General features: G+C 47.3%; 55 protein-coding genes, 2 pseudogenes and 1 riboswitch (2 of these 58 running past the window's edge). Of the genes and pseudogenes, 38 read left to right on the top strand and 19 right to left on the bottom strand.

Annotation, left to right across the window (positions count from 1 at the left end; translation table 11 throughout):
• Together H7F26_RS02140 and H7F26_RS02135 are read left to right on the top strand one after the other, a co-directional pair.
• Positions 1-143: the 3' end of a disulfide oxidoreductase gene (locus H7F26_RS02140; protein ID WP_003185211.1), read on the top strand. It extends 271 nt beyond the left edge of the window; the window shows 143 of its 414 coding nt (coding positions 272-414); the start codon falls outside the window, past its left edge; the stop codon is at positions 141-143.
• A gap of 106 nt (positions 144-249) precedes the next feature.
• On the top strand, positions 250-735 hold the full coding sequence (locus H7F26_RS02135; protein ID WP_003185209.1) for a GNAT family N-acetyltransferase: 486 nt from the start codon (positions 250-252) through the stop codon (positions 733-735).
• Positions 736-873: 138 nt separating this feature from the next.
• Here H7F26_RS02135 and H7F26_RS02130 read toward each other — a convergent pair.
• Positions 874-1,358: pseudogene (locus H7F26_RS02130) on the bottom strand (GrpB family protein).
• Between the two features lie 124 nt (positions 1,359-1,482).
• Between H7F26_RS02130 and H7F26_RS02125 the strand changes: the two are divergent.
• Both H7F26_RS02125 and helD read left to right on the top strand, forming a co-directional pair.
• Positions 1,483-2,091 carry a trimeric intracellular cation channel family protein gene (locus tag H7F26_RS02125; protein ID WP_003185205.1) on the top strand — a complete coding sequence of 203 codons (609 nt, stop codon included), beginning with the start codon at positions 1,483-1,485 and terminating at the stop codon, positions 2,089-2,091.
• 178 nt (positions 2,092-2,269) lie between these two features.
• The gene (gene helD, locus H7F26_RS02120; protein WP_017474581.1) at positions 2,270-4,600 is read left to right on the top strand and encodes an RNA polymerase recycling motor HelD; all 2,331 of its coding nucleotides are present in this window, start codon (positions 2,270-2,272) and stop codon (positions 4,598-4,600) included.
• Positions 4,601-4,605: 5 nt separating this feature from the next.
• Here helD and H7F26_RS02115 read toward each other — a convergent pair whose 3' ends face one another.
• Both H7F26_RS02115 and H7F26_RS02110 read right to left on the bottom strand, forming a co-directional pair.
• Entirely contained in the window at positions 4,606-5,016 is a 411-nt protein-coding gene (locus tag H7F26_RS02115; RefSeq protein ID WP_017474582.1) for a DUF5412 domain-containing protein, read from the bottom strand.
• Between the two features lie 79 nt (positions 5,017-5,095).
• Positions 5,096-6,220 (bottom strand): aminotransferase class V-fold PLP-dependent enzyme, encoded by a 1,125-nt coding sequence (locus H7F26_RS02110; RefSeq protein WP_011198281.1) that lies wholly within the window; start codon positions 6,218-6,220, stop codon positions 5,096-5,098.
• A gap of 266 nt (positions 6,221-6,486) precedes the next feature.
• Here H7F26_RS02110 and H7F26_RS02105 point away from each other — a divergent pair, with 266 nt between their 5' ends.
• Positions 6,487-7,347 carry an ROK family protein gene (locus H7F26_RS02105; RefSeq protein ID WP_003185197.1) on the top strand — a complete coding sequence of 287 codons (861 nt, stop codon included), beginning with the start codon at positions 6,487-6,489 and terminating at the stop codon, positions 7,345-7,347.
• Between the two features lie 89 nt (positions 7,348-7,436).
• Positions 7,437-8,276 carry an aldo/keto reductase gene (locus H7F26_RS02100; protein WP_003185195.1) on the top strand — a complete coding sequence of 280 codons (840 nt, stop codon included), beginning with the start codon at positions 7,437-7,439 and terminating at the stop codon, positions 8,274-8,276.
• Between the two features lie 39 nt (positions 8,277-8,315).
• Here H7F26_RS02100 and H7F26_RS02095 read toward each other — a convergent pair whose 3' ends face one another.
• The 3 genes from H7F26_RS02095 to H7F26_RS02085 all read right to left on the bottom strand — a co-directional run bounded on the left by H7F26_RS02095 (position 8,316) and on the right by H7F26_RS02085 (position 12,398).
• The gene (locus tag H7F26_RS02095) at positions 8,316-9,767 is read right to left on the bottom strand and encodes an MDR family MFS transporter (protein WP_003185189.1); all 1,452 of its coding nucleotides are present in this window, start codon (positions 9,765-9,767) and stop codon (positions 8,316-8,318) included.
• Between the two features lie 201 nt (positions 9,768-9,968).
• Positions 9,969-11,828: an LTA synthase family protein gene (locus H7F26_RS02090; RefSeq protein WP_003185188.1), complete on the bottom strand. Its 1,860-nt coding sequence runs from the start codon at positions 11,826-11,828 to the stop codon at positions 9,969-9,971.
• A 99-nt stretch (positions 11,829-11,927) separates the two neighbouring features.
• Positions 11,928-12,398, bottom strand: coding sequence for a metal-dependent hydrolase (locus H7F26_RS02085; RefSeq protein WP_016885750.1), 471 nt, complete (start codon positions 12,396-12,398; stop codon positions 11,928-11,930).
• 239 nt (positions 12,399-12,637) lie between these two features.
• Here H7F26_RS02085 and sspJ point away from each other — a divergent pair, with 239 nt between their 5' ends.
• The 13 genes from sspJ (at position 12,638) to H7F26_RS02020 (ending at position 28,849) form a co-directional block, all read left to right on the top strand.
• Positions 12,638-12,778: a small acid-soluble spore protein SspJ gene (gene sspJ, locus H7F26_RS02080; RefSeq protein WP_003185183.1), complete on the top strand. Its 141-nt coding sequence runs from the start codon at positions 12,638-12,640 to the stop codon at positions 12,776-12,778.
• A 162-nt stretch (positions 12,779-12,940) separates the two neighbouring features.
• A riboswitch (Lysine riboswitch) is annotated at positions 12,941-13,117 on the top strand.
• Between the two features lie 114 nt (positions 13,118-13,231).
• Positions 13,232-14,635 carry an amino acid permease gene (locus H7F26_RS02075; protein WP_003185182.1) on the top strand — a complete coding sequence of 468 codons (1,404 nt, stop codon included), beginning with the start codon at positions 13,232-13,234 and terminating at the stop codon, positions 14,633-14,635.
• Positions 14,636-14,790: 155 nt separating this feature from the next.
• Positions 14,791-15,855, top strand: coding sequence for a FecCD family ABC transporter permease (locus H7F26_RS02070; protein ID WP_009329573.1), 1,065 nt, complete (start codon positions 14,791-14,793; stop codon positions 15,853-15,855).
• Positions 15,855-16,868 (top strand): FecCD family ABC transporter permease, encoded by a 1,014-nt coding sequence (locus H7F26_RS02065; protein ID WP_003185178.1) that lies wholly within the window; start codon positions 15,855-15,857, stop codon positions 16,866-16,868. The genes H7F26_RS02070 and H7F26_RS02065 overlap by 1 nt, the downstream gene beginning before the upstream one ends.
• A gap of 63 nt (positions 16,869-16,931) precedes the next feature.
• Complete coding sequence (locus H7F26_RS02060) at positions 16,932-17,699, top strand: ABC transporter ATP-binding protein (protein ID WP_044051841.1); 768 nt, start codon at positions 16,932-16,934, stop codon at positions 17,697-17,699.
• 223 nt (positions 17,700-17,922) lie between these two features.
• Positions 17,923-18,651: a response regulator transcription factor gene (locus tag H7F26_RS02055; protein WP_003185174.1), complete on the top strand. Its 729-nt coding sequence runs from the start codon at positions 17,923-17,925 to the stop codon at positions 18,649-18,651.
• A complete protein-coding gene (locus H7F26_RS02050; protein WP_003185173.1) occupies positions 18,648-20,405 on the top strand; it encodes a sensor histidine kinase in 1,758 nt (585 codons plus the stop codon). The genes H7F26_RS02055 and H7F26_RS02050 overlap by 4 nt, the downstream gene beginning before the upstream one ends.
• Before the next feature lie 176 nt (positions 20,406-20,581).
• The gene (gene uxaC, locus H7F26_RS02045; protein WP_003185172.1) at positions 20,582-22,003 is read left to right on the top strand and encodes a glucuronate isomerase; all 1,422 of its coding nucleotides are present in this window, start codon (positions 20,582-20,584) and stop codon (positions 22,001-22,003) included.
• A 35-nt stretch (positions 22,004-22,038) separates the two neighbouring features.
• Complete coding sequence (locus tag H7F26_RS02040; protein WP_003185170.1) at positions 22,039-23,427, top strand: glycoside-pentoside-hexuronide (GPH):cation symporter; 1,389 nt, start codon at positions 22,039-22,041, stop codon at positions 23,425-23,427.
• A 79-nt stretch (positions 23,428-23,506) separates the two neighbouring features.
• The gene (locus tag H7F26_RS02035; protein WP_003185168.1) at positions 23,507-24,505 is read left to right on the top strand and encodes a LacI family DNA-binding transcriptional regulator; all 999 of its coding nucleotides are present in this window, start codon (positions 23,507-23,509) and stop codon (positions 24,503-24,505) included.
• Positions 24,506-24,565: 60 nt separating this feature from the next.
• Positions 24,566-26,035, top strand: coding sequence for a tagaturonate reductase (locus H7F26_RS02030; RefSeq protein WP_003185166.1), 1,470 nt, complete (start codon positions 24,566-24,568; stop codon positions 26,033-26,035).
• Positions 26,035-27,525: a UxaA family hydrolase gene (locus H7F26_RS02025; protein ID WP_003185163.1), complete on the top strand. Its 1,491-nt coding sequence runs from the start codon at positions 26,035-26,037 to the stop codon at positions 27,523-27,525. The genes H7F26_RS02030 and H7F26_RS02025 overlap by 1 nt, the downstream gene beginning before the upstream one ends.
• 13 nt (positions 27,526-27,538) lie before the next feature.
• On the top strand, positions 27,539-28,849 hold the full coding sequence (locus H7F26_RS02020) for a glycoside hydrolase family 28 protein (RefSeq protein ID WP_003185161.1): 1,311 nt from the start codon (positions 27,539-27,541) through the stop codon (positions 28,847-28,849).
• A 37-nt stretch (positions 28,850-28,886) separates the two neighbouring features.
• Here the strand turns inward: H7F26_RS02020 and H7F26_RS02015 are convergent, their stop codons facing one another.
• Positions 28,887-29,795: a LysR family transcriptional regulator gene (locus H7F26_RS02015; protein WP_003185158.1), complete on the bottom strand. Its 909-nt coding sequence runs from the start codon at positions 29,793-29,795 to the stop codon at positions 28,887-28,889.
• 160 nt (positions 29,796-29,955) lie between these two features.
• On the opposite strand from H7F26_RS02015, the gene H7F26_RS02010 reads away from it, so the two are divergent.
• Entirely contained in the window at positions 29,956-30,651 is a 696-nt protein-coding gene (locus tag H7F26_RS02010; protein ID WP_009329569.1) for an MOSC domain-containing protein, read from the top strand.
• Positions 30,652-30,693: 42 nt separating this feature from the next.
• Here H7F26_RS02010 and H7F26_RS02005 read toward each other — a convergent pair whose 3' ends face one another.
• Both H7F26_RS02005 and H7F26_RS02000 read right to left on the bottom strand, forming a co-directional pair.
• The gene (locus H7F26_RS02005; RefSeq protein ID WP_003185154.1) at positions 30,694-31,485 is read right to left on the bottom strand and encodes an SDR family NAD(P)-dependent oxidoreductase; all 792 of its coding nucleotides are present in this window, start codon (positions 31,483-31,485) and stop codon (positions 30,694-30,696) included.
• Positions 31,486-31,583: 98 nt separating this feature from the next.
• Complete coding sequence (locus H7F26_RS02000) at positions 31,584-32,264, bottom strand: GntR family transcriptional regulator (RefSeq protein WP_003185152.1); 681 nt, start codon at positions 32,262-32,264, stop codon at positions 31,584-31,586.
• Positions 32,265-32,643: 379 nt separating this feature from the next.
• On the opposite strand from H7F26_RS02000, the gene H7F26_RS01995 reads away from it, so the two are divergent.
• The 6 genes and pseudogenes from H7F26_RS01995 to H7F26_RS01970 form a co-directional block, all read left to right on the top strand.
• Positions 32,644-33,594, top strand: a complete 951-nt coding sequence (locus H7F26_RS01995; protein ID WP_003185150.1) for an ABC transporter substrate-binding protein — start codon at positions 32,644-32,646, stop codon at positions 33,592-33,594.
• The gene (locus H7F26_RS01990) at positions 33,557-34,621 is read left to right on the top strand and encodes a FecCD family ABC transporter permease (RefSeq protein WP_011198279.1); all 1,065 of its coding nucleotides are present in this window, start codon (positions 33,557-33,559) and stop codon (positions 34,619-34,621) included. The genes H7F26_RS01995 and H7F26_RS01990 overlap by 38 nt, the downstream gene beginning before the upstream one ends.
• On the top strand, positions 34,614-35,897 hold the full coding sequence (locus H7F26_RS01985; protein WP_003185146.1) for an ABC transporter ATP-binding protein: 1,284 nt from the start codon (positions 34,614-34,616) through the stop codon (positions 35,895-35,897). The genes H7F26_RS01990 and H7F26_RS01985 overlap by 8 nt, the downstream gene beginning before the upstream one ends.
• A gap of 176 nt (positions 35,898-36,073) precedes the next feature.
• The gene (gene dapA / locus H7F26_RS01980) at positions 36,074-36,976 is read left to right on the top strand and encodes a 4-hydroxy-tetrahydrodipicolinate synthase (protein ID WP_003185144.1); all 903 of its coding nucleotides are present in this window, start codon (positions 36,074-36,076) and stop codon (positions 36,974-36,976) included.
• 4 nt (positions 36,977-36,980) lie between these two features.
• A complete protein-coding gene (locus H7F26_RS01975; protein WP_016886370.1) occupies positions 36,981-38,150 on the top strand; it encodes an iron-containing alcohol dehydrogenase in 1,170 nt (389 codons plus the stop codon).
• A 296-nt stretch (positions 38,151-38,446) separates the two neighbouring features.
• A pseudogene (locus H7F26_RS01970) lies at positions 38,447-38,886 on the top strand (4-hydroxythreonine-4-phosphate dehydrogenase PdxA); the annotation flags it as partial.
• Positions 38,887-38,923: 37 nt separating this feature from the next.
• On the opposite strand, the gene H7F26_RS01965 reads toward H7F26_RS01970, so the two are convergent.
• A complete protein-coding gene (locus tag H7F26_RS01965) occupies positions 38,924-39,670 on the bottom strand; it encodes an SDR family NAD(P)-dependent oxidoreductase (protein WP_003185138.1) in 747 nt (248 codons plus the stop codon).
• A 185-nt stretch (positions 39,671-39,855) separates the two neighbouring features.
• On the opposite strand from H7F26_RS01965, the gene H7F26_RS01960 reads away from it, so the two are divergent.
• The 8 genes from H7F26_RS01960 to H7F26_RS01925 all read left to right on the top strand — a co-directional run bounded on the left by H7F26_RS01960 (position 39,856) and on the right by H7F26_RS01925 (position 46,212).
• Positions 39,856-40,434, top strand: coding sequence for a cob(I)yrinic acid a,c-diamide adenosyltransferase (locus tag H7F26_RS01960; RefSeq protein WP_003185135.1), 579 nt, complete (start codon positions 39,856-39,858; stop codon positions 40,432-40,434).
• A gap of 130 nt (positions 40,435-40,564) precedes the next feature.
• Positions 40,565-41,518 carry a pectinesterase family protein gene (locus H7F26_RS01955; protein ID WP_003185134.1) on the top strand — a complete coding sequence of 318 codons (954 nt, stop codon included), beginning with the start codon at positions 40,565-40,567 and terminating at the stop codon, positions 41,516-41,518.
• A gap of 172 nt (positions 41,519-41,690) precedes the next feature.
• Positions 41,691-42,077 (top strand): protein liaI, encoded by a 387-nt coding sequence (locus H7F26_RS01950; RefSeq protein WP_003185133.1) that lies wholly within the window; start codon positions 41,691-41,693, stop codon positions 42,075-42,077.
• Between the two features lie 20 nt (positions 42,078-42,097).
• Positions 42,098-42,781 (top strand): stress responsive protein LiaH, encoded by a 684-nt coding sequence (liaH, locus tag H7F26_RS01945; protein WP_009329563.1) that lies wholly within the window; start codon positions 42,098-42,100, stop codon positions 42,779-42,781.
• Between the two features lie 105 nt (positions 42,782-42,886).
• A complete protein-coding gene (locus H7F26_RS01940) occupies positions 42,887-43,750 on the top strand; it encodes a LiaG family protein (protein WP_003185131.1) in 864 nt (287 codons plus the stop codon).
• 30 nt (positions 43,751-43,780) lie between these two features.
• Entirely contained in the window at positions 43,781-44,512 is a 732-nt protein-coding gene (gene liaF / locus H7F26_RS01935; RefSeq protein WP_003185130.1) for a cell wall-active antibiotics response protein LiaF, read from the top strand.
• Entirely contained in the window at positions 44,509-45,573 is a 1,065-nt protein-coding gene (liaS, locus tag H7F26_RS01930; protein WP_003185128.1) for a two-component system sensor histidine kinase LiaS, read from the top strand. Before liaF ends, liaS begins: the two co-directional genes overlap by 4 nt.
• A 3-nt stretch (positions 45,574-45,576) precedes the next feature.
• Positions 45,577-46,212, top strand: a complete 636-nt coding sequence (locus H7F26_RS01925; protein ID WP_003185124.1) for a two-component system response regulator LiaR — start codon at positions 45,577-45,579, stop codon at positions 46,210-46,212.
• 36 nt (positions 46,213-46,248) lie between these two features.
• Here H7F26_RS01925 and H7F26_RS01920 read toward each other — a convergent pair whose 3' ends face one another.
• Genes H7F26_RS01920 through H7F26_RS01905 form a run of 4 tightly spaced genes read right to left on the bottom strand, consistent with a single transcriptional unit; the run spans position 46,249 to position 50,305 of the window.
• Positions 46,249-46,632: a hypothetical protein gene (locus H7F26_RS01920; RefSeq protein ID WP_003185122.1), complete on the bottom strand. Its 384-nt coding sequence runs from the start codon at positions 46,630-46,632 to the stop codon at positions 46,249-46,251.
• 43 nt (positions 46,633-46,675) lie between these two features.
• The gene (locus tag H7F26_RS01915) at positions 46,676-47,797 is read right to left on the bottom strand and encodes a Ger(x)C family spore germination protein (RefSeq protein WP_016885758.1); all 1,122 of its coding nucleotides are present in this window, start codon (positions 47,795-47,797) and stop codon (positions 46,676-46,678) included.
• A complete protein-coding gene (locus H7F26_RS01910; protein WP_016885759.1) occupies positions 47,794-48,894 on the bottom strand; it encodes an endospore germination permease in 1,101 nt (366 codons plus the stop codon). Before H7F26_RS01910 ends, H7F26_RS01915 begins: the two co-directional genes overlap by 4 nt.
• A complete protein-coding gene (locus tag H7F26_RS01905) occupies positions 48,863-50,305 on the bottom strand; it encodes a spore germination protein (protein WP_016886371.1) in 1,443 nt (480 codons plus the stop codon). The genes H7F26_RS01910 and H7F26_RS01905 overlap by 32 nt, the downstream gene beginning before the upstream one ends.
• Before the next feature lie 123 nt (positions 50,306-50,428).
• Here H7F26_RS01905 and H7F26_RS01900 point away from each other — a divergent pair, with 123 nt between their 5' ends.
• Positions 50,429-50,596 (top strand): YvzF family protein, encoded by a 168-nt coding sequence (locus H7F26_RS01900; protein WP_003185114.1) that lies wholly within the window; start codon positions 50,429-50,431, stop codon positions 50,594-50,596.
• Between the two features lie 83 nt (positions 50,597-50,679).
• Entirely contained in the window at positions 50,680-52,068 is a 1,389-nt protein-coding gene (fumC, locus tag H7F26_RS01895) for a class II fumarate hydratase (protein WP_003185111.1), read from the top strand.
• Positions 52,069-52,113: 45 nt separating this feature from the next.
• On the opposite strand, the gene H7F26_RS01890 is transcribed toward fumC, so the two are convergent.
• Positions 52,114-52,998, bottom strand: a complete 885-nt coding sequence (locus tag H7F26_RS01890; protein ID WP_009329559.1) for a TetR/AcrR family transcriptional regulator — start codon at positions 52,996-52,998, stop codon at positions 52,114-52,116.
• Positions 52,999-53,185: 187 nt separating this feature from the next.
• Here H7F26_RS01890 and spxO point away from each other — a divergent pair, with 187 nt between their 5' ends.
• Entirely contained in the window at positions 53,186-53,350 is a 165-nt protein-coding gene (gene spxO / locus H7F26_RS01885) for an anti-adapter protein SpxO (RefSeq protein ID WP_009329558.1), read from the top strand.
• A gap of 23 nt (positions 53,351-53,373) precedes the next feature.
• Here the strand turns inward: spxO and H7F26_RS01880 are convergent, their stop codons facing one another.
• Entirely contained in the window at positions 53,374-54,720 is a 1,347-nt protein-coding gene (locus tag H7F26_RS01880) for a two-component system sensor histidine kinase CssS (RefSeq protein ID WP_003185106.1), read from the bottom strand.
• Positions 54,717-55,391 (bottom strand): two-component system response regulator CssR, encoded by a 675-nt coding sequence (locus tag H7F26_RS01875; RefSeq protein WP_003185104.1) that lies wholly within the window; start codon positions 55,389-55,391, stop codon positions 54,717-54,719. The genes H7F26_RS01880 and H7F26_RS01875 overlap by 4 nt, the downstream gene beginning before the upstream one ends.
• A 238-nt stretch (positions 55,392-55,629) precedes the next feature.
• On the opposite strand from H7F26_RS01875, the gene H7F26_RS01870 reads away from it, so the two are divergent.
• On the top strand, positions 55,630-57,000 hold the full coding sequence (locus tag H7F26_RS01870; RefSeq protein WP_003185101.1) for a S1C family serine protease: 1,371 nt from the start codon (positions 55,630-55,632) through the stop codon (positions 56,998-57,000).
• A gap of 35 nt (positions 57,001-57,035) precedes the next feature.
• Here H7F26_RS01870 and H7F26_RS01865 read toward each other — a convergent pair whose 3' ends face one another.
• Positions 57,036-57,500 (bottom strand): Dps family protein, encoded by a 465-nt coding sequence (locus H7F26_RS01865; RefSeq protein ID WP_003185100.1) that lies wholly within the window; start codon positions 57,498-57,500, stop codon positions 57,036-57,038.
• A gap of 94 nt (positions 57,501-57,594) precedes the next feature.
• Positions 57,595-57,671 carry the 3' end of an oxidoreductase gene (locus tag H7F26_RS01860; RefSeq protein ID WP_003185098.1) on the bottom strand. 766 nt of this gene lie beyond the right edge of the window, so the window shows 77 of its 843 coding nt (coding positions 767-843); its start codon lies beyond the right edge, outside the window; its stop codon occupies positions 57,595-57,597.

Genomic DNA, 57,671 nt, shown 5'->3' with positions numbered 1-57,671 from the left:
GCATTAAACCGTGTGTCACAGGAGTGCCTTGCTCAGGGCAGTATATCAATTGGTTCGGTTTCATCACGATTCCGTTTCTCGCCCTTATTGCATTTATTTTGATTATCATTTTTATGTGCTTTCTCAAGGGGAAAGACGAGTAAAAAGAGCATTGTCTGACAATGCTCTTTTTTTATTTCTTATACATGTTCAATAGAAAGGATGTTATAATATTTGGAAATTATCAAATAGATGTGAAGGATGATGAGGATGGAGTGTAAGATTCGCAAAATGAAAAAGAAAGACATCCCTCAAGTACAGCAGATTGCCAAAACAAGCTGGAATCATACGTATGAAGGGATCATTCCTTTCGATATTCAAGAGAAGTTCTTGCAGAAAGCGTACAATGACGAAAGAATGCAGCAGCGTTTGGAACACTCGTTAATGCTCGTTTCGGAAGCGGACGGAAAAATCGTCGGCTTTGCCAACTACTCCTTTGTCAGAGAAGGAGGGGTAGCCTATCTCGCAGCCGTTTATTTAGCTCCGGAATACCAGGGAAAAGGCATCGGAACCGCATTATTGGAAGAGGGGATAAACCATTTAAAGGGAGTGAAAAAGATCTTTGTAGAGGTTGAAAAAGAAAACCGCACCGGAAAAAACTTTTACAAGGCGAAGGGTTTTGAGGATGTCGCCGAATATGATGAAGATTTCGAAGGGCATATCCTCAAAACAGTCAGAATGGCCTTGCACGTATAATCCCGCTTTCACTTCGTAACTTGGACATAGTAGTACAACAAAACCGCCATAATGAAGGCGATGGCTATAGTAAGCAGTTTATGTTTTGTCTTTTTCAGCATGCCGTGCCGCTCCTTTCCGAATGTTTTGCTTTTTCAATCACGGCTGTGATGAACCGATTCTTTTCCTTTTGTATAGGAGTCCGGTAATATGGAAAACGCCGCGCCAAGTTTTTTTCAATGTTTCATAGGCTTGCCGCTCGACTGAATGCTTTCTTAAATAATTTCGGAATCTCAGCTGATTTTTCCATTCTTCGCTTTGAAAAATGTATACGTGCAGATGGCGTGTGCCCGCCCTCCGCTTTCCCTTTCGAAAAAAACGCCTGGCTGGGAAGGCTTCGTGAAATACGTGCTCATAGCCGAGCTCCTGAAGCGGTTCGATCCAACTGAAGCTTCGCTGAGACTGCTCACGCCGGCCATCAAATCGAGTACCGGTTTTGCTGCAAGGCCGGGAACAGAGGTACTGCCGATTTGTTCGATAGCGAGAACTTTTTTTCCGAGGACATCTGCGAGCTGTTGTTTTTCAGCTTCAAATTCGTGCGCCCACTCGGCTTTCGCTTTTTCGATGATGACCTCCTGTCCCATGTTTCCACCCCTTTAAAAACATCTTTCTATATTATAAGATATTTTGATTCAGAGAGGGTTGATTTAAAGGTTGGAGAAGTTATAAAATCAAAAAGATTGAAGTTTAGTATGGAGGACATCTTAGATGGCTTGGGAAGTGTTGAGCATCATCGGAACCGTCGCTTTTGCGATCAGCGGAGCGATCGTTGCAATGGAAGAAGAGTATGATATTTTAGGAGTTTATATATTGGGGATTGTGACAGCGTTCGGCGGAGGGGCGATCAGAAACCTGCTCATCGGAGTTCCAGTGTCCGCCTTGTGGGAGCAGGGGAGTCTGTTTCTAATCGCTCTTGTCTCGATCACGATCGTTTTTTTGTTTCCGAAGCTCCTGTTAAAGCACTGGAGCATCTGGGGCAGCTTTTCAGACGCGATCGGTCTTGCCGCATTTGCGATACAAGGAGCCCTTTATGCCGTTCACATGAACCATCCGGTCAGCGCAGTGATCGTTGCGGCGGTCTTAACAGGAAGCGGCGGCGGAATGATCCGGGACCTTCTGGCCGGAAGAAAGCCGCTTGTGCTGAAAACGGAGATTTACGCCGTTTGGGCCGCTTTGGGCGGATTCATTATCGGCATGGGCTGGGCGGAGAAGCCGCTCACGTTGTATATCCTGTTTGCTTTGCTGGTCGCGTGCCGTGTATGTTCGTACATGTTCAACTGGAAGCTGCCGAACCGTTCGCTGCGGTCCCACAGCTGAATAGAAAAAAGCCGATTTTTCGTTGATTGAAAAATCGGCTTTTTATATTGATTTGACCAAAGGTTATATGATAAGATGAAGTGTATTTTAACATAAAATTTCAATAATTATAATTTTATCCATTTTTATTTTATCATGAATCTTTTTCGATGTCAAATCTTTTTAGGGAGTGGTCAGCGTGCAGGAAAACGGTCAGGAATGGCTGGAAGAGGAAAAACGAATCCGGCTTGTTTTAAAGGAATTGGATCAAAAGCTTCATTCTCTAAAGGGAAAAACCGGCGGATTGAAGGAGGATATCATCGATTTACGGAAACATTTTTGGAGCGATGTCACCGTAAACATAGCCGATGAAAATGAAGCGGTTGAAACATTTTTTAGCATTAAACAGCAGGCTGAGGTTTTGGCTGAGAGGGAAAGGAGCCATAAGCAGTTTTACAGCCAGCTGAAAAACCTGTTAAAAGTGAAAGAATCGCCTTATTTCGGCCGCGTAGATTTTTTGGAGGACGGCGAAGAAAACGCTGAGTCCGTCTACATCGGACTCGCCTCTTTAATGTATGAAAAAGAAGAGCGGTTTTTGATCTATGATTGGAGAGCGCCGATTTCCAGTCTGTTCTATAACTATGGACCCGGCGCGGCTCAATACGAAGTTCCGGACGAGACGGTCAGGGGAACGATTGAGCTGAAAAGGCAATTTCTCTTCAAAAACGGACAGCTGAAAGCGATGTTTAATACGGATATGGCGATTGGGGATGAAGTCCTTCAGGAAGTGCTGGGGCAGCAGGCCGATATCCAGATGAAAAGCATCGTCGCCACGATTCAAAAAGAACAGAATCAGATCATTCGGAACGAAAAGAGCCGCTTTTTAATTGTTCGGGGAGCGGCTGGCAGCGGAAAAACGTCGGCGGCATTGCAGCGGGCCGCATATTTGCTGTACCGCGGCCGCGGGCAGATCGAGTCGAGCCAGATGCTGCTATTCTCTCCAAACCTGCTTTTTAACAGCTATGTCGCCAATGTTCTGCCTGAGCTCGGAGAGGAAAACATCCAGCAGACGACGTTCCAGGAATTTGTAGCGCGCCGCCTTGGAAAGCAGGTACCATGCGAGACTCCGTTCGATCAGCTCGAATATTGTTTAACCGCTTCAGACGGTGAGGAGCAGCGCATCCGGATGAAATCGATTGAATTGAAATCCAGTCTGGCTTTCAAAGGCATCATCGATGATTACGTCAAATATTTGGCAAAAGGGCACCTGGTGTTTAAACATATCACCTTTCGCGGAAAAAGGATCATCACAAGCGGTCAGATGCGGAAATTTTTCGCGGCCCTTGATCATTCAGACACGCTGTCCAACCGGATTGAACAAACGGGAAAATGGCTGTTGCAGCTCCTGAACAAATATGAACGCCAGGAAAGAAAAAAAGACTGGGTCATCGAAGAAAGCGAGCTGCTGGATAAAGAGGAATACTTAAAGGCTTATAAACGTCTTCAGGAGGAACAGCGCTTTACGGAGAATACGTTTGACGATTATGAAAGGGAGCGAAACCTCCTTGCCTCCATCGTTGCCGAAAGGGAGTTCAAGCCGCTCAAGCAAGCGGTAAAAGCGTTCGGCTTTATTGATTTTAAAGGAACATACCTTCAGCTTTTTTCCGGACGCTATACCCCGCAAACGCGCCCTGATGACTGGCAGAGCATTTGCACATTCACTCAGAAAAGCTTTCGTTTTGAGAAGCTGCTTTATGAAGATGCCGTCCCTTTTTTATATATGAAAAACAAGCTGAAAGGCGGGGGGAAAAACACGGCAATCCGCCATTTATTCATTGATGAAGCCCAGGATTACACGCCTTTTCAACTTGCTTTTTTGGAGAGCTTGTTTCCCGCGTGCAGCATCACGATGCTGGGAGACTTAAACCAGGCGATTCTTGCCCATGCCTATCACGATAAGACGCTTCTGTCGGGAGGCGTGTTTGAAGGCGAAAAAACGGAGATCATCACCTTGAAGCGCAGCTACAGGTCGACGAAAGAAATTGTTGAATTGACAAAGCGCATCATCGAAGGGGGCGAAGAGATCGAAGCTTTTAACAGGAACGGCAAAAAACCGACTTTGACAATATCAGCCGATCCTCATGCACACCATAAAGAGATGGCTTCCCTTATGACCGCCCTTCAAAAAGAAGGACTTGAGACGATTGCAGTCATCTGTAAAACAGTCCGGGAATGCAGGGATGCGTTCCAGCATCTTCAGCAGCATGCAGAGCTTAAACTGATCGATAAAGAAACGAGAACGTTTCAAAAAGGCGTGGTCGTCATTCCCGTCTATTTGGCGAAAGGGATCGAATTTGATGCCGTCATCATTTATGACGCTTCTGAAAAGCAATACAAAAAGGAAAGAGAGCGGACTTTATTTTATACGGCGTGCACGAGGGCGATGCATGAGCTGCACCTCTTTTCCATTGGAAAAGAAACGCATTTTTTAAACGGCGTCCCAAATGATATGTACACGAGAAGAGAGTGACGCCGTCACTCTCTTCTTCCATCATATATATCAGTTCTGACGTCCAGCACATTGTTGTTGATGGACACATGGTATTTGTCCTGCCATTCGATTTTGGCATGTTCTTCTTCGTATCCCCAATAGATATTCTTTCGTTCACCGGTGGCAACCGTTGTCAATTCCCCTCTGACGGAAGGGGAGTTCGTTCCCCCGCCTTTGTTCACTCTATACAAATTCAGGTTGTATGCTTGATTCGGCGAAGCGGAAGACTGAAACCAATTTCCTTTCGGCAGATGATTCATCGAATAAAAATGCGTATACACGATATATCCGATGGTAATCCCGGTCGCTAGCAAAACAGCCAAAATGGCAAACAAAACTTTTCGGTGCGGCAGCTTCCTATGCTCTTCTAATTCACCTTCGATATAAAGCTCCATTTTGTCTCATTCCTTGATGAAAATTGTTTTTTATAGTTTAAGGAAAAAATCGCATTCTGTCCATTTTAAAGCCGGGGGCTTAGCCTACGATTGCCGCGATCTCATCCATCACAAATCCGATTTCCTCCTTTGTATTGTAAAAATGTGGGGCTATTCTTATGACGTTGTTTCGCTTTGAGACGATGATATGCTTTTCACGCAAGAGGGATTCAACACGGGCGGCTTCTTCGGCATACACCGAGATCAGGCTTGTTCTGTTATGTACGGTGTTGGGTCCTGTGATCTTCAGGCCTTTTTCCGCACCGTATTGCAAAGAGAATGCCGCAAGCTGCCGCAGATAGGGCTCGATCCTGTCGGGCTCCGCTTCAAGCAGCAGCTTCAATGCCGCGTCTGCCGCATATATGCTGATAAATGACGGTGTCCCCGACTCGAAGCGTTTCGCACCTTCCGCAAAGCCTGAATCTAAGGCAAATGGCGCGCTCCTTCCGAACCAGCCGGCCGTTTTTGGCTCAAATTGTTCGCAAAGTTCGCGTTTCATATATAAAAAAGCCGTTCCGGGAATGCCGAGCATGTATTTGCGCGTCCCCGCCGCAAGGATGTCGATATCCATGTCTTTGACATGAATCGGAATGTGGCCGGCAGTCTGATAGGCGTCGACGAATAAAAGCGACCCTTTCTGATGAACAATCTCGGCAATCTGCTTTATGTCTTGCTTAAACCCGTTCCGATAGCCGGCATGGGGCACACACGTCAAGAGCGTCTGATCGGTAACGTCTTTTTCGTATTGTTCCAAGTCAATCATCCCATCTTCGCTTTGAATGATGATGAGGTGATCTTTGAAGCGGTCTTGCGCAAGCCAAATTTGGCCGACAGCAGGAAAATCGATATCCGTGAAGGCGATCTGCCTTCGACGGGGTGGCTGCGGCATTGCGGCGGCCACAGCGGCCACTGCGTCAGATACTGACGGCAAAACGGCTATCTCTTCTTTTTCAGCACCGATCAGCCGGGCGAATTTTTCCTTGGTCTCATCCATCTTGTCGAGATGTGCTTTCCAGTCTGCACCGGCTGTTAAAAGGCCGTTCTGATACTCATCGACCGCTTTGGCAACAGGCAGAGCCAATGCGCTTCCGGAACATGCGGCAAGATGAACATGATCAGACAATTTCGGGAATAAAGAACGGAAATTGTCGAATGGATGCTTCATGATATCCCTCCTTATTAAAGCTTCGAGCGGGGCTTGAAAAAATCCTCTTTTTCACGGTTACGATCAAGCGGTCAGAAGCCTATTTAAGCGAAAAAGCGAACGCGGCAGTTGTTTAAAAAACTGCCACATTTTCGGGAAGCTTTCTTCCGTCAGCATCAAAAGCTCCCATGCTCTGGTGAACCATTGTTCAGTGCGATTGCTTTCTTTCATCGTCTGATTTATGATTCAATTAGAGCAATTCAAACAGATGAAAAGGAGCCGAGAGGATGAAACATTACGGTGCAATAGAAGCAGGAGGCACAAAGTTTGTTTGTGCAGTCGGAACAGAAAAGGGAGAAATCATAGACAGGCTGACGATCCCGACGGAGACGCCTGAAGAGACCATTGGAAAGCTGACCGATTTCTTCAGCAAGTATCAGCTCACATCAATGGGAGTGGGCTCTTTTGGACCTATATCCGTTGCAAAAAATAAAGAGGATTACGGATACATAACCAATACCCCGAAATTAGCCTGGAAGGGGTACCCGTTTATTCCCGAATTGGAAAAAAGGCTTGGCATTCCGGTTTCGTTTACGACTGATGTAAACGCTGCCGCGCTTGGAGAGCTGACGAAAGGAGAGGCGCAAGGCCTGGAGAGCTGCTTGTATATCACAGTCGGCACAGGAATCGGAGCAGGAGCGATTGTCGGCGGCCGGCTCGTACAGAGCACGCTCCATCCTGAAATGGGTCACCTACTCATTAGACGGCATCCGCAGGATACGTTTGAAGGAATCTGTCCGTATCACAAGGACTGCCTTGAAGGGATGGCATCGGGCCCGGCGCTTGAAAAGCGATGGGGGAAAAAGGGCAAGGATTTGGCTGAAAACGAGGAAGTTTGGGAGCTTGAAGCCGACTATTTAGCACAGGCCCTCATGCAATATATCTTGATTCTGTGCCCTGAAAAAATCATCATGGGCGGCGGTGTCATGAAGCAGCAGCAGCTGTTCCCGCTGATTCGCAAAAAGCTGGCCGAATATTTGAACGGATATGTCGACCTGCCTGATCTTGAAGAATACATCGTGCCGCCGGGCCTTGGCGACGATCAGGGAATCACCGGAGCGCTTGCTTTGGCTCATTCCATCGGTTGAGCAAGTTGTTTTGTAAAATCCACCCAGTGTGAGATAATAAAAGCGGTGCGTTTAAAAGCATCTGAAAAAAAGAAAGGTGGTCGTTCAAAATGGTAAGCAGTTTAAAGGACACTGTGACATTACATAACGGTGTGAAAATGCCATGGTTTGGACTTGGAGTTTTCAAAGTGGAAGAAGGCAGCCAAGTCGTTGAATCTGTAAAAGCAGCCATTAAAAACGGATACCGGAGCATTGACACAGCCGCTATCTATCAAAATGAAGAAGGCGTCGGCAAAGGGATTAAGGAATCAGGCGTTCCCCGCGAAGAGCTTTTCATCACGTCAAAGGTTTGGAACAGTGACCAGGGATATGAAAAAACATTGGCGGCTTTTGATGAAAGCCTTCGAAAACTCGGCCTTGACTACCTTGATTTATATTTGATTCATTGGCCAGGAAAAGACAAATATAAAGATACGTGGCGCGCACTTGAAAAGCTGTACAAAGACGGCAGAGTGAAAGCGATCGGAGTCAGCAATTTCAATGTCCACCATTTGGAAAGCTTATTGGAAGATGCGGAAATTAAACCGATGGTCAATCAGGTTGAATTCCATCCGCGCCTCACTCAGACTGAGCTTAGGGACTACTGCAAGAAGCAAGGCATTCAGGTGGAAGCATGGTCTCCGCTCATGCAGGGAAAACTCCTCGATGATCAGGTGCTGACTGACATCGCTAAAAAATACAACAAATCCGTTGCTCAAGTCATCCTGCGCTGGGATTTGCAAAATGAAGTCGTCACCATTCCGAAGTCCATCAAAGAACACCGCATTATTGAAAATGCCGACATTTTTGATTTTGAATTATCGGCGGAAGATGTCGAAAAAATCAACGCTCTTAATAAAGATGAGCGCGTCGGTCCGGATCCGGACACAATGGTTAACGGATTCGAATAATCATAAAAAAATCCCGGGTTTTTATAAACCCGGGATTTTTCATTTCTCATGAATGGCCAAGCGGCCTTTCGCTTGTTTTCTTTTGCTGCCGTCGAGCCGTCCGCGGCGGTGCTGCTTAATAAAGAATGAGAGAACCAATCCGATTCCCGACAATGCAGCAGCGGTCATAAATGCCAGATTGACGCCGTGAATCATCGCTGTATCCGAAGACGGACCGGCAGGGTCAAGAAGCGCACGCTGTGTCATGATGGTGATGAGAACAGCCGTCCCGATCGATCCTGACATCTGTCTCATTGTATTGTTCATGGCCGTTCCGTGAGGAATCAAATGGCGCGGGAGCTGGTTCAAGCCGGCTGTCGTAACAGGCATGAGCACCATCCCCATGCCGACCATCCGAATCGCATAGACGATAGACAAATATGCAAAAGGCGTCGTCTTTGTCAGATGGGTCAAGAGCAATGTGGTCACGAAGATCGCCGTCAAACCGGTGATGCTCAAAATCCGCGCGCCGATTTTGTCAAAAATTCTTCCGGTAATCGGAGACATCAGCCCCATCACAACAGCTCCCGGAAACAGCATCATTCCCGACTCCATCGCCGTGAAATGGCGCATATCCTGCATATACATCGGCACGATCGTCGCAGCTCCGATCATCGACATAAAGACAACCATCCCGATAATCGTCGCCAAGGTAAACATCGGATATTTAAATACCCTGAACTCCAAAATCGGCTCTTCCAAATGGAGCTGCCTCCAAATGAACCAAAACAGCGCAACGCTGCCGACCGCGAAGCCGGCCAGCACGTCCGCACCCGTCCAGCCGGCAACACCGGCGCTGCTGAAGCCGTACAAAATGCCGCCGAAGCCAAGCGAAGACAGTATGATTGAAGTAACATCCATCTTAGGCGATGTCTGTTCGGTGACATTTTTTAAAATAAAGTGCGCGGCAATCATGTCGATCACGGCGAACGGAAGCAGCAGGTAAAACAATACTTCCCAAGGATAGCGATCGACGATCCAGCCTGACAGGGTCGGTCCGACAGCGGGAGCAAAGGCAATCACAAGCCCGACCATTCCCATTGCTGATCCGCGTTTTTCCTTTGGGAAAATCAATAAAAGCACCGTCTGCATCAATGGCATCATAATGCCGGCGCCAGCCGCCTGCACGACGCGCCCCGCAATCAGCGCCGGAAAGCTGAATGACAAGGCGCAGATCAGCGTGCCGGCCGTAAATAAAGACATTGCCGCCATGAACAGCTTTCTCGTTGTGAATTTTTCAATTAAAAAAGCCGTAACTGGAATCATGATCCCATTCACGAGCATAAAAACGGTCGTCAGCCATTGGGCAAGCCCCGGCGTAATGTTTAAGTCCCTCATAATCGGAGGCAGAGCCGTCGTCAAAAGCGTCTGATTCAAAATGGCGATAAATGTCCCCATAATCAAGACGGCAACAATCGGCAATTGATTTGTCTTGTGCTGTGTTTCACTCATATTAAAACCTTCTTATTTATCATTTTTTATAACACTTTATGAAATAATCGGCACTCGAAATAACTTCTCTTTTCATTTAGGGTAACGAAGGAACTGCAAAACCGCAAGTTCATTTTTAACATTCGGTATATAATACCCAGCTGTCCCTCAATTTAAACAGCCCCTTTAAGCCGGCGAGAATGCCGGTTTAAAGGGGACGGATTATTTTTTGTAAAATCTCAGCAAATCACCGTTAATAATCTTATCGGAAAGGGAAAGTTCTTCATTCGCCTTCTCGATGAGAGGGCCGCATTTGTCCTCTCCATCGTTGATCATGTCCCCGGTTTTTTTGCTGTAGCACGTATTTTTCGTGTAGATATAATCATCTGTAATAAAGCTGCCGTTTCTCAACACAGCGAAAGGCATTCTTTCTTTCGAAAACAGGTCATTGCCGAATTGAATCATGCCTTTTGTATCAATTCCGAGCAAATGGAGCAATGTCGGTTTGACATCAATTTGGCCGCCTGTTTCGGATATCGTTTTCGGGTCTTGATCCGTTACCCCCGGAATGTGGATAATCAGCGGCACCCGCTGCAGCTGAACGGTATCGTAGGGGGTGATTTCGTCTTTGCCCAAAAATTGAGCCAGCGCATCGTTGTGCGCTTCTGATATGCCGTAGTGATCTCCCATGAACACGATCACAGAATTGTCGTAAAGGCCGTTTTTCTTCAGTTTTGCGATGAAATGCTTCAATGCTTCGTCTTCATAGCGTACAGTCGTGACATACCGGTTTAAAATGTCACTCTCTGAATCGTACTCATCGATCAGCTTATCCTCGTCATCAATTTGAAATGGAAAATGATTCGTCAATGTGATCAGGTTGCTGTAAAAGGGCTGCGGCAAGTCTTTCATCAAGTCGGCCGATTGCGTTAAAAACTCCTTATCCTTCAGCCCCCAGCCCGTTGAATTTTCAGGTGTCACATGAAAATGGGAGACGTCATAAAAGCTGTCGATGCCGAGGGCTTTGTACATGACGTCCCTGTTCCAGAATTTTTTATGGTTGGCGTGGAAAACCGATGTTCTGTAATTGTGGTTCGCCAGTGTTTTATACATCGAATTGTACGCATTCTCGCTCTTCGTAAAAAACACCGAACCGCTCAGAGACGGATAGAGCGAATTAGCGACAATGAATTCCGAATCGGACGTTTTCCCCTGTTCGGTCTGCTGATAAAAATGGTCGAAATAATAGCTTTTTTGAATGAACTTGTTCATGAACGGCGTGATTTCCTGGCCGTTCACCTTTTCATTGATGACAAATGTCTGGGTGGATTCAAGCGTTACAAAGATGACGTTTCGTCCTTTGGCAATTCCGAACATATCTTGGTTCGGTTTGCTGTAGTCGGCATTTGTGTAGTTTTCGATCGTTGCCAGGCTGTTTTCATCAGCGACCGCTTTTTGTGTCAAATTAAAGGTCTGTGAAATGCCGTCCAACAGATGAAACTGATACAAGCCGATATTTTTTACAAGCACTTCCCTGTCGTAAGAGTAGCTTAAAAACTTCGGCTGATCCAGCTCCGACAGGGCGAGATTAAACAGCACCGTTCCGGCGGCTGCCGCATAGTAGATCTTAACGGCTTTAGCGGAAAGCTTTTTGCCGGTTCTTTCGCGCGTTTTTGCCAGCCAGACCATGAGAGCCAGGTCCAGGAAAAGCGCGATGAAAACCGGATTGAACAGCTCCTGAAAACTGCTTCCAAGCCCCCCGAGGTTTTTTGCCTGGAACAGGACGGGAATGGTGATGAAATCGATGTAGAAACCATAAAAAATGCTGTTTGCAATCAAGATGCCCGTCAGGACGACATTAGCCCCGATTAAATAGATGCGCTGCGATTTTTCGCGAAAAAAGAGGCTGATGCCGAGTACAGGGATGAGAAAGCTAAGCGGGTTGATAAACAGGATCAGTTCCTGAAGTGCGTTGTCGATTTGTAAATTAAAGCCCAGCTTGTAGATGAAGTACGTCTTCATCCATATGAAAAATATGGATAGGCATAAAAACCACTGCTTTTTAAAAAATTGTTCTTTCATATAAATAGCTCCTCACATATAATCCCCGCAGGTAAAGAACACCAAGATAAAATGACTAAAAAAAGCATCATATAGCAATCGGTCAAACCGTCCCTTTCGTCAGGCGATCAAGTTCGCAATAAAATAGCACGAAACAACGGTGAGCACAGCAAGAACGACTTGTTCCGCCTTCCCGCCGGTTTTAATGTAAAGGGGCAGACGAACCTTAATGGCGGACGGAAAGAAAAGTTTGATGCCGTTTACAGTCCCGGCATCGAGGAGCAGATGGCTTGCCATTCCGGCCATCAATCCGACAAGTATGCTCTGATCTGCAAAATATAAATGTGTCGCGAATGCCGTGATGAGCAAAAAGAGCAGGCTGTGTGTAAACGTCCTGTGCCCGAAGACAGAACTGACCACTGCTGATAAAATCGGAAGCCTTCTGCCTATCTTGCTTTTTGTATGGCATATATCCGGAATCAATGCTCCGATAACGCCCGAGGCTGTCATGAACACCGGATCATATCCGTAAAAATAAGCAGCAGCCGTACAAGAAGCGACCCCTCCCATGATGTGTGTTTTTCCTGTCATATCGCTTCTCCTTTAAGACCTATAACAATTTCCTAATGAAAACTATATCAAGAGTTCTGACGGCCTTCAAGACAGATGGTAACAACTTGTCAGCTGAAAAAAACATTTTCCTAAACAATCGGCGCGTTTACATCTAAAATATGGCGTTTTCAGATAAAAAACACATTCCAAGGTTCTGCATAATTTAAATTTGATAAGCCAAATTAAAATTGTACCACATTTTTAAAGAGGTGATTCATTTGGGTATTTTCTTCAATAAAGATAGAGGAAATAAGGAAAAGGACCAAAACGCCGTTCGGGGGGCGCTTGAAGACGCAGGACAAGCGCTGAAAGGAGACCCTCTGCAAGAGGCGGTCAACAAAAAGAAAAATAACCGATAAATGACAGATGGAGAGAGCCCGTCTTCCATTCTTCAGAAGGCTGCCAAAAAAGGCGGCCTTTTGGCGCGGCTGTCCGTTTTTTCCATCACTTCCCTTTGACAGATCAAAATTTCTCTGGTAACCTCTTTTCAGAATATGTGATAAATCCTCACTCTTAACTCTTAGTGAGGTAGAGGTTGCGCGGATGATGAGTCGCATGTGTGAGGCTGATGGGGCCGATGATCATATGCAAAAGGCATCAGCGCCGAAGCATAAGGAAGCCATTCATTCTTTATGCTGGGTCTGCATTGAATAAGTGCAGGACTGCCGCGGGTATTCCCGCGGAGGGCTATCCGGAGATCAAGAGTGTATGTTTAACCAAAGCATGGACTTTTGTTCATGCTTTTTTTATTTTGAATGATCTCACGGTCTGGTCCGGCATATTTTTTATAAAATGCTCGGAGGTTATATCTTATGGAACAGACAAAAAAATGGGGCTTCTGGCTTCTTACGGCTTTTGTTGTCGGCAATATGGTCGGCTCAGGGATTTTTATGCTCCCCAGCACACTCGCCCAGACGGCTAGCCCGCTCGGCGTAACGGCGGCATGGCTGGTGACGGGTGCGGGGGTGCTGATGATCGCCCTTGTATTCGGCCATTTATCCATTCGCCGCCCGGATCTCAAAGCAGGTCCGCAAAGCTATGCAAGAGCTTTATTCTCAGACCCTAAAAAAGGGAATGCGGCAGGTTTTACAATGGTATGGGGGTATTGGGTGGCTAGCTGGATCAGCAACGTGGCCATCATTACAAGCCTTGCAGGCTATTTGACGACTTTCTTGCCGATCTTAACCGACGGACGCGAGCTGGTTGAATTCGGCGGACACCCCGTTACACTTGGCCAGCTCTTGACATTCATCGTGTGTACGATTTTGTTATGGGGGACGCATTTTATCCTAGTCTCCAGCATAAATGGAGCGGGCAAGCTGAACTTTTTGGCGACTTTTTCCAAAGTGCTTGGGTTTGTCCTGTTTATTGTTGCAGGTTTGTTCGTTTTTCAAACGGCATTATTCGAATCATTTTATTTTCCAATCGAATCAGAAGGCAAAAGCATAGGGCTGGGCGGACAGGTTCACAATGCGGCGATTTCAACGCTGTGGGCGTTTGTCGGCATCGAGTCTGCGGTAATCTTATCAGGGCGCGCATCATCCCAGCGTGATGTCAAACGCGCGACCATTACCGGCCTGTTAATTGCGCTCGGCATTTATATGATCATCACTTTAATTACGATGGGCGTCATCCCGCACGATCAGCTCCAGGCATCAGATAAACCGTTCGTTGATGTGCTGCACGTGATTATCGGCAGCTTCGGCAGCGTGATTATGGCGGTCTTGGCAATCGTTTCTTTGTTCGGATCGATGCTCGGCTGGATTTTAATCGGCGCAGAGGTTCCGTATCAGGCGGCAAAAGCCGGTGATTTTCCTGCTTTCTTTGCGAAAACGAATAAAAAGGGAAGTCCGGTCAATTCATTGATCGTCACAAACGTGATGTCGCAGATCTTTATTTTCTCAACGATTTCGGGAACGATCAGCGAAGCCTTTACGTTTTTAACAACGTCGGCGACGCTCGCTTACCTTGTCCCTTATCTCATAGCGGCTCTTTTCAGCTTGAAGCTCATCCTCAAAGGGGAGACATACGGCGAGCTGAAAGGTTCAAGAACAGGAGACGGCATCATTGCCTTGGCCGCTCTTGCGTACTCTTTATGGGTCATCGTTTCAGGCACGTCTGACTTGACCACCTTTATCTTGGGAATCGGGCTGTTTTTCGTCGGTCTTGCGATCTACCCGTTCGTCTACAAAAAGTTCAAAAATAATCAAGTGTGATAAAGCTCTTTGCCAGCCGGGTCTTTTAGCGGAAGATCGGCTGGCTTTTTGATTCCTGCCGAAAATTTTGATTAAAATTTTTGCTTAGGCCTGTTATACTAAACATGAAAATGATAATCGTTATCGGTTAAAAAGATCGAAAGGAATGGCATCGAGTGAGCTCTTACAAAAACATACATCATATCAACGGCGCGGATGGCACTGATGAAGAACAGAGACCGATCAGCCGTCCGCTCGGAGCTGTATTTGTCCTGGCCGGCGGAATCATGCTGCTGCTTTTTGGCGCCGCATTATCGATTGCGCTCGGTGCGGCTGATATAAAGCTTGGAACGGTTTGGGACGCCATTTTTCATTTTGACGCGAAAAATACGGCCCATCAAATTATTCAGGAACTCAGACTGCCAAGGACGGTAAGTGCGGCTCTTGTGGGCGCCTGCCTGGCGGTTTCCGGAGCCGTGATGCAGGGGATGACGCGAAATCCTCTTGCGTCGCCGGAAATTATGAGCGTCACGCACGGGTCAGCTTTCGCAATTGCTGTTGCGTTTGCTTTTTTTCCAGGAACCTCATCGATCGGGCTGATGATCTGGTCATTTGCCGGTGCCGCTCTTGGAGCGGGGCTTGTTTTTGGAATCGGAATGTTTTCAAAAGGCGGTCTTACGCCTGTAAAGCTGGCTTTGGCCGGTACGGCTGTCGGCACGTTCCTGAGCGCTCTTTCTACGAGCATCGCGATCCACTTTGATGTGGCGCGCGACGTCAGTTTTTGGTATGCCGGAGGTGTCGCCGGCACGAAATGGCTCAGCATTCAGTTGTTGATTCCGGCGGCAGCGCTCGGTTTGGCGGTCGTTTTTGTCATCGCCCGTTCCATCACGGTTCTAAGCCTGGGTGAGGAGCTGGCGAAAGGGCTCGGTCAATATACGAAGACGGTAAAAGCGATCGGCATCGTGTCCGTTGTTCTGCTGACGGGTGCCACTGTATCCGTTGCCGGTGCGATCGGTTTTATCGGATTGATCATTCCGCATATTACCCGCTTTCTGGTCGGGGTTGATTACCGCTGGATCATTCCATGCTCAGCTGTGCTTGGCGCTGTTCTTCTGATCTATGCGGATATTGCGGCAAGGCTGGTCAACCCGCCGTTTGAAACACCTGTCGGAGCAGTAACTGCGCTTGTCGGCGTACCATTCTTTCTCTATCTGGCCCGCAGGGAAAGGAGTGGACTGTAATGCTCAAGAAAAACAACAGACGGGCGGGTGCGGTGATGCTCGTCATGGCCGTGCTGACGGCCGCCGTGTTTTTATTAAGCATGAACATGGGAGAAATCCGCATCGACCCGCTTGCTACATTGAGAACACTGTTCGGCTTTGGAACGCCGCAGGATGAACTTGTATTATTTGAATTCCGTCTGCCGCGCATGATCCTCGCCATGCTGATCGGTGCAGGGGTTGCTGTCTCCGGAGCCGTCTGGCAGGGGATATCCCGGAATGACCTGGCCGATCCGGGGATATTGGGCATCAATACGGGAGCGGGTTTTGCCGTTGTGCTGTTCATCTTCTATTTTCAGGGAGACGTTGGCAACCTGCAAAAAGGATTCGTTTTTTCCCTGCCGATATTCGCATTTTTGGGAGCCTGCTTTGCAGTCGTTTCCATCTATTTGCTGGCGTGGAAAAAAGGCTTGAATCCCATTCGCCTCGTTTTGGTCGGCATCGGAGTGAATGCGGCGTTTTCGGCGGCCATCTTAATGCTGCAGCTTAAAATGGACCCAAATGACTTTATGCAGGCGGCTGTTTGGCTGTCAGGGAATATATGGAGTTCGAACTGGAGCTTTGTCTCGGCCGTGCTGCCCTGGATTGTCGTGCTGATTCCTTTTATCCTCTATAAAGCGCGCTATTTAAACGTGCTGAATCTCGGTGATCAGCTCGCAACAGGGCTCGGAACGGCAGTTGAAAAAGAGCGGCGCACACTGCTTCTGTCGGCAGCCGCGCTGAGCGGCGCGTGTGTAGCGGCTGGAGGAAACATTACGTTTCTCGGTCTCGTGGCTCCGCATATTGCCAGAAGACTTGTCGGGCCGAAGCATCAGCTTTTAATCCCGGCTTCCGCGTTGACCGGAGCATTGCTCTTTTTGCTGGCGGACTTAATTGGAAGAATGATACTGGCGCCTTCGGAAATTCCCGTAGGGCTTGTCATTGCCGCTTTAGGCGCACCGTATTTTATCTATTTGCTTATGAAAACAAATTAAAGAAGGGAAGGGTGCAACGTGTCTCTTTCAACAAACAACCTGGGGATCGGCTACGGCGAACAGATGATTGTCGAAAACTTAAACCTCCACATACCAAAAGGAAAAGTGACGACCATGATCGGTCCGAACGGGTGCGGCAAATCAACCATATTAAAAACGATGGCGCGCATACAGCGTTCGCGAACGGGCGCCGTTTATTTAAACGGCAAAGCGATCCACCAAATGTCGACGAAGGATGTAGCCAAACAGATGGCGATTCTTCCGCAGACGCCTGAGGCGCCAGGCGGTTTGACCGTATATGAGCTCGTTTCTTACGGCCGTTTTCCTCATCAAAAGGGAATGGGCAGGCTTTCGGCCGATGACCGCCGCATGGTTGAATGGTCTCTCCAAGTGACAGGAATGTTGCCTTTTTATGACCGGCCGATCGAAGCCCTTTCTGGAGGACAGCGCCAGCGCGTCTGGATTGCGATGGCCCTTGCCCAAGAAACGGAGCTCTTGCTCCTTGACGAACCGACAACCTATTTGGACTTGGCGCACCAGCTTGAAATTCTGCAACTGCTGGAAAAGCTCAATCAAGAAGAAGGCCGAACGATTTTGATGGTCATTCACGACCTCAACCATGCCGCCCGCTTCGCTCATCATATGGTGGCGCTGAACCGCGGTGCGATTGTCAAAGAGGGCGCCCCTCATGAAGTCATGACATCAGAAGTATTAAAAAAGGTGTTTCAGATTGATGCTGAAATTATATTAGACCCGCGCACAGGAAAACCGGTGTGCCTGACTTACGATCTATTGAAAAAAGAAGAGGATCAGAGGCTGGCAACCGGATGACAAAATCCCAATAACAAAAGACCTTTTTGGGATTTTGTCAACAATCTGGACAGACATCGGACAGATGTCTGTTTTTTTATTCCATGATTTCGTAAAGTAAAAAATCATTTCTAAAAAAGTTTATTTTTACTTTAAAATCAGAAAATGTGTGCCGATATAGATATAATAGATGGTAAGATGAGGATATAAAATACATGATATAGACAGAAAGGAAAGAAGGATTTTGGAAAATGCGACAATTTTGATTGTGGACGACGAAGACGCCATTGTTCAAATGGTCAAGCGCGTCCTCACGAAGGAAGGATTTTCAGAAGTTCTGACCGCAAGCAGCGCAGAAGAAGCGCTCGACATCGTGAAAAAGGACACCGTGCACTTAATACTTCTCGATGTCATGATGCCGGGACAGACAGGATTTGATGTATCTCCTGAAATCAGGCGGCACACCAACGCTCCGATCTTCTTCTTGACGGCGAAAACATCCGATCTCGATAAACTGTCGGGTTTTGCCTACGGGGCTGATGATTATATTACAAAACCTTTTAATCCTCTGGAATTAATCGCCAGGATTAAAGCCCATTTAAAAAGAACGTATATACATAAAGAAGTTGCAGCTGCTTCAGTATCTTCAGCCTACGAATATGAACGCTTTATATTTCATCCCGACTTTGCGGAGCTGATCGTGGACGGCGAAACGGTCAGCTGCTCGGCGCAGCTGCTCCAGCTCCTGCAATATTTTTGCGATCATCCGAACAGGGTGCTTTCCAAGGATCAAATTTATGAAAAAGTGTGGGGCGTTCCATCTTATGGAGACAGCAACACCGTCATGGTACATATCAGAAAGCTGAGGGAGAAAATCGAAAAAGACCCGAGCAGCCCCGAATATATCGTCACGATTCGCGGCCTTGGATATAAGTTCGTTCCCAATCCTGCACGAAAAGAGAGCGAAGGATGAAGCTCAGAGGAAAGCTCGTTCTCCACTTTGTCAGTCAGATTTTTTTGATTCTCGGTCTTGTTCTCGCGACCTTGCTGTTATCCTTCATTTTTTTCGCTCTCCGATTAAGCGAGAGCGAAGCGGATACAGGCTTGGCAAAAGCCACTTCAGACACGTTTGAAAGCTGGGTCAGCGTGGATGACAATAACAATTGGCAGATCGAAGATATCTTGAAATCGGCTATCGACAAACAGGGAGGCTGGCTTCAAATATTAGACGGCAAGGAGAAAACCGTTTATTCCTACCGTCTTCCTGCGGAAATTCAGAGGCAGTACCACAGGGAAGACCTGGTATCCGTTTTTGATAAAAAAAGAATTAAAAAATATCAAGTCAACTTCTGGTCTGCCAATTTCAATGGTGAAGACTACGTGATTTTATTCGGATGGGAGTCGAAAAGCGATACGATCCTGTCCTATTTGGAAAAAGAAGAGAAGGATATGGCAGACCTTTCTTCCTATAAAAAAAGCACGCTTGATTTCATTAAGAAAAACAAAGGGTCCGTCTATTTGTTCAGCGAAAAAGGGAAAATGCTGGACTCGATCTACCAGGACATAGATTACAGCCAGGGAATCAATGAGCTGGAGCTTTTAAAATACGGATCAAAGCCATGGAACTACGAGCACGAGTTTTCATACAGGCGATTAAGCGCGACAGAATGGCTGATCGCCGCTACGCCGAACCCGATTTTTAATCCGGATCATGAGTTCAACAGGACGATGATCGGGCTCGCTTTAAAAATCGTTCTCATCGTGATCGGCGTTCTGATCTTATTGATGTCTTCTATGACCATTTGGTATTCTTTCAGATTCGGCATGCCGATCATCCATACGATTAAATGGATCGTCAACCTTTCAAAAGGGCGATTTGAAGAACCGAGAAACCGGAAAGGCCGCCCGCGAAGCCGGAACAAAAAAGGGAAGCGAAAACAGCCGTACCGGCTGTTCACAGAAGTGTTTGAATCGATGGAGCAGCTGACGGAAACGCTGAAAAAAGACGAGCAAAACCGCAAGAAAATCCAAACGACCCGGGAGGAATGGATCGCAGGGCTCTCCCATGACTTAAAAACGCCGCTCAGCACGATTTACGGCTACAGCATGATGCTGGAGTCTCCAAACTATGAGTGGTCAAAAGAGGAAATCCGCGAAATCGGCCAGGCGATGAAAGAAAAGTCGGACTACATGTCACAGCTAATCGAAGACTTGAACTTGACGTACAGGCTGAAAAACGACGCTTTGCCGATTAAACGCCAGACAGTGAGGCTCGTGCCGTTTTTAAAGAGCTTCGTTGAGGAGTTTAAGCGCCATTCATTTTCAGAAGGGTACAACGTGTCTTTTGAATACAAGCAAGTAGATACCGAGTTTGCGATAGACAGGGGCTGGTTCCGAAGAGTCTTGGAAAACCTCCTCGCCAACGCCGTCAAGCATAACAAAAAAGGCACTGACATCAAGGTGATCCTTGAAGAATCCAAGCAATATATTATTCTTAAAATTCAAGACAACGGAAGAGGCATGGACTCTGAAACCGTCTCAAATTTATTCAACCGCTACTACAGGGGAACGCATACAAAAGATGCGACAGAAGGAAGCGGTCTCGGCCTTGCTATTTCTTTGGAACTTGTCCACCTGCACGACGGCTGCATCGCAGTTGACAGCCGGACAGGCCGAGGGACGGAAATTACGATGGAATTTAAGAAAAACCCTAAAGCCGCCAAATAAGCGGTATGAAAAAGAAGAAGCCAAAGGTTATTGCCTTTAGGCTTCTTTTATGTTGAGAAAATAATGGAAAAGAAGGCGCGGTTAGTATAAAATAAGATTAAATGTTAACGTTCACATCATGCTGCAGATGGTTTTGTTAACGTTAACATTTATAAGTAAAGAAAGGTGGAGATTCTGTGAAGCCGTTTTTGAATGACGATTTTCTTTTAACGAATGAAACGTCGAAAGTGTTGTACCATCAGTATGCAAAAGGAATGCCGATCATCGACTACCACTGCCACTTGAGCCCGAAGGAGATTTACGAAAACAAAACGTTTAAAAACCTGACCGAAGTATGGCTCTACGGTGATCACTACAAGTGGAGAGCAATGAGGGCCAATGGAATATCCGAAGAGTTTATTACAGGAGATGCGTCAGACGAGGAGAAATTCAGCGCCTGGGCAAGAACGGTTCCGATGACGATTGGAAACCCGCTCTATCATTGGACCCATTTGGAGCTGAGGAGGTTTTTCGGCATCGATGACCGGCTTGATGAAAAGAGCGCACCGCATATTTGGGAGCGGGTTAACGAACAGCTGGCCGGAGGAGGGTTCGGCGCCAGAGACTTGATTGAAAAATCAAACGTTGAAACGGTTGTCACGACAGATGACCCCACAGACAGTCTTGAATATCATGTAAAGCTGAAAGATGAAGACTTTAATGTAAGCGTTTTACCTGGATTTAGGCCAGACAAGGCGATGGAAATCAATCAAAAGGGTTTTGCCGCCTGGGTGAGAAAGCTTGAAACAGCTAGCGGTATGAAGATAGCGAATTATGACGATTTTTTGAAAGCGCTTAAAAACAGAATTGACTTTTTCCATGAAGCAGGCGGACGGATATCGGATCATGCCATCAATCAAATGATGTACACGGAAACAGATGAGAGCGAAGTGCGCCCGATTTTTGCAAAGGTGATGAACGGGGAAAGCGCCTCGCCTGAGGAAGAGTGCAAATTCAAATCCTTGACCTTGCACTTTTTGGGAACATGCTATGCGGAGAAGGGCTGGGCGATGCAGCTCCACATTAACGCCCTCCGCAACAACAGCAGCAAAATGTACCGGAAGCTCGGGCCTGATACGGGATATGATGCGATTAATGATCAGGATATCGCAAAGCCTTTGTGCAGCTTTCTCGATTCTCTTGATCGAAAAGATGCGCTGCCAAAAACGATCTTGTATTCTTTAAACCCGCGGGACAATGTCGTGATTTCAAGCCTTTGCGGAAGCTTCCAGGACGGCCGGATACCGGGGAAAATCCAGCACGGTACCGCCTGGTGGTTCAACGATACGAAAGACGGCATGCTCGAACAAATGAAATCGCTTGCCAACATCGGTCTATTGAGCCGTTTTATCGGTATGCTGACTGATTCGCGCAGCTTTCTTTCCTACACAAGACACGAATATTTCAGGCGCCTGCTCTGCGATGTTATCGGCACATGGGTTGAGAACGGCGAAGCGCCGGATGATATCGAACTGCTGGGCCGGATCGTAAAAGGGATCTGCTACGAAAATGCAAAACACTATTTCCAGTTTGAAGTGAAAGATCGTTTGAAAGCTTAGATTCACAAATTGGCTAGCAGAGGAGCTGCTTTTTCATGGAAATATCGACGAACAAACAAACCGAAACAGTCGCCGTCACTCAAGAGAAATTAAGTTTAAAAGAAAAGGTTTCTTACGGTTTTGGAGATTTTGGGAACGGATTTATGTTTGACCTTGGACAGCTCTATCTTCTGAAGTTTTTTACGGATGTTGCCGGCATTCCGGCGGCGGCAGCCGGAGGCATTTTTCTTGTGAGCAAACTTTTCGCCGCTTTTGTCGATCCGATTGTGGGAACATCGATCGACTACAGGAAGAATATCGGCCCGAAAGGCAAATTCAGGCCGTATCTGCTATACGGAAGCTTTGTGCTTGCGATTTTGACGATATTGACCTTCATCTCGCCGAATCTGTCACCGACGGGCAAACTCATCTACGCTTATGCCTCATACATGCTTTGGGGTCTCGGCTATTCCTTTGTCAACATCCCTTACGGCTCGCTCGGGGCTGCCATGACGCAAAACTCGGTGGAACGGACTTCGCTTGCTTCCTTTCGCCAAGCCGGCTCGCTGGGCGCCCTGTTTGTGACGAGCATTGTTGTCATCCCGATGATTGTCAGGTTTGACAACCCTGCGGTTGCCTATCCGGTCGTCATGGGGCTGATGTCTTTTCTGGGTGTGTTGTTTTTCTACATTTGCTACAGGAACTGTCAGGAACGGATCGTCGTAAAAGATGAGAAGTACAAACAGGAAAAAGTGACATTCAAAGCGATTTCAAAGACGTTTTTTACGAACAAGCCGCTCCTTACGCTAATATTCATGACAATTTTTACGATTTCAGCCTATAACCTTAAATCCGCGATGCTGATTTATTTCGCGCAGTATAACCTCGGGAACGCCGAACTGATGGCCTACATGAATTTCATCATCATCGGCTCATCCTTTATCGGCGTCATCATGCTGCCGAAGCTCGTGAAGCTTTTTGGGAAAAAGCATACCGCCATTTTGGGGCTCGCGGTTTCTGTCTGTGCCGATCTGATCAATTTTTTCGCACCGGGCAATGTCTTTGTTTTTACGATTCTCGCAAGCATCGCCTTCATCGGCATCAGCATTCCGAACGGAATCACCTGGGCATTCGTATCAGATGCGATCGATTACGGCGAGTGGAGAACAGGGGAACGGAAAGAAGGAACGGTATACTCGCTGTTTAATTTTTCGAGAAAGCTGGCTCAGTCGCTCTCCGGCTTCCTGTCAGGGATCGGTCTCAGCATCATCGGCTATGTGCCGAATGCGGCCCAAAAAGCGGGGACGCTGCTCGGCATTAAAGCGATTCTCCTTTTGTATCCGGCAGCAGCGCTGACGGCGGCCATTCTCGTTCTCGGCTACCTGTACCGTTTGACGGATCAGAAGCACGCCGAAATGGTCGCGGAAATCAAAGCGAGAACATAGCGGAATTTCACTTTCTAAAAAGCGCTTTTGATATGGTAAACTGATGGTAACAACAGCAAGAAAAGGCGGGTAAAAAACAATGTCAGTAACGATTAAAGATATCGCCAGGCTGGCGAATGTATCGCACACCACAGTATCCAGAGCGCTGAACAACAGTCCGCTGATAAAAGAGAACACGAAAAAGAAAATACTCGACATCGCAGCCGAAATGAATTATAAACCGAATTTTAATGCGAAAAGCCTTGTCACGCAAAAGTCTTTTACGATCGGCCTGTTTTTAACAAGCCTGACAGACGGGACGTCTTCAAGTTTCTTTGCAGACATCCTGCGCGGCGTCAACAAGGTGATCGATGAAAACTATAATATGGTTGTCAGGGGAATCGACGATTATCATGATTTGTCATCCATTCACCGCAACCGCTATGACGGCATGATTTTAATCAGCCAAAGCGAACAGGATCAGGCTTTTATTGAGCATGTCCTCAAACAGAATATTCCGGTCGTCGTGCTGAACAGAAAAATCGAAGGGCACTCCGTTGTCAATATACTGGCGAATGAACACGAGGGCGCTTTCCTCGCTGCTTCATACTTGATCAAAAACGGCCACAAACAGATCGCCATGGTGCAGGGGAAAGAAGGCTTTAAATCGTCTCAAGAAAGGAAAGGAGGCTTTCTTCGCGCGCTTCGCGACTCAAACCTTGATATGCCCGGCGAATACCTCGTTCAAGGCGATTATACGATGCAAAGCGGCTTTCGCGCGGCTGAAACGCTGCTAAAGCTGAAGAATCCTCCGACAGCCCTGTTTTGCGCCAATGATGATATGGCGATCGGCGCGATGAACGCCCTCTATGCAAACGGGAAACGCTGTCCTGACAATATGTCGATTATCGGCTTTGACGATAGCGGATTTTCGGCGTATACGACACCGTCATTGACGACGGTAAAAAAACCGACTGAAAAAATCAGCATGCTTGGTGCGGAAAGCCTGCTGTCATTGATCGAAAACCCGCAGGCAGAAGGCGGGCAGACGCTCATCAGCACGGAGCTGATCATTCGCAATTCAGTTAAGCATCTATAGCATCATTTTTTTGATGCGCTGTAAAATGTGAACGTGTGCAGAAATGAGGAGGGGATTGAAATGGAGAGGCTGTCCAAACGGATAAGGTCTAAGCCGAGCCGCCCCGAACGGATTTTGCAAATCGGGGAAGGTAACTTTATGAGGGGGTTTATTGACTGGCAGATTCATAGATTGAATGAAGAAACCGATTTTAACGGCAGTGCCGTCGTCGTGCCTCCGCGCCGCGGTTCAGTAACGGCCTTTCAAGAACAGGATGGGCTTTACACGCTTTATCTTGAAGGCTTCCGGGAAGGACGGGAGGTTCGCGATTCTGCTGTCATTACATCAATCAGCAGAGTCGTCAGCAGCTATGAGCATTATGATGAATTTATGGAGCTGGCCGATCTGCCGGATTTGCGGTTTGTATTTTCAAATACGACAGAGGCCGGCATCATTTATATCGAGGAAGACCGTCTGTCCGACCGTCCGCAGAAAAGCTATCCAGGGAAGCTGACTGCACTTTTATACAGACGATACATGACTTTTCAAGGAAGCAGGGAAAAAGGTCTGGTGATCCTCCCGTGTGAGCTGCTTGAGGATAACGGGAAAATACTGAAAGACATTGTGCTGCGCTATACAAACGCGTGGGCGCTTGAACAAGGGTTCATCGATTGGCTTGAAGAGGCAAACGTGTTCTGCAATACGCTTGTGGACAGGATCGTACCGGGATTCCCGAAAGAAAATGCACACCGGCTTGAAGAGGCGGCCGGCTATCACGATTCCTTGATGGTGAAGGCGGAGCCGTATCATTTGTTCGTGATTGAAGGGCCGAAATGGCTTCGAGACGAGCTTCCGCTTCATGAGGCCGGTCTGAATGTCGAGTTTGTCCAGGATGTGACGCCGTACAGGATAAGAAAAGTGAGAATTTTAAACGGCGCCCATACCGCGATGACGCCGGTCGCTTATTTGGCAGGCCTTGAGACGGTTCGCGAAGCGGCTGAAGACGAGCTTATCGGCTCATTTGTGAAAGAGCTGATCCAGCGGGAGGTGCTCGAGACGATCGATATGCCCGATAGCGAGCTTGACAACTACGTGGAAGAGATTCTCGACCGCTTTAAAAACCCGTTTATCCGTCACAAGCTGATCGATATTTCCTTAAATTCCTTTGCAAAATTCAAAGTCAGAAATTTGCCCGTCTTAATGGAATATGCGGAACGAACAGGCAAACTTCCGGCTCGAACCGTATTTGCTTTAAGCGCCTTAATTTATTTTTACCGAGGCCAACGGGATGGGGATGATGGGGCCATTCCGCTGTCTGACGACGATGAGGTGCTGGCTTTCCTCAAACGGCTCTGGACGGAAGAGACAGACGTTTCGAACATCGCATTCCATGTTCTTGGGTTTGAAAAAGTGTGGGGGCAAAATCTGAACGACATGCCCGGATTGACGGACAAGACGGCTGAATATTTAAGGGACATGAAACAAACGGGAATGAGGAAGGCGCTGGAAAAAATGATGAAAAGCCAAATGGCTGAGCTGGGGGACATGTAATGAAAGACTGCTTGATGATCAATCCTCAAGATAATGTCGGCATTGCGTTAAGAGAATTGCAGACCGGTGAAACGGTCACTGTCGGAGAACGAACCATCGTGATCAAGGAACCGATTTTGAAAGGCCATAAGTTTGCTTTAAAAGACATCGCTGAAAATGAAAACGTCATCAAATACGGCTTTCCGATCGGGCACGCCACTGAAATGATTCAGACGGGAGAGTGGGTGCACACGAAAAATGTGAAAACGAATTTGGGCGGTGTCGAAGAATACAGCTACAAGCCGAAGTTTACGGAAAACCGCTATCAAAAAGAACCGCTTACATTTAAAGGCTTTAAACGAAAAGACGGAAAAACCGGGATCAGAAACGAGCTATGGATCGTCCCGACTGTCGGCTGTGTAAATGGCATTGCAGAGCTGATCATCAAAGAATTTAAGGCTGAGGTCGGCTCCATCGCCCCTTTTGAAAGCGTTCACGTATTAAAGCATCAGTACGGCTGTTCACAGCTTGGCGACGATCATATCAACACGAGAACGATTTTGGCGAATGCCGTCAACCACCCGAATGCAGGCGGTGTCCTTGTGCTGGGGCTCGGCTGTGAAAACAACAGCATTCACGAATTCCGCGAAGCGCTCGGCGATTACGATCACAGCCGGGTCAAGTTTCTGCTTTCCCAAGAGGTATCAAACGAAGTCACGGAAGGCGTCAAACTGTTAAAGGAAATTTATAAGCATGCAAAAGGTGACCACCGCGAAGATGTTCCGCTTTCTGAACTGAAAATCGGTTTGAAGTGCGGCGGATCTGATGGATTTTCCGGCATTACCGCGAACCCGCTGCTCGGCCGGCTCTCCGATTTTCTGATCGCCCAAGGGGGAACGGCGGTGTTGACAGAAGTGCCTGAAATGTTTGGGGCAGAAACGCTATTGATGGAGCGGGCTGAAAATGAGGAAGTGTTTCATAAAATTGTCCGCTTAATCAACGATTTTAAACAGTACTTTATCGATCACAGGCAGCCCGTCTATGAAAACCCGTCTCCGGGAAACAAAGCGGGCGGCATTACGACATTGGAAGATAAATCGCTCGGCTGTACGCAAAAAGCCGGCACTTCAAAGGTGGCGGATGTCCTTGAATACGGGGACGTTTTGAAAAAGAAAGGGCTGAACCTGCTGAGTGCTCCGGGAAATGACCTTGTTGCTTCATCCGCACTGGCCGCTGCAGGGTGTCAAATCGTTTTATTTACGACAGGACGGGGAACTCCTTTTGGCACCTTTGTGCCGACGATGAAAATTTCGACAAATACGGCGATTTATGAGGCAAAGCGCCATTGGATCGATTTTAATGCGGGAAAGGTGCTCGAAGACCGATCAGAAGATGACGTTTTGAAGGAGCTGACAGCGTATTTGATCGAAGTCGCAAGCGGCAGGCAGCTGAACAATGAGATAAACGATTTCAGGGAGCTTGCGATATTTAAAACAGGCGTCACATTATAAAGGGGGCGGTAACGTGAGTCTGCAGAAAATAAAAGAAGAGATTGTAAAGAAGCTGAAGGTTCCGGTATTTCCGAATCGCTCATTTGATGTCACATCGTTTGGGGCTGACGAAAACGGAAAAAACGATTCGACCGAAGCGATACAGAAGGCGATTGATCAAGCCCACCAAGCCGGCGGCGGAAGAGTAACGGTTCCTGAAGGCGTGTTTCTTTCCGGTGCGCTCAGATTGAAAAGCAATGTGGATCTTCATATTGCAAAGGGAGCGGTGATCAAATTCAGTCAGAACCCTGAAGATTATCTCCCTGTTGTGCTGACGAGGTTTGAAGGAGTCGAGCTCTATAATTATTCACCGCTCATCTACGCTTACGAAGCCGATAATATTGCGATAACCGGAAAGGGCACGCTTGACGGTCAAGGAGATGACGAGCATTGGTGGCCGTGGAAAAGAGGAACGAACGGCCAGCCTTCACAGGAAAAAGATCGGAACGCTTTGTTTGAAATGGCTGAGCGCGGTATCCCGGTCACTGAGCGGCAGTTTGGAAAAGGGCATTATTTGCGGCCGAATTTCATTCAGCCGTATCGCTGCAAACATATATTGATTCAAGGCGTCACTGTGCTGAATTCGCCGATGTGGCAAGTTCATCCCGTGCTTTGCGAGAATGTGACAGTGGACGGCATCAAAGTCATCGGACACGGCCCCAATACCGACGGAGTCAACCCGGAATCGTGTAAAAACGTGGTGATCAAGGGCTGCCATTTTGATAATGGAGACGACTGCATCGCCGTCAAATCGGGAAGAAATGCGGACGGCCGAAGGATCAACATTCCGTCGGAAAACATCGTCATTGAACATAACGAAATGAAAGACGGGCATGGAGGGGTCACGATCGGAAGCGAAATTTCCGGCGGCGTGAAGAACGTCATCGCAGAGGGCAATCTTATGGACAGCCCGAACTTGGACAGAGCCCTCCGCATTAAAACGAATTCGGTGCGCGGCGGCGTTCTTGAAAACATCTACTTTCACAAAAATACGGTCAAAAGCTTGAAGCGCGAAGTGATCGCCATCGATATGGAATATGAAGAAGGAGATGCCGGAGATTTCAAACCTGTCGTCCGCACGGTTGATGTTAAGCAGCTGAAAAGCATGGGCGGACAATACGGGATCAGGGTGCTGGCATACGACCACTCTCCGGTCACCGGGCTGAAAGTGGCTGATTCCGAGATCGACGGCGTCGATGTTCCGATGGAACTGAAACATGTGAAAGACCCCGTTTTTTCGAATCTGTATATTAACGGAAAACGCTATGACTCACACAAAGCCTAAACATAAATCCTCTGCAGACATGCAGAGGATTTTTCTTTTAACGCGGCGGCGCATCAGCGGTTTCGCTTTTGACCGAGGAAATCAGCAGTTTCATAAACACCCGGCTTGCAGCGCACATATGCTTGTTTTTACGGTAAACGATGCTGATCTCCGTCGTCAAATCCGGCTTTTGTATCGGAATCGTCTGAATGGATTTATTTCCAATAGCATTAAGATAGCCTTTCGGCAAAATGGTGGCGCCGATGCCTTTACCGACCATGTTCATGATCGATTCCATCGTTGTCATTTCCATGACCGGCCGGGGCTCGAATCCAAGCGTGCGGCACTTTTCGTTGATCAGCTGCCGCAAAAAATACGTCTCAGGCAGCAAAATGGATGGAATCTCCCTTAACACGTCAAGCGTGACAAACTGCCGCTTTGCAACCGGATTGTCAACAGGCGCCGCGAGGGCGAGATGCTGGGTAAGGAATGGGACGGCTTCTAAGTCACGATGTTCCACCCGCTGGGCTACAATGCCCAAGTCGAGCTCATTTTGCAGCAGCCGGTCGTAAATATCCCCGGTTCTCAGCCCTAAAACAGACAATTCAATATTGGGGTAGCTGCGGTGAAATTCGACCACGGTCCGGGGAAGCAAATAATTAACCACGGTCAAAAGCGCCCCGATTTTAAGCGTTCCCCGTTTTAAACCTTGAAGCTCGCTGATCGCGTCTCGCGCCTGTGACAGTTCATGAAAGATATTGTAACAGTGCTGGAGCAGAATATTTCCCGCTTCCGTCATCACGGTGCGTTTGCCTGAACGGTTAAACAAAGGCATTCCGATTTCGTGTTCAAGCAAACGGATTTGCTGGCTCAGCGAGGGCTGAGCGATATTCAGTTTTTCGGCGGCGCGGGTAAAATGAAGCTCCCGGCACAATGCCATAAAGTATTCCAATTGCTTTAGCTCCAATGCTCTTTCCTCCTCTCCATCTGAAAAACAGCCGAATTCCAATGATAGGTTTAACCTATTGTTTTTATAATAACGATTGAATAGTTTTATGGTAAGAGGTCGATTATACTTAAATCTCAAAAGGGGTTTGCAGGACATTTGAATGTAAGAGGTGATATGAATGGAATATGCCGATATCCTTTCGATCAATGTAGGGAAGCCAGAGGAAATTCAGTTTCAAAATAAAGCTGTGTCTACCGGAATATACAAGAAGCCGGCAAGCGGCCCCATCTTCCTGTCATCTACTAATTTCACGGGGGACGGACAGGGGGATCTCATTCATCACGGCGGCGCGGAAAAAGCAGTGTGCGTCTATCCGTATGAACATTATCTCTTTTGGGAAAAGGAACTGCAAAGAAAGCTGGAATACGGAGCATTTGGCGAAAATTTAACGATCAAGGGTCTGCTGGAGGATGACGTTCATATCGGCGACATCTTTCAGCTGGGTGCAGCTGTTGTACAGGTGAGCCAGCCGAGGCAGCCCTGCTATAAACTAACCGTAAGGTACGGTATGCCGGACATGATACTGAAGGTACAAGATACCGGATTTACGGGTTTTTACTTTCGCGTGCTGAAAGAAGGGTTCGTCTGTAAGGAGCATGGTCTGAAACGAATCTCACGCCACCCTAAAGGCATTACGATTTCATACGCAAATCGCATCAAGCATCATGAAAAGAACGATATTGAGGGCATCAAAAAACTTCTCGAGGTGGAGGAACTGTCGGCAAATTGGCGTGCATCATGTTTAAAACGGCTGAACGGCTTTGAGCCGGATGACCGCGAAAGGCTGACGGGAGGTCTGAAGCAGGGTTCTTAACCAAAAGGAAAAAATCCTCTGCCGACCGGCAGAGGATTTCGGTTAAATCGAGCGGATGATTCCGCCCTCCACTCTTTGAGCTGAACCGTTGATAGCCGCAGCTTTTTCGGAAGCGAGGTAGACGATCGTACTCGCCACTTCTTCCGGTTTTGCATAGCGCTGAATCAAAGAAGTCGGCTCATTCACTTTGAAATAATCTTTGACAAAGGTGTCTAAATCGGTTTTCTCCTGAGCGGCGGCACCTTCCATATAATTGGCGACGCCTTCCGTCCAGGTAGGTCCCGGAAGAACAGAGTTGACGGTCACATTTGTCCCTTTTGTCATTTCGGCCAAACCTCTTGACAAACTGATCAAAGCGGTTTTTGTCATGGAATAAGGGATCATCTGCGGAAGCGGTTTAATGCCGGCCTCGCTTGCCAAATTGAGAACCCTTCCCTTATTCCGCTTCAGCATGGCCGGCAAAAACGCGCGGCAAAGCCTAACGGCGCTTAAAACATTTACTTCAAAATATTTGAGCCACTCTTCGTCTGTCACGTCTGTAAAATCCTTCACTTCAAAGAAGCCCATATTATTGACGAGGACATCAAGCTCCCCGATTTCAGCGGTTTTTTCGACCAGTGCCCTGCTTTCTTCAGGATCGGATAAATCAGCGGCAATTCCGTGAACATTTCCGTGCCGGGAAAGCTCATCAACGACCGACTGGACCTTTTCTTCTGTCCGTCCGTTTACGATGACCTCGGCGCCTTCCGCCAAAAAGGCTTCCGCCGTTGCTTTTCCAATACCAGCAGTAGAACCCGTTACGAGCACGAGTTTGTTTTTCAGCTTTAAATCCATATGCCATCAATCCTTGTTTCAGAGTTAAGATGAAAGAAAACATCTAATAAACAGTATATCGCAGCTGGATACCGCGGTCGAAAATCGTGCTTGGCGCTTTATTGTTCCCTGCCTTTTAAAACTTTATGAATATCTTCCATCGGACGGAGCCAATTCCTTTTCATCACTTCAGCCGCCAATTTCGGATCGTTTTTTTCAAAAGCGGCGATGATTTTCCAATGCTCGGCGGCGGACTGCATTTTCGGAGCAGCAGGCCGATTGAAAAACACATACTTCATCCGTCTGACATGAAGCTGCAGAACGGCAGAAAACTGAAGAACATACGGGTTTTTAGCCGCTTCTGTAATCAAATGGTGGAACTGTTCGTCCAGTTCAGCTGCATCGTGGTTCCTTTCCTCTTTAAACGCGGTTTCGTATTGAGCAGCGAGTTTTTTGAGCTCGGCGATCTCTTCTTCCGTCAAAAGCGGCGCAGCCAGTTCTGCCGCCAAAGCCTGGAGATGTGCGAGCGGAGGATAGACGGCCAGCGCATCATCGGGATGAATGAGCGTGATCTTTGTTTCTTTTCCCGGCTTCATTTCCACAAACCCTTGGGATTCAAGGAGCTGAAGCGCTTCTCTGACCGGTGTGCGGCTGACGCCGAGCGCTTCGGCCAGATCGACATCCGTGACTTTTTCGCCGGGTTCAAGGGTTCCGTCTACAATCCAGCGCTGCAATTGGTGAAACGCTTTTTCCTTTGCTGAAAGTCTGACCTGAGGCGTATAGTTTTTCGGTATCGGCATAAAATCACCCTTTCTCTATATGCAATATATCGTAATTGTTTTAGCAAAAACAACGTTTTTCAGCTGAAAATCTCCTTTTCAGAATCTCATATACAGACCTGTGTCGATTATAGTATAATAATTCCGAAATTAGGATACGAATGAGTCAGAAAGGCGCTGCTGATCGGCAGCTTAAGAGGGGAAGCCGGCGAGAGCTCCGCTTAGTAGTTCGGACAGGCCGGGAGCGATGAACCAATAGCCGGAATAACCGCCTGGATGATGACCGCGTAATCTGCGAGGACAGATGCGTATAAGTGATGTGCACTTATTTGTACGTTCTTGGTTTGCTGCATCTTTACTGAGTAGAGATGTTTTTATTTTATCCCGAGGAGGAAGCAGGATGAAGAAGTTTGGGCTTTTATTGCTGTCGCTGCTGTTGGCTGCCGGCGTCCTTAGCGGCTGCGGCCAAGCGCAAAAACCGGCAGACGAGCAAAAACAGGAGAAGGCGGCTGAAGCGTTTCCGGTCACCATAAAAGATGCCTCAGGACAAGAGGTCAAAATTGAAAAAGAACCGAAGAAAATCGTCTCTCTGATGCCGAGCAATACCGAAATTACATACGCCCTCGGCCTGGGGAAAAAAGTCGTCGGCGTGACGGATTTTGATACATATCCAAAAGAAGTGAAAAACGTTGAAAAAATCGGGGGCATGGAATTTAATACGGAAAAAATCATTTCGTTAAACCCCGACTTGGTCCTGGCCCACGCTTCCAGCATGCAGAGTGCCGAAGAAGGGCTGAAGCAGCTGAAAGATGCAGGAATTACGGTGGTGACTGTAAATGATGCGGCCTCTTTTGAAGAGACGTACCGGTCGATCGAAATGATCGGAAAGGCTGCAGGCGCAGAGGATCAAGCAGCGAGCCTGGTCAAGAGCATGAAATCTGACCTGGCTGGCATAAAAGAAAAAGCGGCAGCCATATCTAAAGCAGATCAAAAGAAAGTATTTGTCGAAGTGTCTCCGGCTCCGGACATTTATACGACCGGAAAAGGCACCTTTATGAATGAAATGCTTGAAGCGATCCATGCGGAAAATGCTGCTTCCGCGCAGAAAGGCTGGGCCAAGATAACGGAAGAAGCGATCGTCAAGCTGAATCCCGATGCGATCGTGACGACAAACGGCGAATCCGCTGTCAGCGAAATTAAAAAACGGAGCGGCTGGAGCGGTGTCAAAGCCGTCAAAAATAATGAAGTATACGACGTGGACCCTGACCTCGTGACCCGTCCGGGGCCGCGATTGATCAAAGGGGTCGAAGAGCTTGCTGAACATATTTACCCTGACGTTTTTAAGAAATAACCGTTTTGCGGCATATGCCTTCAGCCTGCTGTTTTTGTCGGCATCCGTTCTTATGGGAATCTCTATCGGATCTTTGGAGATTCCCATTCCTTCTATTATGAAGGTTTTTTTGGAAGAATGGTTTGGCATTCAAGGGTTAAATCCCGATCCGACAGAGGCGAACATCATCATGAAAATCAGGCTCCCGAGGGTGGTTTTGGCCGCTCTTGTCGGCGCGGGTCTGGCTGCCGCGGGAGCCGGGTTTCAGGGGCTCTTGAAAAACCCGCTCGCGGATCCATATACGCTTGGCATTTCGTCTGGCGCGGCCGTCGGTGCCGTGGTCACGCTGTTTTTTGGGATTCAGCTGCCGGTGATCGGAAGTTTTACACTGCCGTTTTTAAGCGTTGCTGCGGCTGTTATCGTGATTTTTTTGGTTTTGTTTTTTGCGCGGCTCGTACACCCTTCGTTGACCCTGTCCGCTTTGATTTTAACAGGGATCATCTTCAGTTCGTTTTTGGGTGCGCTTATTTCTCTCATGATCGCTTTGACCGGCGATGATTTAAAACCGATCGTCCACTGGCTGCTCGGGAGCGTATCGATGAGGGGCTGGGGCTATGTCGCGTTGTTTCTGCCCTTTTTTGCTGCGGGCGCTGCCGCGCTTTTGATCAGCGGGAGGGAACTGAATGTGATGACTTATGGCGAGGAAAAAGCGAGGCTGCTCGGCGTGAATGTGAAGCGGAGTAAATATATCGTTCTGTTGGCGGGAGCTATTTTAACCGGCAGTGCGGTTGCTGTGTCTGGAACCATTGGTTTTGTCGGCCTCGTCATTCCGCATTTTATCCGGCTTCTGTCGATTACGGATCACCGTCATCTTCTGCCGCTCTCGATGCTGAACGGCGCTTCGTTCCTCGTGCTGTCAGATCTTTTGTCGAGAACCATTATCGAGCCGTCCGAGCTGCCGATCGGCATTATTACCGCATTGATAGGGGCACCTGTTTTCGGCTTTATATTAATTCGGCGCTACCGGGGAGGGCGAGTTCATGATTGATGTCATCCGGGTGTCCGGCGGATATGGAAAAACGGATGTCTTACAGGATATCAGTTTTGCTGTAAAGCCGGGTGAATTTTTAGGAATTCTTGGTCCGAACGGCAGCGGAAAAACCACTTTGCTGAAAATGTTGTCGGGAACAATTGCCCCCCGAAGCGGCGAGGTGCTGCTTGAATGCCGTTCAGTCGGGGAGTACAAAACGAAGGAGCTCGCTCGCAAAATGGCGGTCCTTCCTCAAAAAACGGAGCAGGCCTTTTCCTTTACGGTGGAGGAAACGGTACAGTTTGGCCGCTACGCGTATCAAGCAGGCCTTTTTCGGCAGCTGACGGCGGAAGACCATGATATCGTGAAGAGGGTGATGAAGCAGACAGACACGCTTCGCTTCGCCCAAAAATCCATCCATGAGCTGAGCGGCGGAGAGCAGCAGCGGGTGTATTTAGCGCAGGCACTTGCCCAGGAACCCGAATATTTGCTGCTTGATGAACCGACGAGTTTTCTCGATTTGTCATTTCAAAAGAGTCTGCTTGATTTAATGAAACAAGAAACGGCTGCATCCAAACTCGCAGTGGTCGGGGTGTTTCATGATGTGAATATTGCGAGTTTATACTGTGACCGTCTGCTGCTATTAAAAGATGGAAAAGCAGAAGTTCTTGACCGCCCGGAAGCAGCTCTTTCTGCTGGGCGCATCGGACGAGTGTATGATACGGACATCACTGGACTGGACCATCCTCAGCGTTCAAATCCGCAGTTTACAATTATGGCGAAAAACATCCCGCGGAAAACCGAGCCCCTCTTTTTAAAAGAGCGAATTGAACAATATTTGCCGCACGGCATCGCATTTTTGGCAGACCGCCCGCTGCGGCTTCTGTCCTCAGAAAGGGGCTTTGCTTGGAGACGAAAACTTATTTTCGACAGCGGAAATAACTCTGGATGGCCGCATGGCTCGTCAGCTTTTGAACAGGAAACGCTGTTTATCCAACATGATGCTGAATTGGCTGACTGCCATATTGTGTCGGAAAGCGGTGATCTTTGCATCGTCGGTATGAAAGACACGATGGGGCGTTTGATCATGTGGGTGTTAGTTGACGGCTGTTTGCAGGATGGTCAATTTGTGAAGGCGATAAGCGCTGCGGCATTTGCCGCAGCCCAGCATCATGTTCCGTGTAGTGATGTCCTTGTAGCGGCCACTCAATCCGGCCGGTCAGCGGATCAAACCGCTTTTTTGACACAAATTCAAAATAAAACAGCCGCTTGTGTGAAAGCTTTAAAAGATTAAATTGACCTGTCTTTTGACAGGTTTTTTTATTGTTTTAAAACGCATCAGCTGAAGGAGAGATTTTACTCTTTTGTTCCGAACCTAAAAAATGTTGCTTAATTAATCAAAACACCTTTTTCGAGAAAGCGTTTTACTATTTGATTGTTTAAAAATGCAACAGAAGGGAGCGAAGTCACTTGAAAGTAGAGGGAATTATCCCTGCCATACTGACACCGCTTACAAAAGAACAGGCCTTTCATCCGGGCGCAGCCGAAAAGCTGGTGAATCGTCTAATTGATTCAGGCGTCCATGGCATTTTTGCTTTAGGGACAAATGGCGAATTTCATTTATTCTCGCAAGAGGAAAAGCTTCAAATTGCCGAAACAGTTGTAAAAGCGGTTAATAAACGAGTGCCTGTTTTCATCGGAGCAGGTGAAAACAGTACTGAGGCGACCATTTCTTTATCCAATCAAATGGCGGATCTTGGAGCGGATGTTCTTTCGATTATTACGCCATACTTTGTTGCACCTTCGCAGGAGGAATTGTATCAGCATTTCCGCACGATTTCCGAAAATGTCGCGCTTCCTGTCCTGCTCTACAACATTCCGTCGAGAACAGGCGTATCATTGGAGCCCGAAACAGTTGAAAGGCTGGCGGCATTGACGAACATCATCGGCATTAAGGACAGCAGCGGCAGCTTCGCCAATATTAAGGCGTATCTTGAGCGTACAAAAGAACAGTCCTTTTCCGTTCTGGCAGGAACTGATTCGCTGATCTTAGACACATTGAAGGCGGGAGGGACAGGAGCTGTGGCTGCCACAGCCAATGTGTTTCCGCACACCGTTGTTTCAATCTATGAATCTTTTAAACAAGGAAACATTGAAGAGAGCGAGCACTATCAACAGCAGCTGCAGCCGCTCCGTGATACGTTTTCACTCGGTTCACTGCCGGCGCCGCTAAAAAAAGCAGCGGAGCTTGCCGGCATCGACGTCGGACCGCCTAAACGTCCGATTGCAGAACTGTCGGGAGAGCCGCTGCTAAAAGTGAAAAAGATGCTGGAAGGCTACGGAATTGAAGCAAAACTGGCAAAGGAGCAGTAAGATTATGAAAACGCTTTATCATTTTCAAACGGCCGCCCGAATTGAGGCTGGTCCACATTCACTCAATTTGCTCGGCGATTACTTAGATCAAATTGGATTGAATCAGATTCGTTCGGTGTTTATTTTAACTCAGCCGTCGATCGTCTCTCTCGGCTATGCAGACCAAATTAAAGAAGGGCTTGCAAAGAAAGGCATCTCAAGTGAAGTCAACACGGATATACAGCCTGAGCCGACGGAGCAAAATATCGAACAGGTTTTTCAGCTTTTTTCTGAAGGAGGCCATGACGCGATTTTGGGAATTGGCGGAGGCAGTGTGCTTGATGCGGCTAAAATCCTCTCTGTTCTGAAAACAAATGAAAAACCGATTTCTGCTTTGATTGGCACGAATCTCGTTGAAAAGCCCGGCTTTCCGCTTGTGCTGATTCCGACAACATCCGGAACAGGGTCAGAAGTGACGCCGAATGCGATTGTAACGTTCACTGAGAAAGAATTAAAGATTGGTATAGTCAGTCCCTATCTGCTGCCGTCGCTTGTGATTTTAGATCCAGTTTTGACGACCGGACTTCCAAAGGCAATCACAGCTGCAACCGGAATGGATGCATTTACACACGCACTCGAATCCTATATTTCCAACAAAGCAAATCCATTCAGCGACATGTTTGCGCTTGAATCTATGAGACTGATTTCCTCCAGCATTCAGCAGGCCTACCATCATGGAGATAACCTGGAGGCGAGAGAAAAAATGCTCATTGGCGCCATGTATGGCGGAATGGCCTTGACAAGCGCAGGAACAGCGGCGGTTCATGCGATGGCTTACCCTCTAGGGGGAAAATACAAGATTTCGCACGGTGTGGCCAATTCAATGCTGCTTCCGCATGTAACGGCCTTCAACGCGGATCATGTAACTGACCGCCTTTCGGACGTGGCCGGCGTAATTGGAATCGAGCCAAAAGGTTCGAAGTCCAGCCAAGCAGAGCGGGTTATACGAAAAATTGAAGAGTGGACCGCCGATTTAAATATTCCGCAAAATTTAAAGACATTCGGGGTATCAAAAGAGGATGTGCCATCGCTTGCTGAGGCGGCTGCCGACGTCAAAAGGCTCATGGATAACAATCCAAAGCCGATGTCTGTTGCGGAGATTGAAGCTGTCTATTTGAAATTGCTGGATATGTAGGCTGCCCGGATCTGTACATGTTTTTCACCATGAGCCTGTAAGAGGCTCACAAACAAAGGGGGAGTTTGGGTGGATGTCTTAAGCGGTTCGATCATAACGTTTATTTTGGCAGTGATTGACTATGTACGTGTTCCGGAAACGTGGGCCGCTGCCGGTCAAGAATAAAGCCGTTTGAACGAGCGCGCGCGGCACTTGATGAAATGAATGGTATCCCTATATTGCATCATTTATGATTTAAGTTGGAGGGGCTGTCCCAATCGTTTGAACGGACTCTCTCGTAATGCGAAACGGGTGTAACGACAATTCAATTGGCGCATGACACGCTCATTCGCGAAGGCATTCCGCAGCCTAAAATCGCCGTGTGCATGAACCCTCACGCCGGTGAGATGGACATGGAGAAGAGGAAGAGAAAATTGTCCTTGCCGTTGAACGCGCACAAAGTGAAGGTATACAGGCATTCGGTCCGCTGCCCGCTGACACGCTTTTCTTCAGAGCAGTGAGAGGCGACTTTGATATAGTGGTGGCTATGTATCATGACCAAGGACACGGCCCGATTAAGGTGCTTGGCCTTGAAGCCGGTGTGAACATTGCAGTCGGCCTGCCGATTATCCGTACGAGTGTTGACCACGGAACAGCCTTTGATATTGCGGGAACCGGCAAAGCCGATCCTGCGAGTATAGAAGAAGCGGTGAGACAGGCGATCATGCTGTCCGGTACGCGTGAGCGGCATGCATAAAAAAAGAAGAGCCTTCCGATTAAGGAGGCTCTTCTTTTTAGTTCATATAGGTGCCGCCGTTAATATTAATGGTTTCGCCTGTCATAAAGTCAGATTTGTCAGAGGCAAGAAAGGCGACAACGTTTGCGACATGCTCTGGTGAGCCGAGCATTTTCAGCGGAATCCGTTCGACGACTGCTGCGCGGTACTCCTCGCTCCACTGCTTGCTCATATCCGTTTCAATCGGTCCCGGGCAGACGCCGTTGACATGAATGCGGTGTTCAGCAAGCTCCTTTGCCAAATGCATCGTTAAATAGTTGATGCCTGCTTTCGATGCACCGTAAGCAGGAGAGGCATTGTGATGCGGTGTTTTGCTCGTCGTAGAGCTCATGTTCACGATTTTTCCGCCGCCCTGCGTGATCATTTCCGGGATGACAGCCTGACACATGAGAAAGGTGCCGGTTAAATTCAAATCTATCACTCTTTTCCATTCTTCAAGCGACGTATCAACGGTCGTTTTGCGCAAATTAACGCCGGCATTGTTGACCAAAATATCGATCCGCCCAAACCGCTGTTTTGCCTCAGCGATGAGAAGCGAGGCTGTTTCTGGCAAACTTGCATCACCGGCAACATAAGAAGCGCACTTTCTCTCAGTATTCAATTGTGTACACAGGGACTTGAGCAATTCTTCGTTTGTCCCATTGATAACGACATTTGCCCCTTTATCCGCAAGCAACTCCGCAATGGCTCTGCCGATGCCGCGGCTTGCACCTGTGATAATGGCCGTTTGCTGATTAAATTCCATCCTCATCCCACCTGTCTTTGAATAAAACCGTTTACAATTCTATTATAAAAGCGAGTGTTTCTTTATTCAACGATACTTTGTTTCAATGATTGTTCCGGAAATTTGTGTTTCATAATGAAACGATCTATGCAGCCGTTATAAACAGGGTATACTATAGAGACAAGTGGTAAAGAGAGGAGTATGAAATGAAACTCTATACAAAAACAGGCGATCGGGGAAAAACGAGTTTAATTGGCGGAAGGGCCGATAAAGATCATCTTAGAGTGGAAGCGTACGGCACACTGGATGAAGCAAACAGTTTCATCGGGCTGGCTCAGTCTTATTTAAAAGCAGAAGAGGCGCTCTTTCATGATATTTTGTCAGAGTTGACCGCCATCCAGCATGAGCTGTTCGACTGCGGCAGTGATTTGGCGCATGTCAATGTTCAGGAAGAAGGCAAGCTCAAGGCTGAATCAATCACCATGCTTGAAGAACGAATTGATGCCTATGTCGAGGAAGCGCCGCAGCTGACCAAGTTTATTCTTCCGGGCGGAACAGAAGCGGCATCATTTTTGCATGCGGCGAGAACGGTCATCAGAAGAGCTGAACGAAAGATTGTCGCTTTGGCCAAAGAAGAAGACATTCCGCCGCTTGCGCTGCCATACGTCAACCGGCTGTCCGATTATTTATTTGCGGCGGCGCGCATTGTCAATCACCGTCTCGGGGAAGTGGATGTCGAATATGAACGAAGCGCTGATGTATTCCGGACAAAGAAAAAATCATGAATGAGCCATCCGCCAATCGTTATCTAACAGAAACGGGCCGATTGATCAAATCAAGCCGTTTTCCGGCAGGGGAAAACGGCTTTTTGTCGTAAACTTTAAGTAAGCGTTTTCAAAGAGAGGGAGTGTTCAAGTGGTTAATCGGGAGGCAGCTGCTATACGGCTGACGGTTTCGAAGGATGGAGACGGCGAATTTCAAACCGTTCAAGAGGCGATCGATGCTTTGCCTGAGTACAGTCGGGAACAGAAAGTGATATTCATTAAAAAAGGAGTTTACAAAGAAGTCGTTCATATTCCGGCTACAAAGCCGTTTGTGAAGCTGATCGGCGAAAATCGTTACGAGACTGTGATTACGTATGACAACTATGCCGGAAAAGAAAAGGAAGGAGGAGGGAAATACGGCACGACCGGAAGTTCAAGCGTGTTTATTTATGCGGATCATGTTGAAGCCGAAAATTTGACGTTTGAAAACTCGTTCGACCGCACGAAAGTCGACACGACCGATACGCAAGCGGTGGCGGTTTATGCGAAAGGAAACAGGATGACGTTCAAATATGTCAGGTTTATAGGCAGACAAGATACACTGTTTGTCAATGACGGTACACAATATTTTTATCAATGCTATATAGAAGGCGATGTCGATTTCATTTTCGGAGGAGCAAGAGCTGTGTTTGAAGAGTGCCAGATCCATAGCGCTGACCGCGGGTCCGCTACAAACAACGGTTATGTGACAGCTGCGAGCACGCATATCGCAAAGCCGTTCGGTTTATTGATAACAAACTGCAGAGTGACAAGCGATGCCGCAGATGGAACGGTATACCTCGGGCGCCCATGGCATCCGGGAGGAGACCCCGACGCCATCGCCAGTGTGCTATATCACCGCTGCGATTTAGGCGCACACATCAAGCCTGAAGGATGGACGGATATGTCGGGCTTTTCTGCGGCCGATGCCAGATTGTACGAATACGGGAATACGGGTCCGGGTGCGATTTCGCATGAGGCCCGAAGGCAGCTTGCCGATCATGAGGCTGAGAAATGGACAATTGAAAACGTATTGGACGGCTGGAATCCTAAAGTTGAATCATAGCAAGGCAACCTGCAGAAAGACCGCTCTCTCGCTGAGATGAGCGGTCTTTTTATGCGAGCGGGTCCGATGTGCCATACGACCCTGGTCGTACGGCAAAATCAATCTGTGACTCGTTTTGTCGAAGCCTGAAATTGACTATAGTAAAGACATGAACGAGAAAGGAGGAGCAAATATGAATATAAATGGGAAGTCCATCATCGGCTTTTTTCTAATCCTTTTTGGCGTCTCCCTGTTCTTCGGCGGAGGCCATTTCGGCGGATTGGTTACAGGTGCTATTGGAGCATTGCTTCTATTCTATTCCGTGAAAAAATGGAAGGAAGGACGCCAGTTTGCCGCGGTACTGGCCGCGATCTTCGGCATCATGTTTTTGGGAGGGTCATTGCCGTTTCTGATCGGCATCGCGGTTGCTGCAGCGATGGTTTATTTCGGATGGAAAATGATGAAGCAAGATGACAAACAGGATGACATCCTTTATTCAGAGAAAACGGAGCCTTCCGCAGCTTCATATGACACAGGCTTTGATGCAGAGTGGGAAGACTTTTTGAAAAAGAATAAATAATATTTTAGGAGGACGAGATCATGGCTTTAAAAAGAATCAGAGACATGTTTGTCGCATCAGTAAATGAAGGATTGGATAAACTGGAGAACCCACGGGTGATGCTGAATCAATACGTACGCGACATGGAAAGCGATATCGCCAAGGCGAAGCATACCATCGTCAAGCAGCAGACAATTGAACATAGTTTTAAAGGAAAAGTGGAAGAAGCCGAAAAGCTTGCTGTCAAGCGAAGAAACCAGGCTCAGCTCGCTTTTGATGCGGGTGAAGAAGAACTTGCTAAAAAGGCGCTCTCAGAAATGAAGTATTTTGAAGAAAAAGCTGCTGAATACAAGGACGCTCACCAGCACGCGAAAAAGCAGCTTGCTGAATTAAAGGAACAGCTGGAGACACTTGAGGTTAAACTGCGCGATATCAAAGACCGAAAGCATGCGCTGATCGCCAGGGCAAACGCGGTGAAAGCGAAAGAACATATGAATGCATCATTTAATAAAATCGACAGCGAAAGCGCCTACCGGGAATTTATGAGAATGGAAAACCGGATTGAAGAGATGGAAACAAGGGTGAACAGCTATGCTGAATTATCAGCTTCATCAAGCAGCCCATTCGGCCGCCTTGAATATGCAAAAGAAGTGGAAGAAGAGCTGGAAAAAATGAGGGCTAAAAAGACAGGCTTGGAAAAGCAGACACCTGCGGGAAATGCATAAACGAATAGGGGCTCTCACAGCCCCTTATGCAATTTTTGATTTCTTTCAAAGACCATTTTCCTTATAATAAGGAGCATACACTTACTAGCCGAAAGGGTTTTCTAAATGAAAAAAACGGTTGGAAAACTGCTGATCATCGCCGGCATTCTCATCCTTGCAGGCATGATGTTTAATGGGCGTGAAGGCTTTTCTTTCTTCGGCTTCGATGAAGAGTCAGCCCGCACATATCATGCACAGGCGGAAGACATCGATAAAATTGACATTGATGCAAAGAGTATAACAGTCAACATTCAAGCTGAAAACCGCGATGATATAAAAGCCGAGATTTCAGGAAAAAACGTCCGGCTTGATTCGTCCGAACAGGGGCGTACTCTTCAGCTTTCCGCTCATTCGAAAGGCTTTTGGCCGTTTTTCTGGAAGAAAAATGAGCTGATTGTCAAGATCCCTTCTGAATATAAAGATGATCTGTCGATTTCTTCTGGAAGCGGAAATGTCAAACTGTCCGGCGGCGGTCTGCATTTGCGAAATGTAGCCTTAAAGTCGGGAAGCGGCAGCCTCAAGGCCGATGACCTTCAGGCGGAAGACCTTTCTGTAAAAGGGACGTCAGGATCGGTCAGGCTGGAAAACGTTCAAACGGCAGCTGCTGATATCCGCTCCACATCCGGTAATACAAAACTTGAAAATGTCACCGGCAAACTCAGCATCAAACAGACTTCGGGCAATTTGCGCGCTTCCTTTACAGAGATCAACGATTCTCTGAGCATCAAACAGACATCCGGAAACACCAAGCTCAGCCTGCCCGATGATGCCGACATCAGTCTTGAAGCCGAGTCGACAAGCGGAAACATCAGTCATTCCTATTCATTTGACCAAGTCGCCAATGAGAAGCGGACGCTGACTGGAAAAAAAGGAAATGGAAAAAATAAAATCGACATCTCAATTACGAGCGGGAATGTCTCAATTGAGTAATCGACAAGAAGAAAGGGGGCTCGAGTCAGCATGCGTCTTACAAAAAACCAGCTGATCGGACTGATCATCGTACTCTTCGGAATCAGCATATTTTTGCAAAACAGCGGGCTTGGAGACGCGTTATTCTGGCCGCTCGCTTTTCTTTTTGCCGGGTATTTTCTCCACAAATATTCCCGCCGCTGGCTCGGGTCTGTCATGTATATTTTTGCAGGCTTTCTGCTGCTGAAAGACATCTTCAGCATTACATTCAGCCTGTTCGGCTTTTTCTTTGCCGCTTTCTTAATTTATGCGGGGTACCGGCTGGTGACAAATCAGCCGGTATTTGACCGCCATAAGCCGAAAGACAGGGGAAAGGAAAAGGCGGATTTCAAGCCGCTTCAGGAGAAGAACAGCCCTGGCCAGCGCAGCTTCTTTTTCGGTGATGTAAAATTGATGAAAACACCTTTTGACTTAAATGACTTGAATATCTCCGGGTTTATCGGTGACGTGAAAATCGATTTGTCAAAGGCGATTATTTCAGAGGGAGAAAACACCATCGTCATTACGGGGTTGATCGGAGATGTCGATATTTACATTCCGTCCGATCTTGAGGTGTCCATCAGCTCTTCTGCATTCGTTGGAGACATTGACGTCATCGGCGGCCGAAAAAGCGGCATCGGCAATCAAATCTATTCCGAGACAGAGAATTACGAGCAGTCGGCACGACGGGTCAAAATTTCGATTTCGCTGTTTATCGGCGATGTGGATGTGCGGTTCATATGAGAACGAACAGACTTGCAAACATTCAATGGCGCGCCGTCCGCTTATCCCTTGGTGTCAGCTTTACGATTTTTCTTGCTGTATTGGGCTTTATGCTGTTTTATTACCAGCTGGATCCGAGGGTGCTCATCGTTTCCAGGTGGTTCGGGATTCCGTTTATCGCGCTTCTCGCATTGATCAGCACAGCTGTCGGGTTCGGCTCAGGCTATATGTTCGGCAATCAGCTGAAAAAACGGCTTGAAAAGCTGATCGAGTCTATTCTAAAGTACGAAAACGGCAACTTTGCCTACCGGATTCCATCGCTTGGAGACGATGAGATCGGGCTGGCCGCCGACCAGCTCAATGAGATGGCCGAACGGATCGAAAGACAGGTTGCCTCTTTGCAAAAGCTGTCCAATGAGAGAGCGGAATGGCAGGATCAAATGAAAAAATCGGTGATCTCCGAAGAGCGGCAGCGTCTCGCGCGCGAATTGCATGATGCGGTGAGCCAGCAGCTGTTTGCGATTTCCATGATGACTTCAGCTGTTTTGGAGGGAATCGATGCTGCGGCTGATGAAAAGCTCGCTCAAAGGCTGAAAATGGTCGAAAAAATGGCGGCCGATGCCCAGAATGAAATGAGGGCGCTCCTTTTGCATTTGCGACCTGTTACGCTTGAAGGGAAAGGTCTACAAGAAGGGCTTGCAGACCTTTTGAAAGAATTTAAAGCGAAACAGTCGATCGACATCGATTGGGAGATTGAGGATGCGGGCAAACTTCCGAAAGGTGTGGAAGACCACCTGTTCAGGATCGTTCAAGAAGCGCTCTCAAACGTGTTCCGGCATTCAAAAGCGACAAAAGTCACCGTCAGACTGCTGCTCAGGAACAAACAGCTCCAGTTGAAAGTCATTGACAATGGCGAAGGATTTAAGATGGATGCCGTCAAAACATCTTCGTACGGGCTGAACTCGATCAAGGAAAGAGCCAGCGAAGTCGGCGGAGTGGCAGAAATCATTTCATTTACGGGAAAAGGAACACAGGTTGATGTAAAGGTTCCGATTTTTGAACAACAAAAAGGAGAGGCTTAAAAGGTGATTCGAGTATTGTTAATTGATGATCATGAAATGGTGAGAATGGGGCTGGCCGCTTTCCTGGAATCCCAGCCTGATATTGAAGTGATTGGGGAGGCATCAGACGGAAAGCGCGGCGTTGAATTGGCGCTTGAAACCAAACCCGACGTGATTTTGATGGATCTTGTGATGGAAGGGATGGACGGAATTGAGGCCACGAAACAAATATGCCGGCAGCTTGCCGATCCGAAAATCATCGTTCTGACGAGCTTCGTTGATGATGACAAGGTCTATCCGGTCATCGAAGCCGGAGCGCTCAGCTATTTGCTGAAAACGTCGAAAGCGAGTGAAATCGCCGATGCGATCAGGGCTGCGAGCGTCGGAGAACCAAAGCTTGAAGCCAAAGTCGCAGGAAAAGTGTTGTCCAAGCTGAGACATTCAGCCGGCGAACAGCCCCTTCATCAATCGCTGACGGCAAGAGAATTGGAAATCCTCAAACTTGTAGCAGAGGGCAAGACAAACAAAGGTATTGCCGAAGAATTATATATCACCATTAAAACAGTTAAAACGCATGTGACGAACATCCTTTCCAAGCTTGAAGTCGACGACCGGACACAAGCCGCAATCTACGCCCACCGAAACAAACTTGTCGACTGATCAAACAAAAAACAGCTTTCTCAAGAAAGCCGTTTTTCAGCCGTTCCAATATTTTCGATCCTCGGCTGCAGGAAGAGTGAATGAATCTGTTTCAACCGTGCGGGCGGTAAGTTGGGCGGCCTCGTTTTCTTCGCGTGCATGTTCGCCCGCTGTACCGTTTTGGCAAATGATGTCGAGCCGCTCGGCCACTATGGCATTGTGTTTCTCCTGCAAGTCGATCAACTTGCCGATGCCTAGCAAAATGAATCCGCCGATGAAGCAAAAAAACGGAGTGGTGAGGTATGTGCCGATCGTGAAGAAAAGCATCGACTGCGAATCCTCCATAAACGGATCATAGGCGACATCACTGATAATGAATCCGGACAGAATGACTGCCGCTGCAATCAAAAAAATGCCTGTCATGTGCAATATCCGCTTCAAGCTCATCACCCTTTCAAACACATTCTATCAGAAAAACGGGGCGCTATCTGCTTTTTGTCGCACCTTTTGTTCCAAAGTCCTGAATCGTCGCTTTAATATGATAGTCGATATAGGCTTCGCTGAAGTGTTTGTCCCAATTGAATCTGTCTTTTTCCCACTCCTTCGGAAAATTGATCCGCGCATTGTCGGAAAAATCGGTGACGTCCGTTTTGATATCGTGCTGCAGGACATGGATCAGCTGCTCAACCCGCTTTTTGATGTCTTTTTGAACCGATTTCTCTATGTTTTTTATATATTGGTCATTAAAAGAATCCTCTCCAAGATACCAGTCCTCTGACAGCCTTCCTTTAATATTGGCATTTACGACGAATTTGTACTTTCCGTTCTGCCTCATCGCCCGCACGCGGTGGGTCATCGAAAACACTTCATACGAGAACAAATGTCCATCATGCCTTGAGTCGATCACTCCGCCGATGACATTGCCAGTTAATAAATTCAGCGCTTCGATCTGAGACGGCGAAAGGTTTGCATGGTATTTGTTGTTTTTGATCACGGCGCCGCCTTCAAGCTGAAGCTGTCCTTTTTCGATCACAACCTTCGGCATGATATAAGATAAATCAGACTGCATTTTAATCGAAATATCGTTCAATGTGACGGGCTTGAGCAGCTTGATCGTCGAAGCTCTGTTTTCAGAGATGCTGTGGATCACGTCGGACGCAGGGTCACTTGCACCATCAACCTTCAGTATGCTGCCGGCAGCTCCGGGCGTCATATAGACCTCGCTGCTCCTTCTGATGCTGTTGTCCCTAATAAATTGATTGATCAATGCTTCCAGAGAAATATCGGATACAAGCTCCTCTGAGAAAATCAGGACTTGCAGATGCTGCGAGAATACCGGGAAATTTTTCAAAGCGGTGGAACGGATGGTTTGATGGACCGTGTTTCCGGAGGTGGACACCACTTTAGACGGATCCTGAGCGCTGCCGTCTTGTCCGATCTTTTTAGGAACAAGAAACTGATACGTCAATTTCACGTTTTTATCGTCCTCGCCTTTATCGAGGGCAAGGCCGATGGCGATGCTAAGCTTTTCGATCTGCCTGCTGTCCCAGCAGCCTGTTAAAAGGAGAAGCAGAGAAAGGGCTGCTAACATTCCCTTTTTTTTCATGAAGAAGTAAACCTCCTTTTGATGGACACGAGCAAAAAGATCATAAGCGGAAGTGCACAGAAGACAACGATAAAGATATATCCAAGGTAATCGCTGAAGGCGACTACTTGATTGGCGTCCTGAGGTACAAGAGATGCCAGATAGATGATTACGCCGATGAAGAGGACGTTTTTTTTCACAGGCCATCCGAATACGTTTTCAAGTCCTGAAGCGGCAAAGTACGTATAGACGACAAACGTTGTGAAAAACTGGATCGTCCAAATGACGAGCAAAAACGATTCGAACCTTTCGATGAAAATCCCTCTTATCTCAAAAGACTGAAACAACGAGATCGTCGGCCATGTCAACGTCATGACCTCAGTCGCGGTCAGCGCCCCGACAACGACCGCAAAGGTGAGGATATATAAGAAGAGCGGTATCCCAAATCCAATCGCCGATGCCTTAAAAAGCTTTTCTTTGTTTTTGACGTATTTCGGCAGAAACATCATCAGCTCCACCCCTAAAAATGAAATGGAAACGACCGTCAAAGCTCTGCTGACCGGCTCCAAACCAAGGCCGAGAACCGGCCGCAAATGGTTCAGCTGAAACATATTCAGGCTCAGTCCGCAGACGATCAGAAGAATGACAATGGTAACGGACAGGAAGAACGGGAATATCTTTGACATATCGCTGATACCCCCGACAACCAAATAAATTGCACAGACGATAAAAGCGAAAATCGTCACGCTCATCGGCGTGAACTGAAGAAGGAAAAACTTTGCCATTTCAGCCATCGCCCTGGCTTCAAAGCTGGCCACGCCCATGAAGTATAAAACGATTAACAGGTTGAGAATATTCCCGATTATAAAGCCGCAGCCTTCTCTTGTGTAATCAAAAAAAGACAGGACGTTGTGTTTTTTAACGATTTTTGCATTGATGTAGATAATGAGAAAAAAGACAAGCCCCTCAAAGATTAATACGATCCATCCGTCCGGCGACAGCGTTTTTTGCGTCAGCGCCCTGGGCAGCGTCAGCAGGCCTGCGCCGAGCATTGTGCTGGTTATGATCGAAGCGGCTTCATACGTGCTAATCCGATCGTGCTGATTTTTTGGATCCATTTTTACGGTTCACCTCCCGAGCTTTTGTTGGCAGACGAATAATGGCTTCATCCGTATGTTTTAAGCTGAAAAAATGGTTCGGGTTAAAATACGGGATGCCGAAGCTTCTTTGCCTAGCCAAATGGGTGAAGATGGCGAGCATGCACAATATGATCCCGTAAAGCCCGAACACGGCTGCAGCCACCATGGAAATAAAACGAAGCACGCGAAACGACAGGCCCATGCCGTACTGCGGCACAGTAAATGAAGCAAGGGCGATAATGCTGACGATGATCACCATCACAGAGCTGACGATATTTGCTTCGACCGCCGCCTGGCCGATGACGACGCCTCCCACGAGGCCGATCGTCTGGCCTAGCGGATTGGGAAGCCGCAGTCCCGCTTCCCGTAAGAGCTCGATCGTCACTTCCATAATCAGCGCTTCAAGGAGCGGCGGAAACGGCACATTTTCGCGCGTGCTCGCAATCGTAACAGCGAGAGCCGTCGGCAGCATGCCTTGATGAAAAGATACAAGCGAAATATAAAACGCCGATAGGAACAGGGTGATGAAAATCGAACTGAACCGAAGAAATCTGATCAAGGTCGTGGCGATCCATCTTTCGTAAAAATCGTCCGGGGACTGCATCACCATTCCGAAAGAAGCCGGCACGATCAGGGCAAATGGCGTGTAATCAACAAAAATTGCGATCCGTCCATTAAACAGCGCTGAAGAAACCTTGTCAGGTCTTTCGGTATTCTGGATCTGCGGAAACGGCGAGTACTTATTATCTTCGATTAATTCTTCAAGAACGCCGGTATCTTGAATATCATCCAGCTGAACTTTTTTCAGGCGCTTTTTAAGATCTTTGATGATCGAATCGTCCGCTTTGCCCTGGATATAGAGAATGGTCGCGTCTTTAAACTTGCTCTTGCCGAGCGGGATTTTTTCCACGGTCAGTTCTTTATCCGGGACACGCTGCCTGACTAGAGCCACATTTGTATCGACATCCTCGATAAAACCGACTTTCGGGCCTCTGACGACGTTTTCTGTATTCACTTCTCCAAGGCTTCTTTTCTTTTTCTCAGCTGTCGGCAGTGCAAATACAGTATTCAAACCGTTGATCAACAGCAGACATTTTCCTTTGAAGATTGCGTTAATCGCGTCCTTTTTTGCTGTAACGGGTTCCGCATTCAGCTTGTTTAAGCGGAGCCGGACATCCTCCAATGAATAGGAGCTGTCATCGGAGACAAGCAATTTCGCAGCCTTCTGGATTTTCTTGTCATCATTCAAATCTTTAAAGTACAAAAAGTAAAAAATGATTCCGTTTTTCAGCATTTTTTTATTTTGAATCAGATCATCGTTATGCTCGAGATGGGGAAGGAGCATTGCGAGATTTTCATGGATGTGTTCCTTGAATTCCGATTGAGTCATGATCGTCACCTGCCCTGGTGTTTCTGGAGTTGTATAGGTTATCTTTTCCTGTTAAAAAAACAATATACTGTGTTACAGTAGTGTTTGGCGAAATTTTCATTGAACAGAGACGGAGTGAGAAAGTTGGCGCAAATCAGGCTTACGGGGAAACCGGAGGAGATTGAACGCATTATTCAATCTTTTTCTAAGCATTATGAGGTTTCATATGTATCGAAAGAATACGGTAAAACAAATCCGAAATATAAATATGCAAAAGATACCCGGGTTTATATTGAGCTAAAATTAAAATAAAGATAAAATTTAAATGGAAGGGTTTTATCGATTTTTATCGAAATATAGAATATTGCAGAATTAGAGAAGGAAGGGATAAGAAAGTGGACTACAGAATTGAAAAAGATACGATGGGTGAAGTCAAGGTTCCCGCGGATAAGTTTTGGGGAGCCCAAACCCAAAGAAGCAAGGAGAACTTTAAAATCGGTTCCGAGAAAATGCCGCAGGAAATTGTGTATGCGTTTGCAATCTTGAAAAGAAGCGCTGCGATTGCCAATGAAAAGCTTGGAAATCTTGAGGCGGAAAAAAAGGAAGCGATTGTTTCCGTATGCGATGATATTTTAGAAGGAAAGTATGACAGCCATTTTCCGCTGGTCGTCTGGCAGACCGGCAGCGGAACACAGAGCAACATGAATATGAATGAAGTTGTGGCAAACAGGGGAACGGCTTATTTGCAGGAAAAAGGATCAAGCCTGAAAATCCACCCGAATGATGATGTCAACCGCAGCCAAAGCTCTAACGACACATTCCCGACAGCTATGCACGTGGCAGCTGTCCTCGCGATTCACGATAAACTGATTCCGGCGATTGACCGCTTGAGAAGCACGCTGCATGAAAAAGCTGAAGCTTTCAAAGACATTGTCAAAATCGGCCGCACTCATTTGCAGGATGCGACACCGCTGACATTGGGACAGGAAATCAGCGGCTGGGTATACATGCTGGACCGCTCTAAAGAGATGATTCTTGAAGCTGCTGAAAAAATCCGCGATCTTGCCATCGGCGGAACTGCCGTCGGAACAGGCATTAATGCCCACCCTGAATTCGGCAGCACCGTTGCCGAAGAGATCAGCGCTCTGACCGGGCAGACATTCAAAAGCTCGCCTAATAAGTTTCATGCGCTGACAAGCCATGATGAACTGACACACGTGCATGGGGCGCTTAAAGCGCTTGCGGCAGATCTCATGAAAATCGCCAATGATGTCAGATGGCTTGCGAGCGGACCTCGCTGCGGAATCGGCGAGCTGCTTATCCCGGAAAATGAGCCGGGAAGCTCGATCATGCCTGGAAAAGTAAACCCTACGCAAAGCGAAGCGCTGACAATGGTCGCATCCCAGATCATGGGGAATGACGCAACGATCGGCTTTGCCGCGAGCCAGGGGAACTTTGAACTGAACGTCTTTAAACCTGTGATTATTTACAACTTCCTCCAATCCGTTCAGCTTCTTGCCGACGGCATGAATTCATTCCATGACAAGTGTGCTGTAGGAATCGAACCTAATCGGGAAACAATTGAGAAGAACCTGACCAACTCTCTCATGCTGGTTACGGCTCTAAACCCGCATATCGGATACGAAAATGCTGCGAAAATCGCGAAGCTGGCTCATAAAGAGGGGCTGACGCTGAAAGAAGCGGCTCTCAAGCTGAACCTTTTGACAGAGGAGCAGTTCGACGAAGTTGTTAAACCTGAAGAAATGGTGAAACCGAAAGCATAATCAACAAACCGGCTGCATGCATTGCAGCCGGTTTTGTTTTGCGGATCATCCGTGCGGATGGTGCATGTCTTTTTTGAGCAATTCGGCGAGTTTGTCCGTTTCTTTTCGAATCGCGGGATATTCCTTCAAGTTGGCTATCATGCCTTTGATAATGGCGTTTTTGCGTTTTTCTTTTCTCAGCTCTTTCTCCAGAATATCCAGGCTTTCGGCAAGGTCTGCAGGAGGAGCGCCGTTGTACTGCTTGTTCGCTTTGACGCGCATTTCATTGAGCAGGGCGTCCTTCAGCGGATCAAATGTGTAAAATGGGCCGAACCACTCGTCTGCTTTTTCGAATGGGATCAGCGGCTGGTCATTGCGCTTGATCATCCCCTTCGCCAAATCGTCGAGGCGGTTCAGCATGTGGTCGGCGAGAGACTGCAGGTCGAACGAATGGTGCAGCAAAATCATCAGCTCAAGGTAGACATCGCTCATTCCGTTGATCATAAAGCACAGTTCGGCGCTGTACGGTTCAATGTCTTTGCCGTAAATGTTCTGGATGTTTTCGATGTGCAGCCTGAGCGTGGTTCTCCGCATTTTTTTCGCAAACGCCTCAATTTCTTCATTGATCGGCATCGACCGCTCATTAAACTGCATCGTGATAAACTCTTTATGCTCCAAAATGTTTTCGAAAAAAACGACGAGCTGCATCCGGTACACATCGCGCGGATTGTCATGCTCCGTTTTGATTTTCTGGATTCGGGTAAAGATTCTTTCATAGTAGTAGTGAAGGACTGAAAGGAGGAGCGCTTCTTTTGATTTAAAATAAATGTAGAAAGCGCCTTTTGACATTTGGCACTCTTTTGCAATCTCTTGAACTGAAGTAGAACTGTATCCTTTTTTAGCGAAAAGTTTGATGGCTGTTTCAATAATGACTTTCTCTTTTTGTTTCATAGCTTTCACCTTCCTGAAAGATCGAACCCAAAAGCGGCTTTCGGCGGACCGGGGTGACTGGCGGGTCACTTTTTTTGCTCCGTTATATTTTTAACTAGATTGTAACTTGTTTTTTTGTTTGATATTATTTATATTATAAAGTAAGGTGACCGAGTGGTCAAAATTTGCGGAGAAAGGGTGAAGGTTGATGAAAGAAATCGATGACATGATCAGGCGCCTGCGCAGCAGGGGAATTAAGGTGGACAAAGTTAAATATCCAAAGCACGTCCTGTGCGAAAAGAAATGGATGAAAAAGCCAAAAAACACAGTGAAGCCGAGCTACCGGGATTTCAACGGCTATTCGTTTATATGAAAAAAGACTGCAGCGTCTACAGTCTAATTTCTCGGAACGGATATTGAGTAGCACACACCGGTTTGATCATTCCGAATGGTCATGTCAGCATGGTGGAGCGTTAAGATTCGTTTAACGATGCTGAGTCCAATGCCGAATTCGCCTTTCTTCCCTTTATTAAAAGGCTCATACAGGCTGGAAAGCATCTCTTCTTCAATGTGCGGTCCGTCATTTTTAATGGTGATCAACGTATGTTCTTTCGTCGACCTGACGCTGATGTCAATGAATGTCTCCGCATAGCGGATCTGGTTTTCAAGAACGTTTTCCAACAGCTTGCTCCATTGTTCTTGATCGCCCGTCAACATTGTTTCCTCTTCAAGATCAATCTTCCAGTTCAATTCTTTTTTGGACCATCTCAAGCGTTCAACAACTTCTTTAATGACCTCTTGTATATCAAAAGTTCCGTACTGTCTTTCTTGTCTCAGCAAATAATCAAGCTTTGTCAGATAAAGAAGATCCTTGATTTTCTTTTCAAGTTTTTCAGCTTCGCCTTCAATGACTTCAATCGTGTTTTCCAAATCTCCTTTAGGGTAGATGCCGTCTTTGATCGACTGGGTATACCCGCGGATGACCATGACCGGCGTTTTCAGGTCGTGGGAGATGTTTTGCAGGAGCGTGCGTTCTGTCTCATCTTTCTGGATGAGCTTTTGCCGCATGTCTTCAATGGTGTGCCCCAGCTTGCCGATTTCGTCTTCCCTGTCGACAATCACGGGATCATCCCAATCCTGTTTAGAGATTTGTTTGACGTGCTTTTCAAGCGTGACGAGCGGTCTTGATAAATATTTCGCCAGCCAAATAGAAGGAATCCAGCTCAGCAAAATGACGACGATCAAAATAAACAGCAGCTGCTTAAACAGCGTATGAGACAAATCGTCCCTGTATGAATCAAGCGCATAGGATAACAACAGAAACGTCTGGTCCTGGGTCTGGATTTTTTTGAGCACAAAGAAAACGTGCTCTCCGTTGACATTCTCCGAATACCTTTTCGATGACTCGTCCTGCCTTTTCCCGAGCTTCTGCACCTTCTCGATAAATGAATCGGGGAGAATCTGCGGGCTCTGATAGACGGTTCCTTTCTCAGGCAGCAGGACGTGCTGAACGTGGCGGTTTGTGCTTCGCGAGCCGCTGCTTCCGCCGAAGCCTCTTTCCGGTGAATCGGAAAATCCGTATTCCGTCAGAACATGCTGCTCATTTTCAATGTTTGTATAAATTTCATCAGTGAAAAAGTTCTGCAGTGTCGTCGAGAATAGAAACGTCAGCAAAATCGAGACCGTTAACAGGATGCCGCAAATGACACTCCAAATTTGAAAGGCGAGCGACCTGTTCTTCATGATTTCAACATCCTGTAGCCAAACCCGTAGATGGTTTCCACTTTCAGTTCGGGCATTTTCTTGCGCAGCCTTCTGACAAGATCGTCGACGACGCGGTCGGTTCCGAAGTAATCGACTCCCCAGACGCTGGTGAGAATATCCTCCCTTGAAAAGGCGCGGCCCTGGTTGTTTATAAATAGAAGCAGAAGATCAAATTCCTTTGACGTCAAATTGATCATGCTGCCATTTTCATAGACTTCTCTCAAGTCTTCATAGACTTCATAGCAGGAAACCGGCGTTCCTTTTTTCTTCTCAGGCGGTTCTTCTTTATAAATCAGCTTGAGCAGCTTTTGCACGCGGATGATCAGCTCCCTGGGGAGAAACGGCTTAGATATATAGTCGCTGCTGCCCAGTTCAAGCCCCAGCACTCTGTCAATGTCGGCATCGCGCGCAGAAATAAAAATGACGGGGACTTCCGGATCTTGATTTTTTATTTCTTTTATTAGCGTATACCCGTCGATATCTGGTAACATGATATCGAGAATCCATAAATGAGGTGACTGGCCTATTTTTTGCCTGGCGCTTTCACCGTTTAGAAAAGAAGTGACGTGCCAGCCTTCACTCTCTAAGTATTTTGTCAGCAATTCATTTAAATTCTCTTCATCTTCAACTAGATAAATGGAGTATGACAAGGGCGGTTCACATCCTTTCTACGTCATTATACTAGTTTTAACATAAGTCTGGTCAATTTTCATAATTTCACATATTCTTTTCATTTTTATCCCACAATGTTTTCGTAACATATTCATCAGGGAAGAAAGGGAATGAAAACAGAGTGAACGATGGCCGGGTCTCTTTTTTTGTGGATGTTAAAGCTTTAATGCCATTTGCGATAGTTGAAGACAAGAAAAATAAAGGAAGTGTACGCTTATGGATTTTAGACGCGATGACGAACAAAAACATGCAAATGAAGAGCAGTTTCACGAAGAAGCGCAGACGCCGCAAACGGCAGGTTCTGAGGAGCAGCAGTCAGAACAGCCGGCAAAGGAGCCCGAGCTGATTTTAAAGAAGGATACAGACGATCAGTCAGATCTTACGAATAAAGAAACCGCTGCAGCCCTGGAAGATGCCAGGGAAACGAGAGCGGCAAAAGAAAAGCGGCGCAAGGCTTCGTGGCTGAGCCCGATTTTGGGCGGGATCATCGGAGGCGGCTTGGTGCTTGGAATCTCCCCGTATCTGCCGGGCGATCATCCGAGCGAAACTGCCGGAACCGGACAGACAGAGCCAAAGCAGTCGCAGAATTTCACCACAAAACCTGTCACGAACGCAGATAACGTACCTGATATGGTGGAAGATTTGGAGCCTGCGATCGTCGGAGTTTCAAATATTCAAACGAGCTTCGGCTTCTCTGAAGACGACGTGGAGGAGAGCGGCACGGGATCAGGCGTCATCTTTAAGAAAGACGGCGGCAAGGCCTACATTATCACAAACAACCATGTCGTTGAAGGCGCCTCGAAGGTGACCATCTCCTTATACAACGGAAAGACCGCGGATGCCAAGATTATCGGCAGCGACGCTTTGACTGATCTGGCTGTTTTAGAGATCAGCAGCAAAGGCGTTGATAAGGTTGCAAGTTTCGGAGACTCCGCAAAACTGCGCGCCGGCGAAAAAGTAATTGCGATCGGGAACCCTCTCGGCCTTCAATTTTCAAGAACGGTTACAGAAGGCATCATCAGCGGTGTCAACCGGACGATTGAAGTCTCAACATCTGAAGGGAATTGGGATATGAACGTCCTTCAGACAGATGCGGCGATCAACCCTGGAAACAGCGGCGGGCCTCTGATTAACAGCAGCGGGCAGGTCATCGGCATCAACAGCCTGAAGATCAGCCAAAGCGGTGTTGAATCGCTTGGCTTCGCGATTCCGAGCAACGATGTTCAGCCGATCGTTGACGAGCTTTTGGAAAAAGGGAAAGTGGAACGGCCTTTCCTCGGCGTGCAAATGATCGATATGCAGCAGGTGCCTGAACAGTACCAGCAAAATACGCTCGGCCTATTCGGAGACCAGCTTAATAAAGGCGTGTACATCGATAAAGTATCGCCGAAATCGCCTGCGGCAGACGCGGGTATGAAAGCCGGCGACGTCATCACCAAAATGAACGGCAAAAACGTCGAAACCACCTCAGACCTCAGAAAAATTCTTTATACAGAAGCAAAAGCAGGAGATACTGTCACATTTGAGGTGCTGAGAAACGGAAAGCAAACAACAATGAAAGCAAAACTTGCGAAAAGCAAATCATAAATAAAAGCCATGGCAAACGCCATGGCTTTTTCATATTACTTGTCCAAAAATGAAGAAAGCATCCAAATCTGCTTATCAATTTCCTCTGTCAGGGCGATATAAAGGTCAGCGGTAGAATGATCTGATTTATCTTCCGCAAGTTCGATGGTATGCTGAATTTCATCGCGGATTTGACGGTAATCGCTTACCAGTGCGGAAACCATTTCTTCGGCCGTTTTTTCGGCTCCGTTTTCCTCAATTGTGCCGTGGTCAATGTATTCTTTCATTGTGGCGAGCGGCTGTCCGCCGATGGCCAGCAAGCGTTCCGCGATCACATCTGCTGTTTCTGACGCATGGTTGTATAGCTCTTCAAATTTTTCATGTAGGGTAAAGAACTGCGGCCCTTTTACGTACCAGTGAAAACGGTGAAGCTTCGTGTAAAGGATGAACCAGTTTGACAAATTCGTATTCATTGAGTTTTCAAGTACAGGATTTTGCTGTTTTAATTGTTGAGAGATCATATGATATTTCCTCCTCGTGTTTTTCATTTGTTAATTATATTATAACAAATACAAAATTAAAATCAATACTAAATTATAATTATTTTAAATTACCTCATTTAAGCAATTTTTTTATGACCGCACGTTCCCAAATCCGCCATGGCAGGATTTGGTGGAGAAGGATCGAGAGAC

Origin of the sequence: Bacillus sp. PAMC28748 (genome assembly GCF_014250415.1) — a bacterium.
Classification (GTDB): domain Bacteria; phylum Bacillota; class Bacilli; order Bacillales; family Bacillaceae; genus Bacillus; species Bacillus licheniformis.
Note: the sequence above shows the minus strand (reverse complement) of the source record. Positions and strands in the feature narration are given on the sequence as shown.

Excerpts from the sequence above, each read along its gene's own strand:
- H7F26_RS02135 (WP_003185209.1), top strand. The coding sequence starts at position 250 with ATGGAGTGTAAGATTCGCAAAATGAAAAAGAAAGACATCCCTCAAGTA.
- H7F26_RS02125 (WP_003185205.1), top strand. The coding sequence starts at position 1,483 with ATGGCTTGGGAAGTGTTGAGCATCATCGGAACCGTCGCTTTTGCGATC.
- H7F26_RS02115 (WP_017474582.1), bottom strand. The coding sequence starts at position 5,016 with ATGGAGCTTTATATCGAAGGTGAATTAGAAGAGCATAGGAAGCTGCCG.
- H7F26_RS02110 (WP_011198281.1), bottom strand. The coding sequence starts at position 6,220 with ATGAAGCATCCATTCGACAATTTCCGTTCTTTATTCCCGAAATTGTCT.
- H7F26_RS02105 (WP_003185197.1), top strand. The coding sequence starts at position 6,487 with ATGAAACATTACGGTGCAATAGAAGCAGGAGGCACAAAGTTTGTTTGT.
- H7F26_RS02100 (WP_003185195.1), top strand. The coding sequence starts at position 7,437 with ATGGTAAGCAGTTTAAAGGACACTGTGACATTACATAACGGTGTGAAA.
- H7F26_RS02095 (WP_003185189.1), bottom strand. The coding sequence starts at position 9,767 with ATGAGTGAAACACAGCACAAGACAAATCAATTGCCGATTGTTGCCGTC.
- H7F26_RS02090 (WP_003185188.1), bottom strand. The coding sequence starts at position 11,828 with ATGAAAGAACAATTTTTTAAAAAGCAGTGGTTTTTATGCCTATCCATA.
- H7F26_RS02085 (WP_016885750.1), bottom strand. The coding sequence starts at position 12,398 with ATGACAGGAAAAACACACATCATGGGAGGGGTCGCTTCTTGTACGGCT.
- H7F26_RS02075 (WP_003185182.1), top strand. The coding sequence starts at position 13,232 with ATGGAACAGACAAAAAAATGGGGCTTCTGGCTTCTTACGGCTTTTGTT.
- H7F26_RS02065 (WP_003185178.1), top strand. The coding sequence starts at position 15,855 with ATGCTCAAGAAAAACAACAGACGGGCGGGTGCGGTGATGCTCGTCATG.
- H7F26_RS02060 (WP_044051841.1), top strand. The coding sequence starts at position 16,932 with ATGATTGTCGAAAACTTAAACCTCCACATACCAAAAGGAAAAGTGACG.
- H7F26_RS02050 (WP_003185173.1), top strand. The coding sequence starts at position 18,648 with ATGAAGCTCAGAGGAAAGCTCGTTCTCCACTTTGTCAGTCAGATTTTT.
- H7F26_RS02040 (WP_003185170.1), top strand. The coding sequence starts at position 22,039 with ATGGAAATATCGACGAACAAACAAACCGAAACAGTCGCCGTCACTCAA.
- H7F26_RS02035 (WP_003185168.1), top strand. The coding sequence starts at position 23,507 with ATGTCAGTAACGATTAAAGATATCGCCAGGCTGGCGAATGTATCGCAC.
- H7F26_RS02030 (WP_003185166.1), top strand. The coding sequence starts at position 24,566 with ATGGAGAGGCTGTCCAAACGGATAAGGTCTAAGCCGAGCCGCCCCGAA.
- H7F26_RS02025 (WP_003185163.1), top strand. The coding sequence starts at position 26,035 with ATGAAAGACTGCTTGATGATCAATCCTCAAGATAATGTCGGCATTGCG.
- H7F26_RS02010 (WP_009329569.1), top strand. The coding sequence starts at position 29,956 with ATGGAATATGCCGATATCCTTTCGATCAATGTAGGGAAGCCAGAGGAA.
- H7F26_RS02005 (WP_003185154.1), bottom strand. The coding sequence starts at position 31,485 with ATGGATTTAAAGCTGAAAAACAAACTCGTGCTCGTAACGGGTTCTACT.
- H7F26_RS02000 (WP_003185152.1), bottom strand. The coding sequence starts at position 32,264 with ATGCCGATACCGAAAAACTATACGCCTCAGGTCAGACTTTCAGCAAAG.
- H7F26_RS01995 (WP_003185150.1), top strand. The coding sequence starts at position 32,644 with ATGAAGAAGTTTGGGCTTTTATTGCTGTCGCTGCTGTTGGCTGCCGGC.
- H7F26_RS01985 (WP_003185146.1), top strand. The coding sequence starts at position 34,614 with ATGATTGATGTCATCCGGGTGTCCGGCGGATATGGAAAAACGGATGTC.
- H7F26_RS01975 (WP_016886370.1), top strand. The coding sequence starts at position 36,981 with ATGAAAACGCTTTATCATTTTCAAACGGCCGCCCGAATTGAGGCTGGT.
- H7F26_RS01965 (WP_003185138.1), bottom strand. The coding sequence starts at position 39,670 with ATGGAATTTAATCAGCAAACGGCCATTATCACAGGTGCAAGCCGCGGC.
- H7F26_RS01960 (WP_003185135.1), top strand. The coding sequence starts at position 39,856 with ATGAAACTCTATACAAAAACAGGCGATCGGGGAAAAACGAGTTTAATT.
- H7F26_RS01950 (WP_003185133.1), top strand. The coding sequence starts at position 41,691 with ATGAATATAAATGGGAAGTCCATCATCGGCTTTTTTCTAATCCTTTTT.
- liaH (WP_009329563.1), top strand. The coding sequence starts at position 42,098 with ATGGCTTTAAAAAGAATCAGAGACATGTTTGTCGCATCAGTAAATGAA.
- H7F26_RS01940 (WP_003185131.1), top strand. The coding sequence starts at position 42,887 with ATGAAAAAAACGGTTGGAAAACTGCTGATCATCGCCGGCATTCTCATC.
- liaF (WP_003185130.1), top strand. The coding sequence starts at position 43,781 with ATGCGTCTTACAAAAAACCAGCTGATCGGACTGATCATCGTACTCTTC.
- liaS (WP_003185128.1), top strand. The coding sequence starts at position 44,509 with ATGAGAACGAACAGACTTGCAAACATTCAATGGCGCGCCGTCCGCTTA.
- H7F26_RS01915 (WP_016885758.1), bottom strand. The coding sequence starts at position 47,797 with ATGAAAAAAAAGGGAATGTTAGCAGCCCTTTCTCTGCTTCTCCTTTTA.
- H7F26_RS01910 (WP_016885759.1), bottom strand. The coding sequence starts at position 48,894 with ATGGATCCAAAAAATCAGCACGATCGGATTAGCACGTATGAAGCCGCT.
- H7F26_RS01905 (WP_016886371.1), bottom strand. The coding sequence starts at position 50,305 with ATGACTCAATCGGAATTCAAGGAACACATCCATGAAAATCTCGCAATG.
- H7F26_RS01890 (WP_009329559.1), bottom strand. The coding sequence starts at position 52,998 with ATGAAACAAAAAGAGAAAGTCATTATTGAAACAGCCATCAAACTTTTC.
- spxO (WP_009329558.1), top strand. The coding sequence starts at position 53,186 with ATGAAAGAAATCGATGACATGATCAGGCGCCTGCGCAGCAGGGGAATT.
- H7F26_RS01880 (WP_003185106.1), bottom strand. The coding sequence starts at position 54,720 with ATGAAGAACAGGTCGCTCGCCTTTCAAATTTGGAGTGTCATTTGCGGC.
- H7F26_RS01870 (WP_003185101.1), top strand. The coding sequence starts at position 55,630 with ATGGATTTTAGACGCGATGACGAACAAAAACATGCAAATGAAGAGCAG.
- H7F26_RS01865 (WP_003185100.1), bottom strand. The coding sequence starts at position 57,500 with ATGATCTCTCAACAATTAAAACAGCAAAATCCTGTACTTGAAAACTCA.